At 61.9% G+C, this 56,682-nt stretch carries 56 protein-coding genes, 1 tRNA gene and 1 pseudogene (1 of these 58 only partly in view); 24 read left to right on the top strand and 34 right to left on the bottom strand.

Annotation, left to right across the window (positions count from 1 at the left end):
• Positions 1-594, bottom strand: partial view of an adenylate/guanylate cyclase domain-containing protein gene (locus VGV07_RS18230; RefSeq protein ID WP_326870151.1) — the 5' portion only. It extends 111 nt beyond the left edge of the window; only the first 594 of its 705 coding nucleotides appear in the window; its start codon is at positions 592-594; its stop codon lies off the left edge, out of view.
• 1 nt (position 595) lies between these two features.
• A complete protein-coding gene (locus VGV07_RS18225; RefSeq protein WP_326870150.1) occupies positions 596-1,186 on the bottom strand; it encodes a Pycsar system effector family protein in 591 nt (196 codons plus the stop codon).
• 284 nt (positions 1,187-1,470) lie between these two features.
• On the opposite strand from VGV07_RS18225, the gene VGV07_RS18220 reads away from it, so the two are divergent.
• From VGV07_RS18220 to VGV07_RS18210, 3 genes are read left to right on the top strand one after another with little or no spacing between them, the layout of a single operon-like run.
• A complete protein-coding gene (locus VGV07_RS18220) occupies positions 1,471-3,027 on the top strand; it encodes an adenylate/guanylate cyclase domain-containing protein (RefSeq protein ID WP_326870149.1) in 1,557 nt (518 codons plus the stop codon).
• Positions 3,024-4,742: a ThiF family adenylyltransferase gene (locus VGV07_RS18215; RefSeq protein ID WP_326870148.1), complete on the top strand. Its 1,719-nt coding sequence runs from the start codon at positions 3,024-3,026 to the stop codon at positions 4,740-4,742. Before VGV07_RS18220 ends, VGV07_RS18215 begins: the two co-directional genes overlap by 4 nt.
• Positions 4,743-4,746: 4 nt before the next feature.
• Positions 4,747-5,265, top strand: a complete 519-nt coding sequence (locus tag VGV07_RS18210; RefSeq protein WP_326870147.1) for a Mov34/MPN/PAD-1 family protein — start codon at positions 4,747-4,749, stop codon at positions 5,263-5,265.
• Here VGV07_RS18210 and VGV07_RS18205 read toward each other — a convergent pair.
• Complete coding sequence (locus VGV07_RS18205; RefSeq protein WP_326870146.1) at positions 5,231-6,148, bottom strand: TIR domain-containing protein; 918 nt, start codon at positions 6,146-6,148, stop codon at positions 5,231-5,233. The two genes, VGV07_RS18210 and VGV07_RS18205, sit on opposite strands and share 35 nt — an antisense overlap.
• Positions 6,149-6,547: 399 nt before the next feature.
• Between VGV07_RS18205 and VGV07_RS18200 the strand changes: the two genes are divergently transcribed.
• Together VGV07_RS18200 and VGV07_RS18195 are read left to right on the top strand one after the other, a co-directional pair.
• On the top strand, positions 6,548-6,838 hold the full coding sequence (locus VGV07_RS18200; protein WP_326870145.1) for a DUF1778 domain-containing protein: 291 nt from the start codon (positions 6,548-6,550) through the stop codon (positions 6,836-6,838).
• A gap of 19 nt (positions 6,839-6,857) precedes the next feature.
• Positions 6,858-7,319 (top strand): GNAT family N-acetyltransferase, encoded by a 462-nt coding sequence (locus tag VGV07_RS18195; protein ID WP_326870144.1) that lies wholly within the window; start codon positions 6,858-6,860, stop codon positions 7,317-7,319.
• Between the two features lie 7 nt (positions 7,320-7,326).
• Here VGV07_RS18195 and VGV07_RS18190 read toward each other — a convergent pair whose 3' ends face one another.
• Both VGV07_RS18190 and VGV07_RS18185 read right to left on the bottom strand, forming a co-directional pair.
• Entirely contained in the window at positions 7,327-8,433 is a 1,107-nt protein-coding gene (locus tag VGV07_RS18190) for a hypothetical protein (RefSeq protein WP_326870143.1), read from the bottom strand.
• Between the two features lie 33 nt (positions 8,434-8,466).
• Positions 8,467-8,688: a hypothetical protein gene (locus VGV07_RS18185; RefSeq protein ID WP_326870142.1), complete on the bottom strand. Its 222-nt coding sequence runs from the start codon at positions 8,686-8,688 to the stop codon at positions 8,467-8,469.
• A 334-nt stretch (positions 8,689-9,022) separates the two neighbouring features.
• On the opposite strand from VGV07_RS18185, the gene VGV07_RS18180 reads away from it, so the two are divergent.
• On the top strand, positions 9,023-9,319 hold the full coding sequence (locus tag VGV07_RS18180) for a hypothetical protein (protein ID WP_326870141.1): 297 nt from the start codon (positions 9,023-9,025) through the stop codon (positions 9,317-9,319).
• A 12-nt stretch (positions 9,320-9,331) separates the two neighbouring features.
• Here VGV07_RS18180 and VGV07_RS18175 read toward each other — a convergent pair whose 3' ends face one another.
• The 4 genes and pseudogenes from VGV07_RS18175 to VGV07_RS18160 all read right to left on the bottom strand — a co-directional run bounded on the left by VGV07_RS18175 (position 9,332) and on the right by VGV07_RS18160 (position 14,372).
• Positions 9,332-9,535 carry a hypothetical protein gene (locus VGV07_RS18175; protein WP_326870140.1) on the bottom strand — a complete coding sequence of 68 codons (204 nt, stop codon included), beginning with the start codon at positions 9,533-9,535 and terminating at the stop codon, positions 9,332-9,334.
• Positions 9,528-10,199, bottom strand: a complete 672-nt coding sequence (locus VGV07_RS18170) for a recombinase family protein (protein WP_326870139.1) — start codon at positions 10,197-10,199, stop codon at positions 9,528-9,530. Before VGV07_RS18170 ends, VGV07_RS18175 begins: the two co-directional genes overlap by 8 nt.
• Positions 10,200-11,415: 1,216 nt before the next feature.
• Positions 11,416-13,566: pseudogene (locus VGV07_RS18165) on the bottom strand (malate synthase G); the annotation flags it as partial.
• Between the two features lie 101 nt (positions 13,567-13,667).
• Complete coding sequence (locus tag VGV07_RS18160) at positions 13,668-14,372, bottom strand: GntR family transcriptional regulator (protein WP_326870138.1); 705 nt, start codon at positions 14,370-14,372, stop codon at positions 13,668-13,670.
• 432 nt (positions 14,373-14,804) lie between these two features.
• Between VGV07_RS18160 and VGV07_RS18155 the strand changes: the two genes are divergently transcribed.
• The gene (locus VGV07_RS18155; protein WP_326870137.1) at positions 14,805-15,746 is read left to right on the top strand and encodes a sugar phosphate isomerase/epimerase; all 942 of its coding nucleotides are present in this window, start codon (positions 14,805-14,807) and stop codon (positions 15,744-15,746) included.
• Between the two features lie 2 nt (positions 15,747-15,748).
• Here VGV07_RS18155 and VGV07_RS18150 read toward each other — a convergent pair whose 3' ends face one another.
• Genes VGV07_RS18150 through VGV07_RS18125 form a run of 6 tightly spaced genes read right to left on the bottom strand, consistent with a single transcriptional unit; the run spans position 15,749 to position 21,717 of the window.
• On the bottom strand, positions 15,749-16,390 hold the full coding sequence (locus VGV07_RS18150) for an Asp/Glu/hydantoin racemase (protein WP_326870136.1): 642 nt from the start codon (positions 16,388-16,390) through the stop codon (positions 15,749-15,751).
• 59 nt (positions 16,391-16,449) lie between these two features.
• Positions 16,450-17,259, bottom strand: coding sequence for an ATP-binding cassette domain-containing protein (locus VGV07_RS18145; protein ID WP_326870135.1), 810 nt, complete (start codon positions 17,257-17,259; stop codon positions 16,450-16,452).
• Positions 17,259-18,269, bottom strand: coding sequence for an ABC transporter ATP-binding protein (locus VGV07_RS18140; RefSeq protein WP_326870134.1), 1,011 nt, complete (start codon positions 18,267-18,269; stop codon positions 17,259-17,261). Before VGV07_RS18140 ends, VGV07_RS18145 begins: the two co-directional genes overlap by 1 nt.
• Positions 18,270-18,271: 2 nt before the next feature.
• Positions 18,272-19,054 carry an ABC transporter permease gene (locus VGV07_RS18135; RefSeq protein WP_326870133.1) on the bottom strand — a complete coding sequence of 261 codons (783 nt, stop codon included), beginning with the start codon at positions 19,052-19,054 and terminating at the stop codon, positions 18,272-18,274.
• 59 nt (positions 19,055-19,113) lie between these two features.
• Positions 19,114-20,145, bottom strand: coding sequence for an ABC transporter permease (locus VGV07_RS18130; RefSeq protein ID WP_326870132.1), 1,032 nt, complete (start codon positions 20,143-20,145; stop codon positions 19,114-19,116).
• Between the two features lie 6 nt (positions 20,146-20,151).
• Positions 20,152-21,717: an ABC transporter substrate-binding protein gene (locus VGV07_RS18125; protein ID WP_326870131.1), complete on the bottom strand. Its 1,566-nt coding sequence runs from the start codon at positions 21,715-21,717 to the stop codon at positions 20,152-20,154.
• A gap of 341 nt (positions 21,718-22,058) precedes the next feature.
• Between VGV07_RS18125 and VGV07_RS18120 the strand changes: the two genes are divergently transcribed.
• From VGV07_RS18120 to VGV07_RS18105, 4 genes are all read left to right on the top strand, one after another.
• The gene (locus VGV07_RS18120) at positions 22,059-22,829 is read left to right on the top strand and encodes an aspartate/glutamate racemase family protein (protein ID WP_326870130.1); all 771 of its coding nucleotides are present in this window, start codon (positions 22,059-22,061) and stop codon (positions 22,827-22,829) included.
• The gene (locus tag VGV07_RS18115) at positions 22,826-24,154 is read left to right on the top strand and encodes a hypothetical protein (protein WP_326870129.1); all 1,329 of its coding nucleotides are present in this window, start codon (positions 22,826-22,828) and stop codon (positions 24,152-24,154) included. The genes VGV07_RS18120 and VGV07_RS18115 overlap by 4 nt, the downstream gene beginning before the upstream one ends.
• A gap of 70 nt (positions 24,155-24,224) precedes the next feature.
• Complete coding sequence (locus VGV07_RS18110) at positions 24,225-25,346, top strand: ring-opening amidohydrolase (RefSeq protein WP_326870128.1); 1,122 nt, start codon at positions 24,225-24,227, stop codon at positions 25,344-25,346.
• A 49-nt stretch (positions 25,347-25,395) separates the two neighbouring features.
• Positions 25,396-26,781 (top strand): MFS transporter, encoded by a 1,386-nt coding sequence (locus VGV07_RS18105; RefSeq protein ID WP_326870127.1) that lies wholly within the window; start codon positions 25,396-25,398, stop codon positions 26,779-26,781.
• A 251-nt stretch (positions 26,782-27,032) separates the two neighbouring features.
• Here the strand turns inward: VGV07_RS18105 and VGV07_RS18100 are convergent, their stop codons facing one another.
• From VGV07_RS18100 to VGV07_RS18070, 7 genes are all read right to left on the bottom strand, one after another.
• Positions 27,033-27,818 carry a PIG-L deacetylase family protein gene (locus VGV07_RS18100; RefSeq protein WP_326870126.1) on the bottom strand — a complete coding sequence of 262 codons (786 nt, stop codon included), beginning with the start codon at positions 27,816-27,818 and terminating at the stop codon, positions 27,033-27,035.
• Between the two features lie 7 nt (positions 27,819-27,825).
• Positions 27,826-28,908, bottom strand: a complete 1,083-nt coding sequence (locus VGV07_RS18095) for a sugar phosphate isomerase/epimerase (protein WP_326870125.1) — start codon at positions 28,906-28,908, stop codon at positions 27,826-27,828.
• Complete coding sequence (gene nikE, locus VGV07_RS18090; RefSeq protein WP_326870124.1) at positions 28,905-30,539, bottom strand: ABC transporter ATP-binding protein; 1,635 nt, start codon at positions 30,537-30,539, stop codon at positions 28,905-28,907. The genes VGV07_RS18095 and nikE overlap by 4 nt, the downstream gene beginning before the upstream one ends.
• A complete protein-coding gene (locus VGV07_RS18085; protein WP_326870123.1) occupies positions 30,532-31,458 on the bottom strand; it encodes an ABC transporter permease in 927 nt (308 codons plus the stop codon). The genes nikE and VGV07_RS18085 overlap by 8 nt, the downstream gene beginning before the upstream one ends.
• Positions 31,459-32,445 (bottom strand): ABC transporter permease, encoded by a 987-nt coding sequence (locus VGV07_RS18080; protein WP_326870122.1) that lies wholly within the window; start codon positions 32,443-32,445, stop codon positions 31,459-31,461.
• Positions 32,446-32,509: 64 nt separating this feature from the next.
• Complete coding sequence (locus tag VGV07_RS18075; protein ID WP_326870121.1) at positions 32,510-34,174, bottom strand: ABC transporter substrate-binding protein; 1,665 nt, start codon at positions 34,172-34,174, stop codon at positions 32,510-32,512.
• A gap of 98 nt (positions 34,175-34,272) precedes the next feature.
• Entirely contained in the window at positions 34,273-35,469 is a 1,197-nt protein-coding gene (locus VGV07_RS18070) for an ROK family transcriptional regulator (RefSeq protein WP_326870120.1), read from the bottom strand.
• Between the two features lie 281 nt (positions 35,470-35,750).
• Between VGV07_RS18070 and VGV07_RS18065 the strand changes: the two genes are divergently transcribed.
• On the top strand, positions 35,751-36,755 hold the full coding sequence (locus VGV07_RS18065; protein ID WP_414649975.1) for a M24 family metallopeptidase: 1,005 nt from the start codon (positions 35,751-35,753) through the stop codon (positions 36,753-36,755).
• A gap of 117 nt (positions 36,756-36,872) precedes the next feature.
• On the opposite strand, the gene VGV07_RS18060 is transcribed toward VGV07_RS18065, so the two are convergent.
• From VGV07_RS18060 to ligD, 3 genes are all read right to left on the bottom strand, one after another.
• Entirely contained in the window at positions 36,873-37,361 is a 489-nt protein-coding gene (locus tag VGV07_RS18060; protein ID WP_326870118.1) for a hypothetical protein, read from the bottom strand.
• A gap of 669 nt (positions 37,362-38,030) precedes the next feature.
• Complete coding sequence (locus VGV07_RS18055; RefSeq protein ID WP_326870117.1) at positions 38,031-38,279, bottom strand: hypothetical protein; 249 nt, start codon at positions 38,277-38,279, stop codon at positions 38,031-38,033.
• Positions 38,272-39,291, bottom strand: coding sequence for a non-homologous end-joining DNA ligase (ligD, locus tag VGV07_RS18050; protein ID WP_326870116.1), 1,020 nt, complete (start codon positions 39,289-39,291; stop codon positions 38,272-38,274). Before ligD ends, VGV07_RS18055 begins: the two co-directional genes overlap by 8 nt.
• A gap of 125 nt (positions 39,292-39,416) precedes the next feature.
• On the opposite strand from ligD, the gene VGV07_RS18045 reads away from it, so the two are divergent.
• The 3 genes from VGV07_RS18045 (at position 39,417) to VGV07_RS18035 (ending at position 40,310) form a co-directional block, all read left to right on the top strand.
• The gene (locus tag VGV07_RS18045; protein WP_326870115.1) at positions 39,417-39,593 is read left to right on the top strand and encodes a DUF3606 domain-containing protein; all 177 of its coding nucleotides are present in this window, start codon (positions 39,417-39,419) and stop codon (positions 39,591-39,593) included.
• Between the two features lie 9 nt (positions 39,594-39,602).
• Positions 39,603-39,803: a hypothetical protein gene (locus tag VGV07_RS18040; RefSeq protein WP_326870114.1), complete on the top strand. Its 201-nt coding sequence runs from the start codon at positions 39,603-39,605 to the stop codon at positions 39,801-39,803.
• A gap of 249 nt (positions 39,804-40,052) precedes the next feature.
• Complete coding sequence (locus VGV07_RS18035; protein ID WP_326870113.1) at positions 40,053-40,310, top strand: hypothetical protein; 258 nt, start codon at positions 40,053-40,055, stop codon at positions 40,308-40,310.
• A 77-nt stretch (positions 40,311-40,387) separates the two neighbouring features.
• Here the strand turns inward: VGV07_RS18035 and VGV07_RS18030 are convergent, their stop codons facing one another.
• Positions 40,388-41,101, bottom strand: coding sequence for a toll/interleukin-1 receptor domain-containing protein (locus VGV07_RS18030; RefSeq protein ID WP_349256591.1), 714 nt, complete (start codon positions 41,099-41,101; stop codon positions 40,388-40,390).
• 103 nt (positions 41,102-41,204) lie between these two features.
• A complete protein-coding gene (locus tag VGV07_RS18025) occupies positions 41,205-41,585 on the bottom strand; it encodes a hypothetical protein (RefSeq protein WP_326870111.1) in 381 nt (126 codons plus the stop codon).
• Positions 41,586-41,713: 128 nt separating this feature from the next.
• On the opposite strand from VGV07_RS18025, the gene VGV07_RS18020 reads away from it, so the two are divergent.
• From VGV07_RS18020 to VGV07_RS17990, 8 genes are all read left to right on the top strand, one after another.
• Positions 41,714-42,829 carry a DNA-methyltransferase gene (locus VGV07_RS18020; RefSeq protein WP_326870110.1) on the top strand — a complete coding sequence of 372 codons (1,116 nt, stop codon included), beginning with the start codon at positions 41,714-41,716 and terminating at the stop codon, positions 42,827-42,829.
• 54 nt (positions 42,830-42,883) lie between these two features.
• Positions 42,884-43,774 (top strand): hypothetical protein, encoded by an 891-nt coding sequence (locus tag VGV07_RS18015; protein ID WP_326870109.1) that lies wholly within the window; start codon positions 42,884-42,886, stop codon positions 43,772-43,774.
• Between the two features lie 97 nt (positions 43,775-43,871).
• Positions 43,872-44,075, top strand: a complete 204-nt coding sequence (locus VGV07_RS27430; protein WP_414649974.1) for a helix-turn-helix transcriptional regulator — start codon at positions 43,872-43,874, stop codon at positions 44,073-44,075.
• The gene (locus VGV07_RS18010; protein WP_326870108.1) at positions 44,068-45,057 is read left to right on the top strand and encodes a hypothetical protein; all 990 of its coding nucleotides are present in this window, start codon (positions 44,068-44,070) and stop codon (positions 45,055-45,057) included. Before VGV07_RS27430 ends, VGV07_RS18010 begins: the two co-directional genes overlap by 8 nt.
• A gap of 124 nt (positions 45,058-45,181) precedes the next feature.
• Complete coding sequence (locus VGV07_RS18005; RefSeq protein WP_326870107.1) at positions 45,182-45,799, top strand: head maturation protease, ClpP-related; 618 nt, start codon at positions 45,182-45,184, stop codon at positions 45,797-45,799.
• 259 nt (positions 45,800-46,058) lie between these two features.
• Positions 46,059-46,385, top strand: coding sequence for a hypothetical protein (locus VGV07_RS18000; protein WP_326870106.1), 327 nt, complete (start codon positions 46,059-46,061; stop codon positions 46,383-46,385).
• Complete coding sequence (locus VGV07_RS17995; protein ID WP_326870105.1) at positions 46,385-47,422, top strand: hypothetical protein; 1,038 nt, start codon at positions 46,385-46,387, stop codon at positions 47,420-47,422. The genes VGV07_RS18000 and VGV07_RS17995 overlap by 1 nt, the downstream gene beginning before the upstream one ends.
• The gene (locus VGV07_RS17990; RefSeq protein WP_326870104.1) at positions 47,409-48,764 is read left to right on the top strand and encodes a primase-helicase family protein; all 1,356 of its coding nucleotides are present in this window, start codon (positions 47,409-47,411) and stop codon (positions 48,762-48,764) included. The genes VGV07_RS17995 and VGV07_RS17990 overlap by 14 nt, the downstream gene beginning before the upstream one ends.
• Positions 48,765-48,997: 233 nt before the next feature.
• Here the strand turns inward: VGV07_RS17990 and VGV07_RS17985 are convergent, their stop codons facing one another.
• The 7 genes from VGV07_RS17985 to VGV07_RS17955 form a co-directional block, all read right to left on the bottom strand.
• Complete coding sequence (locus VGV07_RS17985) at positions 48,998-49,645, bottom strand: hypothetical protein (RefSeq protein WP_326870103.1); 648 nt, start codon at positions 49,643-49,645, stop codon at positions 48,998-49,000.
• Between the two features lie 1,197 nt (positions 49,646-50,842).
• Positions 50,843-51,256 (bottom strand): DUF3489 domain-containing protein, encoded by a 414-nt coding sequence (locus tag VGV07_RS17980; RefSeq protein ID WP_326870102.1) that lies wholly within the window; start codon positions 51,254-51,256, stop codon positions 50,843-50,845.
• Between the two features lie 117 nt (positions 51,257-51,373).
• Complete coding sequence (locus VGV07_RS17975) at positions 51,374-51,844, bottom strand: hypothetical protein (RefSeq protein ID WP_326870101.1); 471 nt, start codon at positions 51,842-51,844, stop codon at positions 51,374-51,376.
• Positions 51,841-52,761 carry a hypothetical protein gene (locus VGV07_RS17970; RefSeq protein ID WP_326870100.1) on the bottom strand — a complete coding sequence of 307 codons (921 nt, stop codon included), beginning with the start codon at positions 52,759-52,761 and terminating at the stop codon, positions 51,841-51,843. Before VGV07_RS17970 ends, VGV07_RS17975 begins: the two co-directional genes overlap by 4 nt.
• A 97-nt stretch (positions 52,762-52,858) precedes the next feature.
• Entirely contained in the window at positions 52,859-54,073 is a 1,215-nt protein-coding gene (locus tag VGV07_RS17965; protein ID WP_326870099.1) for a tyrosine-type recombinase/integrase, read from the bottom strand.
• Positions 54,074-54,313: 240 nt separating this feature from the next.
• A tRNA-Met gene (locus VGV07_RS17960) sits at positions 54,314-54,390 on the bottom strand.
• Positions 54,391-54,530: 140 nt separating this feature from the next.
• On the bottom strand, positions 54,531-55,328 hold the full coding sequence (locus VGV07_RS17955) for a hypothetical protein (RefSeq protein ID WP_326870098.1): 798 nt from the start codon (positions 55,326-55,328) through the stop codon (positions 54,531-54,533).
• A gap of 131 nt (positions 55,329-55,459) precedes the next feature.
• Here VGV07_RS17955 and VGV07_RS17950 point away from each other — a divergent pair, with 131 nt between their 5' ends.
• A complete protein-coding gene (locus VGV07_RS17950; protein ID WP_326870097.1) occupies positions 55,460-56,497 on the top strand; it encodes an aldo/keto reductase in 1,038 nt (345 codons plus the stop codon).
• Positions 56,498-56,682 lie beyond the last annotated feature (185 nt).

The following is a 56,682-nucleotide window of genomic DNA, read 5'->3' as shown; positions in this document are numbered from 1 at the left end:
GAGCTTGTTGTATACGGCCTTCGTGATGCGCGTCGGCCAATCGGCGCTCAGGCTGGTAAGCTTTGCGGCAAGATTGGCGGCATTTCCAACCCAGACAATGTCGTTGTCACCACGGACGCCTGTCCGTGCGGCCCGAATGTCCGAGACGTCGATACCGACAACATGATTGATCTGGTAGCCGCCAGCGCGATCACCATAGTGCCGGTCCAACTCGACCTGCACGATCTTCTTGACCGCGTAGTTGATTTTCAGGGCGCATCTGGCGGCGTCGTTGCAGGGCGCTCTTCCGATGAAAACTCCCATGATCCTGTCGCCGTCGTAGGAGACAATCGTTCCGCCCTCGCTGTTTATCAGGCGAGCGGTGGCATAGAGGAACGACTTGTAGACCTCCGCAGCGAACCACCACTTCTTATCCTTGACGAGAGCCGTTGACTGGTCGAGATCCGCATACAGCACTGCCGCTGTCTCAAGATGAACGGCATCATTGGAGAGTGTCAGATCCTCCGGCGCGGGAACAACAGCGCCCTTCCTGACGGTCCAATCCGCTTTGAAGGTGGCTTTCGACTTTGTCCGGATGTCGTCAGCAACGCTCATCCTAAACATACCCAAGAGCGCGCAGCACACCCAAGATCAGAGCCGGCACCACCAACGACAGAAGGGTGATACCGGCGCCGGCAGCGAAGAACCGAAACTTCTTGTGTGCATTGTTGGAGTTTGTGCCGATCTGGTTGGCCAGATGAAGGTGGGCAGCCAGCGGCTGCCCCGTCTTCAGACCCAAGCCTGCGTATACGAGGTTCAAATACTGCGTCTCACTGTGCGCCCGAATGTGGCCGAAGAAGAAGATGTTGCTCGGATCCACGAGAACCTTCGCCGGTCGCTTGCGAGGATGTAGCTCGGGCAGAAACGACACGAGCGAGACAATGGCAGCAACGCCACACCCGCTGGCGGCTGCAATCATGGCCACTTCGACCGGATTGCTCATTACCGACGCGTAGTCGCCCATCAGGGAGGCGATTCCGAACACGACGGCCAGATTGAGCGTGAGCAGTGCGCCGTTCTTTGCTTCGGCAAATCTCAACTGCTCGTTGATGTTGCCGAAAATGTCGTTGAGAACGGCGTAGGCCGACTGAGAGTCCTCAGCAGTGAGCCGCGTTTCCTGTGGTTCGTTCGGAGTTTTGTCTGTCATGCCTCGAATTGTAGTTCACAGCAAACGGCACGCGTAGCTGATCAAACGCTATATCCACACCCCTCCGACATGTTGGCGATCCCTGCCACCCGCCTAGTTTCCATATGCATTCTGCGCTCGCATGTGCATGCGCTGGGGTAGGCAACGCTACTTTTCAAGGGCCAGATTCGCATAAAAAAAGATAGAACCTTTCGCGAACATCGGGCACAATTCCGAGTCTATACAAGTACAACGATTTTGCAGGAATGGCAGGAACACTGTCATTGCCAAAGGAGAATTGTCTGATGGCTGGAAGAAGCTGGAGTGAGAGTCGCGCCAAGAAGCGAATTGAGACTCGGTTGAAGGAAGTGCCGTTCAACGACCTCGAAATCCGCGATTATGTACGTGACACAAATCTTGCCGACATCCCGAGAACCGTCGCCTATCGCGTCGACGGTGTTCACCTCTATGCCGACATCCTCAACCTGCGTGACATGCTTGAGGTTACGAATGTTGAGGGAGAGACCTGTCATCGCCGGACGCTGCGCTTTCTGAACCTGCACTACCGTGCTGTTCACCGCATTCTGCAGCGCGTCGATGCACTGTTTGTGGACTTCCACAATCAGCGCCTGCACACCGTCGTCACCAAGCCATACGACAGCGCGACCAACAGGACCCATCGTGCCGTGGCCATCGCACAGCTCATCATTGATGTGCTCGCCGAGACGGGCGAGGATGCCGACCATCCAGCGGCGAAGGTTCGCGTGGGCATCGACAGCGGTGAAGCCCTTGCCGTCAGCAATGGTAGGCGTGGGCACCGTGAGCCGCTGTTTCTCGGAGAGCCAGCCAATCATGCAGCCAAACGTGCTGCTGGCGGGAAGGCCGCCGGCATTTACCTGACCAACGGCGCGCGTCTTGAGATTGGCCTGACCGAAGCTGCAAATCCGGACACGACACCGCTCACCACTTCCGAGATTCAAACGTCGCAGGAGAAGGCGAAGCTGGGTGTCAGCGCTGACGACATCGTCAAGGAGTGGAAAGACGATCTCGACAAGAATCCCATTGGTTCTTTCGACTTCAGCGGCCACACACCGCCTTTCAGCACGCTCGATATCGAAACCTTGAGTGTAAAGAACTCCAGACGCCAGGACGCTGCGACCGTCTACGCGGACATCGACGGGTTTACCTCCTATGTCGGCGCGAACATTCAGAGCGACGATGGCGCAAAGCATGTTCTGCGCGCGCTTCACGTCCTCCGCAGCGAACTCGACGCGGTGCTGAACATCGACTTCGCCGGCCGGAAGGTTCGCTTTATCGGCGACTGCATCCACGGATTGCTCGTCGAAGGCACCGCCCAGACAACCGATGCTCAAGAGACCATCAGCAATATGGTTTTGTGCGCCGGCGGAATGCGCAGCAGCTTCAAGCTTGCGAAGAACATGCTGAACGAAGACGGCACCGATGCCGATGAACTCGGCGTCGCGATCGGCTTTGATTATGGGCCGATGACCGTCACTAGGCTCGGCATTCGGGGCCAGTTGGTGCGCTGCTCGGTCAGCCGCGGAGTGCTCGCCGCTGAAGGCGAACAGCACCGCTGCAAAGGCAACGAAAGCGCCATCGGTGCGAAGGCCTATGGCGAAGCTTCCGAAGCCGTGCAGACAGTCTTTGGCAGCACACGGAAGCGAGCGGATCTCGACTACCAGACAGCGCTTGATGAGCTCACCGCTAAAAACGACCGGGCCGCAAAGGTTTCGAAAGCCCTCGCAACCGCGGGTGCGCTCAAGCCGGTTACCGCAGCAGCAGCGGCACCGACGTTCCCGGCGCGTCCCGTTGCACCCACCAGGCTCGATGGCTTTTCATGATCTGGTATCTTGAAGACAGAGCTAGGCTTCAGCTTGAACGACGGGCGATCGAAAGTCTCGCGCTGGCCTCGGAATGGCTGACGCTCTCAGAGTGGAGAGTCGATGAGTCCGCCCGGCTGAACCTCGATCTCACAATCGATGCAGCCGGGCGCCAGTTCGTGGCAACACTGCGCTATCCCAATCACTTTCCGCACTCCCCTGCGATGGTCCTCCCAACGGATGAAACACGCCGCTGGTCCAGCCATCAGTGGGGCGCTGGCGGGGAGCTGTGCCTGGAATATGGACCCGATAACTGGCAGCCAGCGATCACCGGCGCAATGATGCTCGAAAGCGCGTTCCGCCTCCTGCAAAGCGAAGCGCCGGATGGCGAGACACGAGGTGTTGTCGCGAGCCGGCACCGGATGTCACTGGGTCAAAACCTTCGAAGCGAAATCCTTCGCTTCTTGGTGCCGGCGAAGTTCGAACGTGCGCTCGAGACACGCGCCAGCGGCGTCTATTGTGGCAAGCTCGCAATGACATGGCGAAGCGGCCGCTATGTGTATCACCCCATCGAATTGGAGGACGGCGATCACCCCATCCTCTTCCCTTGCCCCACCGCAATCGTCGAAGACTATGTGGTCAAGGAGTTCGCTGTCGTGCGACTGCAGGAGCACGACGCGAAACCCGTTGACGGCACCCGCACCGCATTCATGGCTGCTCTAGCCGCATCCGGCTACACCCTCCCTGAGGGCACATCGTATTGCCTGATCAGCCGCGGCTCGGAGTTGGCCGGCTATTTGCTGGCAACGGATAGCGACAGGGCATTCGACATCGGCATCGTCCCGTCGGACGAGGGCAAGCGCAGACTGCCTGAAGACCTTGCTGTGTTGAGGAACCGCAAGATTGCGATCGTTGGATGCGGATCACTTGGAAGCAAGGTAGCGGTTTCGCTAGCCAGGTCGGGGGTCGGCACCTTCCTGTTGATCGATGACGATATCCTCCAGCCTGGCAACCTTGTTCGGCATGAGCTGGACTACGTCGATCTTGCTCACCACAAGGTCGATGGAGTGGCGCGGCGCATCTCTCTCGTCTCCGATGCAACCGTTCAGGTCCGCCGCCATCTCCTTGGAGGGCAGGAGTCGAGCGGGAGCGTCGAGTCGCTGATCGAGTCCATTGCGGAATGCGATCTCATTATTGACTGCACGTCGGACGGGAAGGCGTTCAACTATCTCTGTGCGGCTGTATCCGTCGGCAGAAAGCCGTTGATCTCGGGAGAGATTTTCGCAGGTGGCGTCGGAGGCCGAATGATGCGCTGCCGACCTGGCTTAGACCCCGATCCTGCCTCATGTCGCTCTGCCGTTGATGAGTTCTGCCGAGAACGCGGTCGGGTCGTTGAACGAGGCAATGTCGACTATGAGAACAGGCGCGCAGACGCAGCGCCGCTTATTGCGACCGACGCCGACGTTGTCATCATGGCGGGTCATATCGCACGCTTTTCAATCGACCTGCTGGTCCGGGGCGAACAATCGCTATACCCGGTCTCGGCGTACATTATCGGCTTCCAGGAGGGGTGGCTGTTCGATCTCCCATTCGAGACGTGGCCCATTGATCTGGGCAGACCGGCAGAGAGCGCCGATTCAACGCCGCTAGCCCCATCGGAGGAAGAGGATGCAAGCACCATGATCCGCGGCTTGTTCGAAAGGCTCGCGATCAATGCGTCTAGCGGTTCCCAGTAACATCTTGCAGCGGCTTGCTTCCGATCTGCGTAGCGCCAGGCGACGTGAGATCGGTGGCCTTCTTTTCGGCGAACATGTCGAGAGCGATCTTTTTCGTGTGCTCGAAGCAACCGTGCAGACCAGCGGTGGCACCAAGGCTGACTTCAAACGAGATCCCAAGGTCCACAAAGCGGCCCTAGAAGCTTTCTTCGCAAAAACCGGACATAACTACGTCAAGTACAACTACCTCGGAGAGTGGCACTCGCACCCCAGCTTCTCCACGGATCCAAGCACCGACGATCTCGACACCATGCACCAGATCGTTGCTGACCCATCCGTGGGGGCAAACTTCGCTGTGCTGATAATCGTGAAGCTGACTAGTGCACGGTCTCTAGAGCTGTCGGCGACTGCATTCTTTGCGGGCGGTGCCTGCGAAGCCATCGACGTTGTTATCGAGCAGTCGCCACCCAATCTCGTTGGCAAGGCCCTAAAGGCAATCGTTCAGGCATTCACCCGTAAATCTTCCGGACGCCGAGTGATTTGATTGATTTGCGAATTTCGTTGCAGGCCGGTCCGAGCCGCGTGGCCAGCTCCTTTGGGTCTTTGGTGGGCTCGTATCCCAACCGGGTCAGGCCGGAAAGATCGGAGGGGAGCTTCAGATTTGCAATTCTTGGATGCAACAAGAACGATCTTGTTCTGGTGAGCTTGCCCATGAAGAGCCCGAGCTCGAAAATGACATTGTCCCGAATGGTCGGCGCGCGCGAGCCGCGTGATTCAATGATGTCATCCGGTTCACACACTGCGACTGCGAAATCGCATTCATCCACCTCGCGCTCCAGATCGTCCAAAACATAGCCGCCGGCGAAAAATACGCCAGCCTCCCACACCTTGGCGTACACATCCCGTTCCAGCAGCGCGGCCACTTCCCGAGCCACATCGAGTGCCTCGGCGGACGAAATGATGAAGATCTTTGGCGACGTGTGGGGCGCCGGAATGTGGTCGTTTCGCTGGTGCAATCGGCGAGCAAGGACCCGCGCGATCGCCGGCCAGACATTTGGGAATTTCTCACCCAGCTTCAGGATGGTCGCGCTAGATACCTTGAGGGCAACAACGGTCTCGTGGGCCACGACGGTGGCGGCCCGGCGCAAACTGGGCTCTATTGCAGATATGTCGCCCACATGCTGGCCCGCTCCGCGGTCGGACATGTGGTTGCCTTTTATGATAACGGCGGTGTTTCCCGCGATGAGGAAGTACATGTCGGTATCCTCTCCGCCTTCATCGATAAGAATGTCGCCCTTCTGAAACTCAACCAACGAACCTGCGTCGGCCAGCTCACTCGCCAGTTCCTGACTGCCGAAGCAGAATTCTTGCCTTACAAGTGCGGCGATCAGTTGCGGCCGGTTGTCCCCCTCAAAACGTTCTTTCATTGGCCCTCTGCAATATGCACGTCGACCCCCGGTTCATTCCGGGGAGTTGATCTTTCAAGAACTGACATAATAGCTGACCGGGGCCTGCTAAGTCACGACTTCCATTCACCAAGCTGCACTTAGTGTCCGCAGCGCTCGGCCCGGGGGATGCAACGGGGGTGCGCAGCGACCCCCTTGCCGGGTCACCGCAGGTGCACCCGCTCTGCCGCGCTGTATGACAGCGCACAACTTGCGGAACGTAACCCTTACCCGACTTTCCCTAACTGGCTTATTTTCTGTGTTATTCCGACTTTGCGAGTCGCTTCACCCCAGACTATTCAAATTCCGTTCCACCTTGAACATGCCAGATTTAGATACACATTGTGTACCTGATGTGCTATGATGAGCTAGAGGTGAAACATGACCCACAAGCCAAATACCGACGCACCAGCCACTCGTCAGCCTGTCCATATCCGGCTGCCCGAGGAAGCTCGTGCACTCATCGACCGCGCCGCTCGCGTGCGCGGAAAGAACCGCACTGACTTCATGATCGAGGCTTCGGTCGCTGCAGCGGAAGACACGCTGCTCGATCAGACGCTCATCAAGGTGGATGCGCAGACCTACCGTCATTTCCTTGACGTGCTGGATCAGCCGCCGAGTTCGGAGGCTTTCGCGCGCCTCATGAACGCGCCCAAGCCCTGGGCACCGTAGCGTGAATGCTCCAGAACTCTTGAGCGACAAGCACGAGATCGAACTGTTCTCGTGCGGCAAGCCTGCGCTCGATCAATGGCTGAAGAAACGAGCGCGCGCGAACCAGGTAAGTGGCGCAAGCCGCACCTACGTTGTCGCCGAAGGCGCCCGGGTGATTGGCTACTATTGCCTCGCGTCTGGTGCGATTGCCACCACCGACGCTCCCGGATCGATCGCCCGGAACATGCCAGACCCAATCCCAATGGCTGTGCTCGGACGTCTGGCAAGCGACAGCAATTTTCAGGGTAAGGGCGTTGGCACGGCGATGTTGCAAGATGCGGTTCTACGAACTCAGCAGGCTGCGAGCATCATGGGCATTCGTGGCATTCTCGTTCATGCGCTCGATGATGCGGCCCGGATCTTCTACGAGGAGCGCGGCTTCGTCGGATCGAAGGCGAGTCCGATGACGCTCATCCTCTCGCTCAAGGGATTGTCAGCCTAACCCGTGCCTAGATCAGAGTGACTACGCGGCGGTCGGTGCCCGCAATCGCCAGCTCGTTGGTCCCCGTTTCCCGCCGCAGGTAGTTGGCGAACGACCGGGAAATGGTGAAGTGGGGCCTTCCGGTTTTCTCGTTGAGCGTCAGCCGAAACTCATGCTCGGACTCCATCCCTAGGACAATCCTTGTCGTGTCGGGCCCTTTGATTGCGTGCACGTAGAGACTTGGCTTCGTTGCGGTTACATTCCGCGCGGAAAATTCGGGAATCGAGGCAAGAACTTTGAACTCGGTATCGCGGTTCAGTTCCGTGTCGGCGAGGTGCGCCCGCCGGATGACAAACGCGCCCTCACTGTCGTAGTTCGCGACGATTGCGGGACCTCTCAAGGTGAGCTTTTGTCCTTCAAGCACCCACCAGACCAAGCAATACGGTACTTTCTCGAGCCGCCCTTCGTCGCCAAGCAACACGAGCTCGAACGCCCCGCCATAGAAGAAATTCAGGGACGTCTCATCGAAGGCCTCGCGAAGGACCACGGCAGCGAAACGGTTGGCAAAATAGCCGACGTCAGCCTCGAGCGGGGTCGGCAAAAAGCCGGGTTCGCCCTCACGGCTGAACGTTGTCGGGCCCGCATTGAGGTAATTCATGAAGTGGTATGCGCCGCTTCCGCCAGTAAAAACCTTTGGTGCGTCCGGCGTCTGCGGCAGCCACTCTTCCGCGTTCCAGCCGCCGACCATGCTGCGCGCCTGCTTCTGCATCGGATCGCGGTCGAAAATGCCCAGAAAGACGATTGAAACCTCCCCAAATGTGCGGCGCATCTCAGCGTCGGCTTGAAGGGCGGCCATTGCGTCAGGAGAAAATGGATAAGTCATCCGCCTGTCGAGCTCACGGATGGCCTCAGTGGCTTCGATCAGCCCACCCGACCAGCCGACAGCGAACGTCTGGTCGAGGATCATGACTTTTTGCATCAGGTCGGCGATGCCCCTCGCGCCGATTTCGGAACCCGGCAGGAACTGGGATGGCAGCTCGATGCGGCTGGAGATGGTGTTGTTGTTGTAGGTCAACAGGGTATCGCCCATCAGGAACGCGGCCCCGAGCCTACTGCTTGAAAAAATCAGCGTCATCTGAGCTTCCTTGACGTCTGGGGTGTCGGCGCCCTACTCAATAACCGCGGCCTGGTTGAAGTCTGTCTCAGAGAGATCACCGAAATACTGCTCGAGATTCTGCCACGACAGATCGGCCATTTCCGGTGCCGCTAGCCGCTTGACGTGCTCCCGCCGGTACAAGGCCCAGACTGAGCGAAGGGAGACCTGCTCAGCGCTGGAGCTCTTAGCAAATGCTGCCAAGGCTTGCGCAATTTCGTCGATCGAACGTAACATTCCAGTATGCATAAGGCGGCTCCTATGTGAAAATCGGCGCCGTAATGCCTCATGACCGACAATATTTGAATAGAACAAAAATCTAGATCTTCTAGTTGTCTGCTGTATGTTGCAATCAACATACACCGACATACACGATCTACAATTGGTTCTGACGCAAAGAGATGTCTATATATCTAAAGACTTTCTTGTCAGAAGTTTGATTATGCGTGCGACAACCTTACAGTGCCGATCAGTGGCTGTCTGATATGGGCAGCAGGTTTCACCGAAAAACTGCCCCTGTTTTTGGTAGATCGTCGCTCGTAGCTTGCACTCATCAGAACGAGTGAGAGCAATGAGGATCTCTGAGCTGTTCGTACCTCGCCCGACCGAGGCCGCCCCCATGCCATTGCCCGCAAAAAAGCAGGAGCTGGCTGATTTGCTCGAACGTCTGCTGGTCGCCCAAGGGCCGCGAATGTCTGCCTGGGCATTGAGGCCAGAGGAATGGCCAATGCCCTACAAGACATATGAAGACGCGATCGGCCTGGAACAGGTAGGCTTTCACCCCCTGCAGGGTGCAGCTGTCGTAAGGATGGTGCCAAAGACCGTGGATCCGGTCAAAATGGTTGGAACACCTGCGAACGGCAAATGACTTTCGTCCGGGCTATTTGATCCGGGGGTCATCGAGTTTCGCAAAGGCGCTGCCAATCCTTTTGGCCGCCACCTCGTCGGGCGGCCCCGCGCTGGCAACAATCTGCTGCAGCTTGTGGCGCGGCACGCCGGACGCCTTTGCCAACTGACTGAGCGTAAGGCCACGCCTTACCAACTCGTCGAATATCTGCTTTCCGGAAGTCATTGGCTCACCCATCGCTCTTTCCTGTCACCTGCCGCGCCGTCCCGGGCGATACCGCGGTACCTAGCTCCGCTATCGCTCGCTTCGTCAAACGGGCGAGTGTCGATCGGGAGCACCCGGTCGCCTTAATGATCGTGCTCCAGGACTGCCCCGCTCGCAGCATCGAGGTGATGGCGGCGTTGCGCTGTCGATCCTCTGGGCGTCCCGCGTACTTACCTGCTGTCTTCGCCTTGATTATCCCCTGCGCCTGTCTTCTGCGGCGGTCCTCGTAGTCCTTCCGAGCCACAGCGGCCAGCACATCGAGCATCATCCCGTTGATGGCGGAAAACATGCGGCTGGTGAACTCGTCCGCCGGCGCAGCCAGTGTCCAGGACGTCGGTAGGTCAAGCGCCACCACCCGCACCTGGCGTGCCTGTATCTCGGCACGAAGGCGGTCCCAGTCTGAGGCGTTGAGCCTGCTCAGCCGGTCCACCTGCTCAAGAAGAAGGATGTCGCCGGGCTTGCTATCGGCCAGAAGCCGGAACAACTCGGGGCGCTTCAAGGAGGCTCCGCTCTCGTTCTCTGTGTAGGTCGCTGCAATGACGAGACCGCGCTCATGGGCGAAAGTCTCCAGCTCACCCTTGGCACGGTTGGCGTCCTGCTCCTGGGTCGAGGCGCGAAGGTAGGCACGAACAAACATGAAAACGCCGCACGGTTCGTTTTGGGTAGTACGGCAATAATTGGTCTGTTTAGACTAGTCAATAGCACTTATCGTACTGGGCTCAGGTGTAGTTCTGTATAGGTACACCCAATAAGTACCGGGATCGCACGTACTATTCGAATCTACACTTGGACCCTGCCCCTGGCCTCCCGAAACTACCCCCGGGGGATGGTCGGAACCGCGGGACAGGAACGGCACCGCATGGCGCAACAAATTTGTGCCGACGTGGAAGTCGGGCCTTTCCTCCGATCGACCAAAAACGTCCCCCTGTTTTCGGCACGCTGCCGCTTCTAGCCTTCGAGCATTCATCAGGAGGCGAACTGTCATGTGGCTTGAAACGAAGGTCGGTGTCTCTGACGCCATCTCTGGCGAGGCCCCATTCGTGGCAGACCTGCTGAGGCAGGCGGGACGGGGTGACGGCTGCGCCTGGTGTCTGAGCGAGGCGATGGTTACCCTAGACAGATTGGTCTTCGGGGCCCCCGACGCCCAAATCTCGAAGGACACGCTCTCGGACCTAGAAGCAAGTTTGTTGCCGGCGATGGGCGCCTGTTGGGACGCGGGTTGCTCCACCGATGTGTTGATCGATGGATTCCATTCTCTGAGACTGACCTTCTGCCGCTGGGCAACACCGGCGACCGCGCGACCTCGCGTACCGGACCTTCGGGACCGTCTTAGGATATTTCGTAATCACATGCACAACCTCTCCTTGGAAGAAGTGATCTCACAGCGCAGGCTCGATCGCTCCTTGTCGCGCCCTCGGATTTCCATCGAGGAATGGAGCAGAATGGTGTCTTCGGGGTCGGTGCAATGAGCGCCGCCCGCTCCTCCCTGATGATTGTTCTCTCAACGACGCGGTGATGAACTGGTGGCCCCATCCGACACCGTTCACACCAGCTATGACTTCTCCAACTTCGCAGCACAAACCCCGCGTCGCCCCTCCCGGCGATCAGGTCGATATCCAGTTTTCAGCTCTGAAGCTGGACTGCGGAGGAACTGACTAGCAGTCTCAGCAAATGTGAGGCGATCCAATGGCAACGCCGCCGGGGGCAGATGGAGCGACGGGTTCGAGTACGGCGCCGGACGAGGACAATCAGAGCGGAGTGATGGCGAGGGGAATACCCGCATTAGGGCCGTCTGTATGTGTGTGCCCGTCTTGTCCTGAGCATGCTGCCTGGGGGCGCGCCGCGTCCGCCTCCTCTGCCGTCGCCCGCTCGCGCGCCGCATGGAGGATCGGCTCGGTGTAGCCTGATGGCTGAACGGCGCCTTCGAGCGCCAGGTCGAGCGCCGCCTGATAGGCAATCGACGTGTCGAAATGCCCGGCCATCGGCAGGTACAGCGGATCGCCGGCGTTCTGGCCATCCACCACCGCAGCCATCTTCTCGAACGACGCCCTGACCTCGGCCGCGCTGACCAGCCCGTGTTTCAGCCAGTTGGCCACCGCCTGCGATGAGATGCGGCAGGTGGCGCGATCTTCCATCAGCCCGACATTGTTGATGTCTGGCACCTTGGAGCAGCCGACACCCTGGTCGACCCAGCGTACGACATAGCCGAGGATGCCCTGCGCATTGTTGTCGAGCTCGCGGACGATCTCCGCCTTGGTCAGTGTCGATCCATCCAGCACCGGCATCGAGAACAGCTCGTTGAGCCCCGGCGTTGCCTGGTTGTGGCGCCGTTTCTGCGCCTCGAACACGTTGATCTGGTGGTAGTGCAGCGCATGTAGCGTCGCGGCGGTCGGCGACGGCACCCAGGCGGTATTGGCGCCGGCGTTCGGATGCGCGGCCTTGCTCGCCAGCATTGCCGCCATGTCGTCCGGCCGGGCCCACATGCCCTTGCCGATCTGCGCCCTGCCGGAGAACCCGGCGGCGAGGCCGATCAGCACGTTCCGGTCCTCGTAGGACTGGATCCACTTTTCAGCTTTCACGTCGTCCTTGCGCAGCACCGGGCCGGCCTGCATCGAGGTGTGGATCTCGTCGCCGGTGCGATCGAGGAAGCCTGTATTGATGAAGAACACCCGCTTACGCGCCGCATGGATCGCCGCCTTGAGGTTGGCCGAGGTGCGCCGTTCCTCGTCCATGATGCCGATCTTGATGCTCTCGTGCTTCAGCCCCAGCATCTTCTCGACCGCGCCGAAGATATCGCAGGCGAACTGCACCTCATCGGGCCCGTGCATCTTGGGCTTCACGACATAGAAGGCGCCGGTCGTCGAGTTGACCTTGTCGCTGAGCGCGCAGAGCGCGGTCACCGCGGCATCCATCAGCCCTTCGCCGATCGGCTGTCCGGCCGGGTCGAGCACCGCCTTGGTCGTCATCAGGTGCCCAACGTTGCGCACCAGCAGCAGCGCCCGGCCCTTCAACACCAGCGGCTGGCCAATGACATCCTTGTACTGCCGGTCGGCATTCAGCTTGCGGGTGAGCGGCTTACCGCCCTTCTCGAACGTCTCGCTCAGCGTGCCGTTCATCAGCCCGAGCCAGTTGCGATAGACTCCGACCTTGTCCTCGGCATCCACCGCCGCGACTGAATCCTCGCAGTCCTGGATCGTGGTCAGTGCCGACTCGATCACCAGATCGGCGAGGCCAGCCTTGTGCGACGCGCCGATGGTGTTCGACGGATCGATGACCAGCACCACGTGCAGCCCATTGTGGCGCAGCACCAGTTCGCCGCGCTCCTGCGTGCCGCCATAGCCGACGAACTGCGCCGGGTCCTTCAGTGAAGTCCGGCCGGCCGCCGTATCCACCACGAAGCTGCGCCGCTCGCCGTCCTTTACCACGTGATAGCCGGTAACATCGCGATGGCTGCCCCATGCCAGCGGGAAGGACTCGTCGAGGAACTGCGCGGCACGCGAGACCACCGCGGCTGCACGGGCGGCGTTGAAGCCCTTGCCAGGCGCCAGGTCGCCGTCGCGCGAGATCGCGTCGGTGCCGTAGAGCGCGTCGTAGAGGCTGCCCCAGCGGGCGTTGGCAGCGTTGAGGGCGTAGCGCGCGTTCGATACCGGAACGACAAGCTGCGGCCCGCAGATCGAGGAGATTTCGGGATCGAGGCCCTTGGTTTCAATGGTGAAATCCGCAGGTTCGGCAACGAGATAGCCGATATCCTTGAGGAACGACTGGTACTTGGCTGGATCGGCGCCGACGGGCCCGTTCGCCTTGTGCCAGTCGTCGATCTGGGTCTGGATCCGGTCGCGGATCGCCAGCAGTTCGCGGTTCTTCGGCGCGAAATCCCGCACCAGCCCGGCAAGGCCGCTCCAGAATTGCTCTGCCGATACGGCGGTGCCCGGAATTGCTTCCTTCTCGACGAAATCGACCAGCAGCCGATCGACCTTGAGGCCTGATTTCTCGACGTATGACATTTTGACCTAGACGTTGGGAGTGGCGAGGCTGCCGACGCTTTCGAGGCGAAGTCGAGCTCGTCAGCTTTTTGAAGCGGAGGGGTTTGAGCAAGCCAGAGGAGTTAGCTACGCCCAAGAATTTCGGTGAGCCTACGATGCGATATCTCGCGCTCGGAGATGTCGATGCCAGAAAGTAGGTCGTCCAAGTGGTCGGTCATCAGCTTGAAGGCGTCGATTTCGCTGTGGCTGGCGATTGCGTCGACCAGCGCACGATGCGCGCGGCTGTCGCACAACGTGTCCGATCGCCTTGAATATAGCGAGATGATCAGTGCGGATCGCGAGCAGAGCAATCGCACGAAGTCGATCAGGATGGACTGGTCGGCGATCTCTGCGATTGCTTCGTGGAAACGGGCTGAAAGCAGGACGGCGTCGCCCTGCCGACCCTCGTGCACAGCCTTGTGTTCCTCATCTAGATGGCGACGCAGCGCCCTGACGTCGACCGGCTTGGCAAGTGCAGCGGCCATGGCAGCGACCTTGGGCTCTATGAGTGCGCGGGCCTCGAAGACTTCCCGGGCCTCGCGCTTAGTGGGCTTGGCGACGAACGCCCCCCGGTTGGGCTCGAGCTGAACCAGGTGGTCATGCGACAACGCCTGCAATGCCGCACGAACCAGCGTGCGGCTAACAGAATAGACTTCGCACAGTTCGTCTTCCGGAAGCTTGGTGCCGGGCGCTATGTTGTGCGCGAGAATGGCGGCCTTGATATCGTCATAGATCGCTGTCCAACGCGCGTTGGTTCCGGAACTGCGGGCGTCATCAACATTCAGCATCGTGCAATTCCTTTGTGCGCGCCGGGACCAACACAGAATGGGTACACTTGCCCTGTCGTTCGCATACAACATAGAAGATGAAGGCGCTCTGGCTTTGCACCAGCGCACCAAGGGGGACTCATCGTCTACGCCGGCCGGGCGGCCTAGCCTCGATGCATTCTAGCCCAGATTGGTTGGTAACCAACCTACCGGCCTTGTATTCGTTGTGTCAATTGATCCGGTACAAAACTTCGCCTATTTTTTCAGACCGCTTTCGAAAAAGCTGCATTGATTGGATGGCGTTAGCTGCACTTAGAGCGATCTCCTGAGGCCCGCTCTTGGGATCGAGTGAGGCACGGCATCCTAGGAAGCAACTGCATACTGCACTTTTTTGCATGCTATATGGTGCAACATTGTATACAAGAATGCTAGTCGCGCTTTAGGAGAAACGCATTGATCGGTGTATTCGACAGCAGCCTACCCGGCTACCAATCCCTCACCCCCACCCAAATCATGGACAATGCTGTTCAGCTCGGGACGGACGGCGTGCTGTTTGGAAATATCCTGTCGGTCGTCCCGACGCTCGATGCGACGATACTAGGCCGCTATCGTCAGGCAGCGGCGTCTCGCGGACTGATGCTCAACGTCGGCGTTGGGAGTTTCAATCCTGCGCGTCCGGCGCGCTGCAAGTCACTGATCGAAGCTGGCGACGGCAACATGGTGAAGGGCCTTGAGAAGGTGCTGCGCTCTATGCCGATGCTCGGCGCCCGCACTGTGTTCTTTGCCCTCGGCATGATCGAGGATCGGACTGATCCCGACGTGCCGTGGCAGTCACAATTGCAGGGCCTCATCGACGCGATAGTGGAGTTAGCGCCGGCCATTCGGGAGAGTGGTACGCGACTACTGATCAAGACGCACGAAGAAATCACGAGTTTCGAAATCCTCCGGATCATCAACGCGGTAGGCTCTGATTTGCTTGGCGTTGCCCACGACCCGGTCAACGTGGCGTGCCGAATGGAGGATCCGGTGGAATGTACGCGCCGCATAGCACAGCACGTCGAACAGGTGCATATCGACGATTGCTACCTCACGTTCGACGGAGACCTCATGCGCCGCTACCTGACACCGCTCGGCACCGGCGATATTGACTGGAAAGAGCTCCTGGCACTGGTCCCCAATGCCACTCGCTGGATTGAGTTCCACCGTGGCCAGTTCGCCATGCCGGTGTTCGACAAGGCGTGGCTGGCGGCGCAGTCCGAGGCGACGCTTGACGAATACCGATCACTGCTGTCTGCCACGGTGCGCCGCTCGCGTGCCAATGCGCCCGTTCCCGACCAGAACGACGTTTACGCACGGCTCGCCCCCAGTATCGCCTGGCTAAAGGCCAGTCCCTGAGGCTAGCGAAGCAGCCTGCCCCAGTTCGATGACAGGCTGCTTCCAAGCCCCAGGCCGACCAGCGCCCCCCAGACTCCGGCCGAAACCGAGTCTAGGACCGGAACCCCGAGTTCTGCCTCGAGCTCCGCGCAGAGGCCAGCTGCCGGCAGATTCGTGCAATAGAATAGGACCGCGTCGGGCTTGGCGCCAGCTACCTTCCTCGCCATTGCCCGCAGCGTGTCCGGCGCCATGGTCGAGTAGCTGAAATTGTCGGAAAGTCCGGCTCCCACGTTGGCGACGCACTCGTAGCCCGCCTCTGTCCATCCCCGAATGATCTTGTCGTTCACCAACTGCTGGAAAGGCGTAACAAAAGCTATGCGCCTGAGCGCATTGTTGCTGAGTAGGCTGTCGAGGCTAAGCACCGACGTGACCGCAGGTATCCCGACTTCGCTCTGGATCCGCCGACACAGCTCGCGGTCGCGATCGAAACCCAATTCGCCGCCCTTGCTGCCATTCCAACAGATGAGGTCGACGCGCGCGTCGCCCAACAGCTGCGCCGCCCCCAACATCGACGGCCAATGGTAGTCATCAACCACGCTGTCTTTCGACCCAGCGAATCCAAATCGCGCGAAGTGCGGCGACACATCGGGCATATCGCGAGTCATAGCCAACGTCACTCGTTCTACGGTGACATTCGACGAGGGCGTGATCGTACCGAACGATCTCATAGCGCCAGCTGCCGTTTAGCGCGGCGAGCCTGCCCTACTGCCGGATCGGGGATGGGAACGGCCGCAAGTAGCGACCGGGTATAGGGGTGCTGGGGGTTGTCGAAGATGTCCCCTCGCGTTCCGCGTTCAACGATCTTGCCGCGCTCGAGCACTGCAATGGTGGAACAAAGGTGCCGCACAACCGCGAGATCGTGTGCGACAAAGAGAATCCCTAGGTTCAGTTCGCGTTGCATGTCTTGCAGCAGGTTTATCACCTGCGCTTGGACGGATACGTCGAGTGCCGAGACCGGCTCATCACAAATTAACAACTGCGGTCGGATGACAAGGGCACGGGCGATGGCGATGCGCTGTCGCTGACCACCGGAAAACGAGCGCGGATAGCGCCCGAGTGCCTCTTCGCCGAGCCCAACCATTTCGAGCATCTCGACAACGCGACGACGTCGACCGGATGCCGATCCATCCAGTTTGTGAACCAGAAGCCCCTCCCCCACCAGTTCCTCCACGGTCATGCGCGGATTGAGGCTGGCGTACGGATCCTGGAACACGAGTTGTACCTCGCGCCGAAAAGCAAGCATGTCGGCCCGCCCGGAGCGATGAACATCGATTCCGCCATAGCGAACGTTGCCGGTATCCGGCTTCATCAAACCAAGGGCGCACCGGATGATCGTCGACTTGCCCGAACCGGACTCGCCGACCAGGCCGATAGACTGGCCGGCGTGGATTTCCAGCGCGATGTCGTCGAGCACGACCGTTCGTTTGTCACGTCCCGTGGAAAACGACTTGGAGATGTGGTCGATCTGCAGCATCAGCCGGCCCCATAGAGATGACAACGCACGCGCCCACCGAGAGGGGTGAATGTCTCGCCTGGCGTTTCAGCTGAGCAGACGCCCGTCGCTCGGTCGCAGCGTGGGTGGAAGTGGCAGCCCTTGGGCCGGGAGGAGGGGAGTGGCGGCGCACCGTTGATCGAGGGTAGGCGATCAACCGTGCGATCGGCCCGCGGCACCGCCTCGAGCAGCCCTCGTGTATAGGGATGCTGCGGCTCACGAAACAGCTGCGCGGCCTCGTTTTCTTCAACGATCCGGCCCGAGTACATTACCATCACGCGGTCGGCAAAGCCGGCAACGATCCCCATGTCGTGGGTGATCAGAAGTACAGCCAGACCGCGCCGGCGCGAGATTTCGTCGAGCAAGTCGAGCACGCGCTCCTGCACGCGCACATCAAGCGCCGTGGTGGGCTCGTCGGCAATCAGAAGGTCTGGCTCGCCCACCAGCGCCATGGCAAGCACGACGCGCTGGCGCATGCCGCCGGAGAACTCGTGCGGGTAGGACTCGAGCCGCTCTACCGCTCGCTCCACCTTCAATTCATCCAGCACCTCCAGCGCCCGCCGCCGTGCCTCTTGCCTGCCAATTCCACGGATCCGTAGCGTCTCGGCCACCTGGTCGCCGATGGTCATTAGTGGATCGAGCGAACTCATTGGATCCTGAAACACCATGCCTATGCGGCTGCCGCGCAGGGCGGCCATCTGGCCAGCGCTGAGTTGCAGCAAGTCAGCACCGTCGAAGTCGACCCGGCCAGAAAGCCTTACTCGCGGATTGAGCCGCATTAGCGCTTGGGCTGTCACGGACTTGCCCGAACCGGACTCGCCAACAAGAGCCACTCGCTCACCCTTGCCGAGGGTGAAACTGACCTTGTCTACGATCCGGACTGATGCGTTCCTCGCCCCGATGTCGATACACAACTGGTCGACGTTCAGAAGCGGCACCGGTCGGTGCACTTGGTCGGCGACGTCTTCGCCGCGTTTGAGAACCATCGTCATGGTCAACTCCGCAAAGACGGGTCGCGGTGTACCTGCAAGATGTCGGCAAGCAGGGCGAAGGCGACGGCGTTGATGACGATGGCGGCACCCGGCGCCGCCACTGCCCACCAAGCGATCGATGTGTAAGATCGGGCGCCCGAGATCATGGCGCCCCATTCCGGGCTCGGCGGCTGCGCCCCCACCCCGATGAACGAAAGGCCTGCGAGGATCAGCATGGTGTAGCTGAGATCCCCTGCCCACTTTACGATCAACACGTCCAGGGAGTTGGGCAGCACGTGTTTCAGCATCAGCCTGGTGCGCGAGACTCCCAGCACAGTGGCGCCCTCGACAAAGGACTGCTCCATAGTTTGGCGCATAGTGGTCCTCAGGATGCGTGCGGTCATCGGCCAGCCGGTAAGCGCGAGGGCGATGATGCCCGATTGGAGACTCGGCCCCAGTACCGTGGCAATGCCAAGCGCCACAACTAGCCCCGGCAGCGACAAGCCAATATCCGAGATGCGCATCAGCAACTCGTCGGCCCAGCGCGGCCCCACGGTGGCCAAGGTCGCCACCAGCATTCCGATTGCCGAATAGAGGATTACCACCAGCATTGTAGCCAGCAGCGAGAGCTGCGCCCCAGCAACCAGTCGCCAGGCGATGTCGCGGCCCTGATCGTCGGTGCCAAGCCAGTGGTCTGCGCTCGGCGGCATCAAGGTTTCGAGCATGTTCGAGGTGTAGATGCTGGGCGGTGCAAGCAGCGGTCCGACCAATGCCACAAGGAACAACGCGACGACCACCGCGAACACCGTCAGCTCGTATGCAGAGAAACGGGCTATTCGCCTAATCGCTGTTTGCAACCCTGCAGTCATTTGGCACCTGAACGGAACTGCGTGCCACGCACGCGCGGGTCGAGCATCAGCGTAGCGATGTCGGCAACCAAGTTGACGACGCACACTGTGACCCCGACAAACATTACTGCCCCTAGAACGGCATAAGTGTCCTTCAGCGCCACCGAGTTAGCGAGGTAACCGCCGACCCCCCGCCGCGCAAACACCGTTTCAATAAGGATCGCCCCGCCCACCATGCCCCCCACCAAAGTGCCAATAAGGCTAACAGTCGGCGCCAGCGAATTTGGAAGGGCATGCCGCAGCACGATGCGCCGTGTCGATGCGCCTTTGGCCAGTACTGGCAGCACCAAGTCGGATGCCAGCACCCCCAGCAGGGTTGCCCGCAATATTCGGTAGACTTGGGATGCGAACGGCACGGCGAAGACGAACGCTGGAAGGATCAGATAGGCCAATGCATCGAAGAATGCCGACAGGTTTCCGGCAAGCAGCGCGTCGACCGTCGGCATGCCAGTGATCGACGGCGCCGAAACGCCGAACGAGTGCTGGCCGGTGATCGGCGTGATGCGCAGCACGCTGCCGAGGAAGTACTGAAGCATCAGCGCAAGCCAAAAGGTCGGCATGGCGCCGCCCATTACCGCGACAAGTCGGCTGACGCCGTCGACAACCTTGCCTCGGAACGTGGCCGCGACCAGCGCAGCGGGAAACGCCAAGAGAACCCCTAGGATGCTAGCAAACACCATAAGTTCGAGCGTGCTGGGCAACACCGCGGCGAGCTCAGTCAGCACCGGCTTGGACGACACCACCGAGGTCCCCAGGTCGCCACGCAACAGGCGGCCGAGGAAGTTGAGGTATTGAAGGGGGATCGGCTGGTCGAGCCCAAGACGCTTGGTCACTTGCGCCACCTGCTCGGCAGTGGCGCCGGCACCAGCCGCCACCTGCGCCTCGTCGCCCGGTATCAGCTTGATCATGATGAATACCAAGGTCGCCAAACCCCATAGGGTCAGCACCATCATTACGAGCCTTTGGCCGACGAGACGCAGGTAGGACATTTCCGATCAGCCCTTGGTCAGCAGCGGGACCTCGATCGGCTTGAAGTGGCCGTTCACCACACCTGCAAGCGGATCGGCCAGTCGGTCGGAACGATAGGCAGCGTAGGAGACACCCCAATAGAGCGGCATGAATGGGGAGTCTTTCTCGATGATCAACTGCGCCTGCTTGTAGATCTCGCAGCGCTCGTTCGCATCGCCGCTCACCAGCGCCTTGTTCAGCAGAGTGTCGATCTCGGGATTGTTGTAGCCTGCGCGGTTCGAACTACCCGCGTCCGAAATGTACGTCTTGGCTAGGAATACGCCAGGATCGGGGAACCAAGCGTTCTCCGACATAAGCATCATCTGGGGGATGGTGACGGGATCCTGCAGCAACTGCAGGTAGTTCGGGAAGGCGATCGGCTCGAGGTTGAGCGTTACGCCGATGTCCTTGAGGTTCGACTGCAGCAGAGTGGCTTCCTGCACCTGATCTTCGAACGCCGGCTGGAAGCGCAGCGTAAGAGTCAGAGCCGACTGACCGGCCTCCGCGAGCAAGGCTTTCGCCCGCTCGACATCCCGCTTGACCACCGAGAAATCGGGCCGGCAAGCCAGCGTTCCAGGCAACGGCCCCGCAGGAAGGCTGCCCTTTCCACGATGGATGCCCTGAAGGCCACCCTCGTAGTCATATACAAGGCGGATCGCCTCGCGCACCTTCGGGTCAGCGGTGGGGCCGGCGGCCGTGTTGAAGTAGATGCCGTTGACCGATGGCGCGGGACCATAGGCCACCGTCACGCCTGGTTCGTTGGCAAGAACGTCAAGGTCGCGCTGCACGATATTCCGGCCGATATCGATATTGCCGACCTTGAGCTCGTCGCGCTTGGGCGCGCTCTCGTCGATCCGCCGGAACACGAAGGATGCCGGACGGGCGCCCTGCTCACCCCAGTATGTGTCGGCCCAATCGACTGTAATATCGTTGCCAACCACCGAAATAAGCTTGTAGGGGCCGCTCCCCGCGTCATTTGCAGCGAGCCAGGCCTGGGCGTCATCGCTGCCGGCATTTGCCTGCGCGAGAGACGAGTTGATGATGTAAATCCGGCTCAGCGACGTGAGGAATAGCGAGGACGGCTTAGTCAGCTTGATTGTCAGGTGCGTGTCGTCGGTTATCTCGGTGCTGCCGTAGACATCGACATAGCTGGCAACGCCAGTGGCCAAGCGCTTGATACGGTCGAGAGTGTAGGCGACGTCCGCGGACGTGACAGGCTTCCCGTCGTGGAATTTCGCACCGTCGCGCAGGGTGATGGCGATCGACTGCGCGTCCGGCGCAACCGCATACTCACTAGCCAACTCACCAACCACGTTGAGGTCGATGTCGTAGGTAACCAACGGGCTGTACATCCGGCTGGTCAGGTCGTTGGTCTGGTAATAGTCCGAGGCAATCGGGTCGAGCGTGTTTACTGACCCGGCGTCGGCATAGATCACCGTATTGGCACGATCGGCGGCCTCGACGGCGCCAGCTGCGAGTAGCGCACAAAGCGCTACGGCACCTGCAGTTCCGGTGAATCGAAGTTTTGAGAATGGGCGATAGGCGTAGTGCATTTCCGTGCTCCTCCAATGCGCAGTGTTTCCGTTCTCCGCGGCAGGCCCACGGACATCCGTCCGGCCGCAGCATCTGAACTCACGGTACGCAACGGTGTTTCGTATACATACCTTAGTTCAATCGAACACATATATAGGTGTCCGTCAATGCCATGCACCCCGTTTGCATCGCCTTACGGTTCCCTTGTGTAGTCCTCTACCTGACGTGCCTTGGCAATAAATACACAGTTTCAGACTGTTAGCCTGTCCCTCGGGTTGCTCTTGTTTACGCGCCCGCCCACACATTTTGCATGCAACGCACAAAAATCTTGTATGCAATCCGTTGCCATGCATCATAAGACGTGGTCATCAAGCGGCCGCAAAACGGAATCTCGACCATGGCAAAGCCGCACCTCCTCCTTATCAATCCCAACACCTCGGATGACATTACCGAGACGATCCGGAGACTTGCCGTCGCAGAGATCGGCAGTCACGCCGCGATAACCGCGGTCACGGCGACCTTCGGCGCTCGCTACATCTCATCGCGCGCTGCGGTAGCCATCGCAGCACATGGGGTCCTCGACGCCTTTGCATCGGCGCTCGCGTCGGGACTACGGCCTGACGCGGTGATTGTCGCGTGTTTTGGCGACCCCGGGCTGGATGCACTTAAGGAAATGACTTCGACGCCTGTGTTCGGCTTTGCGGACGGCGGACTGATTGCGGCCGCTGCCGAACCCGGCACCTTTGCCATCGCAACGATCGGCGACGCTTGGCGCGACATGCTCGCCGAACTCGCCCTGCGCCGCGGTCTGGCCCACCGGCTGGCGGGGATCATCGTCCTCGATGCGTCAACTCGCGCTCCAGAAGTCAGCGGCCCGCTCATTGAGAAAGCTGCAAGGAACCTCGGCGCCTCGCGAGTAGTCGTTGGTGGCACCGGGCTGATTCCGATGCTCGACGAGTTGGCTCAACGCATCAATCTACCGGTGATAGATGCTCACCGCGTGACGCTGCACGACGCGGCGCGGATAACCGGAGCGGCCAGGGTTGCAGCGACACCCCCGATGGCTGGCCCACCGGTGGTGGGGCTTTCACCTGCTTTGACCAGACTGCTTCAGAACGGTGCTGCCAATTGAGCGGCCGGATAGGGAGACTTTTCGACATGACCACAACGAACTCACCGCGCCCCCTTGGGGATTGGGGCCGAGGCCAGGCATTCGCCGAGGGACGACACTTCGTCAGCGAGTTCAATTTCGTGCCGGAGGTGACGTCCGGTTACGAAATTCCTACTCCGCTAGGGCTGATCGACAGCACCATTCGCAAGGTCATCTACACTGTTGGCGTTCGCCCCAGCGAGGCTGAACTGCTGGAGATTTGCCATATCCTAGAGGAACTTGGCATCGAAGAAGAGAGCCTGAACGTTTGGTGGCGCGATGGCGAGCCCGACCCGCAGGAATTGGCGGCTGCGATGACCATCGCGAGGGCCAAGGTGAAGTTCAAGGTCAACGTCTTCACCGATACGCTGTTAGGCAATGGTGAGACGCCGATGCCGCTTATGAAGCAAACGGTCGACATGTTCGCCGAGGCGGGCATCAAGCTGCTCAACCCCGGTCTGCTGCAGGCGCCGAACGACGACGCCCGCAAGCGCCAGGCCGACGAAATGGCCGTCATGAACGAGTATATCAAGGCCGCTGGCATGGAGTGGAATGCTACAATCGCCAATTGTGGGCGGCGCAACTTTGATGAGTTCATGGCGCTCTGCAACACCGCGGTCGATAATGGCGTTCGTCGCTTCGACCTGATGGACTCGACTAGCGCGCTATCGCCGCAGGCAATGACCCACTATGTCAGGACGTTCCGCAGCCGGCTTAACCGACCAACGCCGCTAACCATGCATACCCACGACGATTTTGGCATGGACACGGCCGGAACCATCGCCGCGGTGCTGGCGGGCGCTTCGCCCGATGTCGCGCTCAACGGCGTCTCCTATCGCTCGGGCTTTGCGGCGCTCGAGGAGGTCGTGGTGGCACTCGACGTACTATACGGCGTCGACACCGGCATTCGGCTCGACCGCTTGAAATGGGCCTCCGACGAATTGGCGCGAGTCATGCGCTTCCCGGTGCCCCCGTTGAAGCCCGTGGTTGGAAGTCACCAGTTTCTACGCGAGGGGCCGCCCGACATCGACAAGATACTCGACGGCCGCGCTCCCGCCGACTTCGCCAACATGGGGGGCAGCTACAGCCCCGAACTCATCGGCGCCGAGTTCCACTGGGTCTTTTCGCAGCAGGGCAATAGCCAGGTGGTGGCCTCGGTCGCCCGGTCGCTTGGCCTGACCTTGACGGACAAGCAGGTCGCCGAGGCCGTGACCATCCTCGAGGCCAAGCTGGCGGCCCATCCTGCCTATCCGCGCTGGGCTACGCCCGACGAAGTCTTTGCCGTAGTGAAGCGCGTTGCTGGCTAGCTTTCAGATGCGGGCAACGCATCAAGCCGGTCCCACAGTGGGACCCAGATCGACTTAGTGAAGGGACCACATGACACAGAACGAATTGGTGCCGGCCATCGACGCCTTTCGGCTGCCACTGGACCACACGAGTGATGTGGCAGGCTTGAAACGGCTCATGGCGGAAGGTCGACTGCACGCTGACGATGTGATCGCTGTGACCGGCAAGACCGAGGGTTGGCGGGCCGGCGAGACGAGCCGCCTCGACGCCGATCAGGCGATCCGCCGCTTCCTGCTCGACTACGGCTCTCGCCCCGCGGGCATCATCGACCAGCTTCCCATGGTGTTCACGACAGGCGGCATCGGCATTTTGACGCCGCACATTGTGGTGTACGCACGTGCCCTCGCGGCCCCATCGTCCGATAGCGCCTCCCGGCTGGCGATGGGCGTGGCGCGGTCCGACCTGATCCGTCCAGAATGGATGACGACCACCAGGATTGTCGAAGTCAACGCCGATGCTGTCCGCAGGGCGGCGGCCAACGCTGGGATTGACCCGCGAGCGGTCGAGTACGTCGTCGGCAAGGCCTACTATCCCTCGAAGCAGGATTTCGCGGACGCTCGCGCCGCCGGCCACCGAATCCCCGACCTCGATGATGGGGCACTGTTCCGCAAGGCGAGCGGGGCTGCCGGCCTGGGGGTGGCGGTCGCCGCCGATGGAATGCAGATGCCGCTGGCCGAAGAGGTGAGTAAGCGGCTCGACTTGTGGTCTGCCAAGGTCGCGGTGTCGGCTAACGAATGGGAGCCGGTCGGGGGGGCCGGGCCGCAAACCCAGTTGATGGCCTTTGGCAATCGGGCGGGCGCCAGTGGGCGGTTGAGGGTGGGGCATGCCGCCATGGTCGACACGCTCGATGTGGAGGCACTCCATCGGGCGCTGCGGCGGGCGGGACTGGATGTTGGACCGGGTCCACTATCACCGGAGCACCGAGTTCGGGTTGTCGCGGTCTATGTGAAATTCAGCATGCCTGTTGAAGACCGCCTGCGAGGGCGTCGCCAGATCGCGGAAAACCCGGAATACGGGAACCAGGTGAAAGCAGCACTCGGGGGCATGTTCTCCGCGATCCTGCAAGACAACCTGGTGTGGATTTCCGGCTCTGCGACCCATCAGGGGCCCGCCGGCGGTGGCACCGTGGCAGCAATCGTGGACGTCAGCTGACCTCCACTCACGACGGCTGTAGCCAATTGCATCAAAAACGGAAATGACTGTGTCGTCGAAACCCGAGCCGCGGGTCATGATCGTGGCGTTGATCGTGGCAGGCGCCCTGTTCATGCAGATGCTCGACGCCACTATCATCGTCACCGCCATTCCCGCTATGGCGCTGTCCTTCGGCGTCACCCCGCTCACCATGGGCGCGGGAATCACCGCCTATATGCTAACCGTCGCGATCCTGATCCCCGCCGCCGGCTGGTTAGCCGACCGGATCGGGGCGCGCAGCGTCTTCCTCGTCGCTATTGTCGTTTTTACAATCGGCTCGCTGCTCTGCGGCCTATCGGTGGACCTGCCCCAATTCGTCGCCGCGCGGATCGTTCAGGGGGCTGGTGGGGCCTTCATGGTCCCGGTGGGACAAGTCATCGTACTGCGACTCGCAAAGCGAAGCGAACTGGTGCGCGCGCTGTCGCTGCTCAGCTGGCCGGCACTGTTCGCGCCGGTACTTGGGCCAACGATTGGCGGCCTCATCACCACCTATATCTCGTGGCGCTGGACGTTCCTCATCAACATCCCAGTGGGCCTCCTCTGCTTTGCGCTCACCGCCTATCTGATCCCCGATGACGGCTACCGCATCAAAATACCTTTGGACTGGCGCAGCCTGCTACTGTCGTCGCTGGGTCTAGGCGTCCTCTTGGCTGGACTCGACGGGCTGGTGCACCATGGTGCCAACTTTGTTTTCTCCATTATCCACATCGCGGCGGGCGCTTCCCTGTGCGCTCTCGCCACGTTTTGCATCCGACGCGCCAAGCACCCGCTGCTGGATTTGTCGATCCTCAGTGTCCGCACCTTTGCGCTCTCTAATTTGTTGGCAGGCAGCTACTACCGGATCGCGCTCAACACAACGCCGTTCCTGCTGCCGCTGCTCTTTCAGCTTGGATTCGGACTCAATGCCTTCCAGGCCGGTAGCCTGATGGTCGCTTATTTCGGCGGCAATCTCGGTGTCCGGGTGATCACGACGCCCGTGCTTGAACGGCTCGGCTTTCGCCACGTCATGGTCGCGAACGGTATCCTGAGCGCCATCGCCATCGGCCTGTGCATCCTGCTGAGCGCAGATACGCCGGTCCCCCTCGTAATAACTCTCATGGTGCTTGGTGGCGCAACGCGATCGATGCAATATACCGCACTAAACGTGCTCGCGTTCATCGATATCAAGCCCGATCAACGCAGCGCAGCGTCGACACTGTCGACGATGCTAATGCAGATCACCATCCTCTTGGGCGTCGTGTTCGGTAGCATAAGCCTCAGCGCGTTTCAGTCGATCCGGGGCGACCCAAACCTGGATCTTATCGACTTCCAGCTGAGCTTTGGCCTGCTTGCAATTGTGACACTGGTCTCTGCCATTCAGATGAGGGGGATACCTCCCTCAGTAAAGAGCCGCTAGCGCAGGAGACCGTGGTCAAGCCTGCGCCTGTCGCGAACGGCCACGGCATCCAGACGCTGGCTTCCAGTTGGGGACCGTGTTTAGTCACGCGCGCCATGGGAGGGCGTGACGCGTTCGAACGCGTCACCGACGTGCGGGCTCAACCGAGCCAAGGCACTCGAGGCGCTTGGGATCGAGCCCGTGCAACGGCGGCCCATTTTGTACCTAGCACAAGCGCGCGGCGGCAAGGCCTAACCGCGCGCGTGTGTGGGTTACAGAGCGAACAATTTCAGCACCTCTTCGGCACTGGTCCTGCGCCCGTAGTCGGCGAGTTCGAAACTCTCGGCGAATTCGAAGCCGCCGCTCATCGCCGGCAACGAGTACATGAATTCCGGCCAATACTTCAGGATGAAGGCACGCTCAGCCGGCCAGTCGCCCGTCTGCGGCGCCTCGCTGATGACGCCGCGCTCGTGCGGGGTGAACTCGAAGAACTGCGTTGCGTGGGCGGCGCAGGCCCTGAGCTTTGCTTCGATCGACGTGCCGACATCAATGACGATGTCGTGCTTGTGGACGTTCAGTGCGCCGTAGTCGATCATCTTCAGGCAGATCGGAGCCTGAGCCAGCGGCGGTACCTCAGGACATATGTTGCCGTTGGTGCAAAAGTCCGAAGCGTCGCGCACGGCGCGGCCGGCTGCGCGGTTGTCGAGGTGACCTGGGCAATCGTCATGGAAGGTGATGACGATGTCGGCCTGCCAGCGACGGATTGAGGAGATCACCGCTGTACGGACCGCAAGGTCCGGCATCAGTTCGCCATCGTGGATGTCGAGGATTTCATAGTCAACCACGCCAAGATGCCGCGCGGCAGCGTAGGCTTCGCGAGCACGGCGGCGCTTCAACGGCTCACGTTCCATTTTGTAGTGACCGGCATCGCCATTGGTGAGTGAGAGGTACTTTACGGCAACGCCGCGGTCGGCGAGCCGGCGTGTCGTACCACCCGCATACATTTCCGCTTCGTCGGGATGCGCTTTCACGACCAGCACTTTGAGTGGGTAGGACATGTAGACATTACTCCTTTGCAGTATGGGCCGCACGCAGGGCATCGGCGGCGGCCGTAAGAGTCGCAGCACTGCGCGACACGAATCCTTCGAGCTGGTCGAGGGTGGGATTGGGGGAGAAGTAGTCGTCGGGCGCGATCATGGCGCCAGCGACAACGCCGTCCTCGAACACCCGCGACAGGCGGATCAGCTCCAGCACCTCGCTCATGTCCGCATCCGGCTGGCGGGCCTGCCAGTCGGGATCGAACAATGGGATCTGGTTCTTGTCGGAACCCCAGACGTTCTCGATGGTGAAGTTGGGGAAGCTGCCGGCCGCGAACAGCGCACCGAGCACCGCCAGCCAGTCGATCACCCCATCGCCGCAGGCGCGCGTTTGCCGCTCCAGCCCGAGCGGGCGGGCGAATAGCACAATGTCACGCATGTGGGTCTTCTTCACATATGGCGCGACGCGGCGGGTCGCGGCGACCGGATTCTCGCCACGAACCACCACGTTGGCGAGATCGAGCGTAACGCCTAGCGCGTCGTCGCCGACCTGCTCGACCAGCCGGACGATCTCCGCTGTGGTGATCTCTTCGTGCGTCTCGACCGCAATGACCGCGCCGCGATCCCTGAGCACCGGCTTCAGCTTCAAGAGGAACTTGCGCGTCGCGTCGAGCTGGTCTTCCCACTCGACATCGGTGCGATAGCGGTCGATGGCGTGCAGGCCCCAGCCGTGTCGCTGGTAGTTCGCAGTATCGCCCCACAGCGCCGTACAGCCGATGGCGGTGGTCGCCTCGATCATTCGGGTCATGCCGAGCAGGTAGTCGCCGTTGCCGACCTCGCGGACTTCCGGCGCCTCAGGGGTGTTGTACGGGTTGATCTTTCCCAGCCCCATTTCAAGGTAAAGCCCAAGCTCATCTGCCCGCCGCTTCACCGCGGCAAGAAAGCCCGTGTCGAGAGTCGGCGATACGTCGAGCACGGTCCGGAAGAACACACCGGCATGGCCGAGCTCGGCGCAGCGCTCTATCAGCTTGATCGGGCCGAGTTCGGCGGCACGCGGGAACTTCCGCCCGTCGATGCCGACGCGGATTTCGGGGACTTGCGTGATGGTCATGATATCGGTGCCTGTCGAGCCCTGTGGGCGGGATCGAGCCCAAGGCCGCCGGGAACGGCGGCGATAAGTTCGCGCGTGTATTCGTGCTGCGGGTTGGCGAGGACGGCTTTGGCCAGCCCCTCCTCAACTATTTGGCCGCGATGCATCACGGCGATACGGTCGGCGATGTAGCCAGCGCTGACCACGTCGTGGGTAATGTAGAGTACCGCGACGCCCTGCTCGTCGCGCAGCCGGGCGATCAAGTTGAGGATGTCGCGGCGGATCGACACGTCGAGCATCGATACCGGCTCATCAGCCACCAGAAGCTTCGGCGAAGCCGCGAGCGCACGGGCGAGACCTACGCGCTGCCGCTGGCCTCCGGACAACTCGTGCGGCCGGCGATCGAGATAACTGGCGGCGGGCGTGAGGCCAACCTCCCTTAGCAATGCCGCCACCCGCCCTTCGACGTCTGACCTATAGCCGCCAGGGGCAGAGATCACGGCGCGACGAAGGTGATGGCCAATGGTGTGGAGTGGGTTGAGCGAACCATAGACGTCCTGGAATACCATCTGCGCGGCGCGGGGCTGGTTGCGGCGGCGGCGCGAGACTGGCACCGGCGTGCGGCCATCGACGAGCACATCACCGGAACTGGCGCGCGTCAGTCCGGTGACAATTCGGCCGAACGTTGACTTGCCGCTTCCCGATGCGCCGACCAGTGCCACGATCTCGCGCGGCGCGAGGCGGAACGACACGTCGTTTACGGCGACCAGCGCCGATCGGCCAGTGAGTGGGTTGGTTCCGTAAGCCTTGGTGAGGTGCGCTGTCTCCAGCACGGGGTGCGCGACGGACTTCGGCCGTGCCACAGCAGGCACAGAGAAGTCGACCTTCGGCGTCGCAGTGAGCAGCGTGCGCGAATAGGGATGCGATTGGTAGCGCTGGAATTCTGCCACCGGCGCGGTTTCGACGATCTTACCGTCCTTCATCACTGCGATGCGGTCTGCCACTTCGAACAGCAACGGTAGATCGTGGGTGATCAGCAGCACGGCAAAGCCCATCTTCCGCTGCAGTGCTTTTACCGTGACGAAGATTTCCTGCTGCACGATCACGTCGAGGGCCGTCGTCGGCTCGTCGAGGATGATCAACTTGGGCTCGAGCGCCAGCGCCATTGCAATCACCACGCGCTGCCGCTGTCCGCCCGAGAGTTCATGCGGAAATGCCGAGAGCCGCCTTGGGTCGATATCGACCATCTGCAGCAGTTCGGCCGGGGTGCGACGAATGGAGGCGCCACCGCGGTTGATCACCTCGCGTAGCTGCCAGTCGATCCGCTTCACCGGATTGAGCGAGGTAAGCGAGTTCTGCAACACGATCGATGCGGTTCGCCAGCGCAGCGCCCGCACCGCACCCTCGTCAGACGACAGCATGTCGTTACCCGCGATGCGGATTTCACCGCCGGTTATGATGCCAGGCGCGCGCAGCAGCCTGAGGATCGACTGTGCGATCGTCGATTTGCCGCAGCCGGATTCGCCGGCGAGCCCCATGAACTCGCCATGCGCGATACCGAGGGACACGCCGTCGACGGCCGAGATAATACCGTTCTCGCCAGCGTAACCAACCGAGAGGTTGACGATATCGAGCGCTGGGAGATCAAGCATCCCGCTTCACCGGGGTCATCAGCGAGGCGCTCGGCTTCTTGAAACCAGCGCGGCGCAGCAGGCGGTCGGCGCGCAGCCTAGGGTTGCCGATCTCGTCGACGGCGTTGTTGATCAGCGCCAGCGAGAAGGCTGTGAGGGCGATGGCCATGCCAGGGACGACGAAGGTCCACCAAGCGCCTCGTATCAGCGCCGAACTGTTCTGGGCCCAGTACAACATCGAGCCCCAGGTGATCTGGCCTCCATCACCGAGCCCAAGAAACTCGAGCGACGCCTGCGCCGTGATGGCGAAGATGACCTGGTTGACGAAGTAGGCGGCGACTACCGAGCCCATATTGGGGAGGAGTTCGATCGCGACGATGCGCCAGCGACTCTCGCCGACATCCTCGGCGGCAGCGATGAACTCGCGCTCCCGAAGGCTGAGCGCCTGCGAGCGGAACAATCGCGCTCCGAAGGCCCAGCCGGTGACGGTGAGCACCATGATCATGGTTAGCGGCCCTGGCGGCAGGAACGCAGCGAGCACCACGACGAGCGGTAGGCCGGGAATGACGAGAAAGACGTTGGTGATCAGCGTCAGCACGTCATCTACCCAGCCGCGGAAGTAGGCGGCGGTGAGTGCAACGATCAGTGCCAGCAGTGTCGTCAGCACTGCGATGGTGAAGGCCACCCACAGCGTGTTCTGTCCACCAAAGAGGAACTGGCTGAACACATCCTGCCCCTGGCCCGTGGTGCCGAAAATATGGGCCAGCGAGGGGAACTCGTTGATGCCGCCCGTCGCCCGTTTCGGGTTGTACGGGGCGATCCACTGCGCCAGCGCAGAGAGCACGACAAGTGTGCCCAGAGTGAAGAGCCCTACCGCTACCGGGATCGAGCCGAAAAGCTGGCGGCGCGCCTTGGCGCCGAAGGTTTCGCCAAGGGACATCTATGCCTCCCCACCGGTCCGCACGCGCGGATCAAGCAGCACGTAGAGCGTGTCGACGAGGAAGTTCGCCGCCAGCACGGACAGGGTGATGATGAGGAACAGCGCCTGCATCAACGGATAATCGACGGCACTCACGGCCCGCATTAGCGAGTAGCCGAGCCCGGGATAGGTGAAGACAATCTCGGTCAGCAGTTGGCCAGAAAACACTCCTCCCACCGCGGCGCCGAGCGCCGTGACGTTGGGGAGCAGCGCCGTACGCACGGCGTGCGACATGAGCACCCGGCGCGGCGTCAGCCCCTTGGCTTCGGCGAGTGTCAGGTAGTCCTCGCTCAGCACTCCGATCATGGCGTTGCGCATGTTGAGGGTCCACGGCCCGAGCGAGACCAGGACGATGGTGAAAACCGGCGCGATCAGGTGGAACAGGATGTCGCCGATGCCCGATAGATTCAACGCTGGTGGGTTGACGCTCGAATAGGCGTTGCCCATCGGGAACCAGCCGAGCTTGAAGCAGAAAATGTAGAACAGCAGCAGCGCGAGGAAGAAGTATGGGAATGAGCCGAGGAAGAGCAGCACCGGTGGCGCCAGCCGGTCGAACAGCCCGCCACGGCGCCAGGCGGCAATGGCGCCGAGGGTGCAGCCGAGCACGAAACTGAGCAGCACCGAGGTGAGGCCAAGCAGGATCGACCAACCGAATCCGGCTCCGATCACCGCCATCACCGGCGCAGGGAAATTGGAGAGGGAGCGGCCGAAATCGCCGCGCAGCACATTGCCAAGATAGGCGACGTATTGCTGCAGCAACGGCTCGTCGGTGAGCCCATAGGCGGCCTTCAGCGCAGCCAGGGACTCGGCGTTGAGTGACGTCGAATAGGTAGCGACAATGGTCGACGCGGGGTCGCCCGGGGTCAGCCGCGGCAGGAAGAAGTTGACAGTGATGGCGACGAATGCTGCCAGCACATAGAACGCCAGTCGCTTTGCAATGTAGTACATCGACGAGCCTCCGGGGGAAGGATGCCCCCGCCGCGCACGGCGGGAGCTCCGGGTGTCTTGCGCGTTACTCGGCGCGACGCGACAAGTGCGGCCAGACCAGAAGCGGACCATTGGTCATCTGCAGGCTGAGCGGCGCGTACGGGTCCTGCTCGTTGGGGAAGCCCGTAAACCGGCGGGTGTTGTAGAGACCCCAATCCGGCTGCTCGTAGAGCGGGATGGCTGGCGCGGCAGCCGAGAACATACCCTCGAGTTCGGCGATGATCGCCTTCTGCTCGGCCCCGTCGGTGGAGGCGGCAAACTTCGCCAGCAGTTCATCGACCTTTGGGTCGCCATAGCGCTGCTGGTTGTTGGGCGACGCCTCGCCAACCGACTTCACCGAAGTGGTTGCCATGTTGTTGCGGTAAAACTCGAACGGCGTAGCGGTCCGCTGCGCAGTACCGAGCGAGAGCTGGAACTGGCCGGTGAAGGTCGAGTTGGTCCAGCTGTCCGCAGTCGTCGTGCGGAGCGTCACGTCGATGCCGATATCCTTGAGGTTCTCAGCGACGATCTGGCAGGCTGACACCCAGTCATTCCAGCCCGACGGCACGATGATGTCGTACTTCAGCGGCTTGCCGTCCTTACCCACTCGGATGCCGTCGGAGCCCTTGGTGTAGCCGGCCTCGTCGAGCATCTTGTTTGCCGCTTCGGGGTCAATGCTCACCCACGACGCGCCTTCCTCGATCACCTTGGGATCAAGCCAGTCCTTGAACGGCGCTTCCGGCAGGCCGGTCGCGTTGGCGGCGACAGACTTGCCCCAGACGCCGGTGTTGATCATCCGCTGACGGTCAAGCGCCATACTCATGGCCTTGCGCACCACCGGATCGCCTAGCGCCCCGTCGGTCGTATTGGCGAGGAGCAGCACTACCGACGTGCGCGGCCACCAGTAACCGAAATGCTCGGGATCGAGCGGCACGAACGTCACGTCCGGGTCAGGCACTAGCCCACCCCAGTCGAGGTTGCCCGAAAGGGTCGCGGCGCTGACCTGGTCGTTGCCGTTGAAACCCTGAACGAACACGCCCTCGATATTGAGCGGCTGCCAGTAGTTCGGGTTCTTGGTCACCTGGTAACGATCGGTGCCAAAGGCATCTATGGTGGTGAAAGGGCCCGTGCCGACCGGATCGGGGTTCTCGAAGGTCACCGGATCAGCGACGTCCTTCCAAACGTGCTGCGGGACGATGAACTGGTCGACGATCGAATAGAGGCCCGGCGTGTAGGTCGACGAGAAGGTGAACTTCACCGTCTTGGCGTCCACCGCCTCAACCGACGACAGGTACTGGTCGAAAGCGCCGGCCGCTGGCCCGATCAGGCCGGGGTTGGCCTTCATAAGCTCGAAGGTGAATGCCACGTCATTGGCCGTGAATGGCTGGCCGTCCGACCACTTGACGTCGTCGCGAAGGGTGAGCGTCAAGCTCAGCGCGTCGGAGGACCATTCGTATGCGGTGGCTAGCCACGGATCGAGCTTGCCGGTCGCGTAGTTCTGGATCATCAGCGGTTCGTACATGGTACGCGTGCTGACCCAGCGAGCGGTAGGCGAGAACGGATTGAAGGTCCGCGTGAAGCTGTTGCCGCCCTCGGCAACGATGCGGACCAACTGGTCAAGTGGCGCCTCGGCGAGCGCCGGGGCAGTGACAGCGAAGGCAGAGACGCTCGCGAGGGCACCCAGCGCTAGGGCGCGAAGGCTTGTGTGCAAACGTCCGATCAAGCCCGCTGAGGGCTTCTTAGGCATTGAGTTGGTATGCATAGTCGTCTCCGGGGAAAGGGTGCTTCTCATCAAGTGGTCCAATCTCCTCACGGGAGGCCGCGTGCAGCGCTGCCTCCCGTGAACACACGTTCTCGAGCATGCTCGAGCGCGAGTTCTACGGCCCCCGCCCGCACGGCATTGCTGCTCACAGCGGTCGGGACAATTTGTGGAATGGCGATGGGTAGGGTCTTGAGGATATCAGAAACGCTGTCTGCCAGCGCCCGCCCCCCGGCGCGACCGATGGCGCCGCCCAATACCACCATTTCAGGATCGAGAATACCGATGGCCCCGGTCAACGCCGCGGCGAAGCGATAGCCTAGTTCGGCGAAGAACTGGGGGTGCTTGTCGCTCAGGGCGGCCTGGCGGATCGCCTCGATGGCATCTTTGCCAGCCAGCCTGTGCGCGTCCACCAGCGCTTCGATCGCTGCAACATCGAGCAGGCCATCGACCAGCGCCATTTTCACCGGCTCGCCCGGCTTCGCGATGCGATCAGGAACCATAACCCCGCCGAGTTCGCCCGCTGTGCCGGTCGAGCCATGCATCAGCCGCCCGCCAATCACTACACCAGCGCCGACACCGTCGCCGACCCACAGCAGAATAAAGGACTGCACGCCATTGGCGGCGCCGCATGCCATCTCCTCAATGGCGACGAGGTTCACGTCGTTCTCGATTAGTACGTGGCGGTGGCCCAGCACCCCCTCGAGCGCCTCGGGGATATGGTAGCCCTCCCAGTTCGGGAGCTGCTGGCCTTTGCGCAGATTGCCGGCCCGGATGTCGACGATGCCGGGGAGGCCAACCGCCAGTTGGTCGATATCCTTGACCGCGATCCCGGCGGTCTTCGTGACGCTGTCGAGGACCGAGGTCAGACGCTCATGAGCGTCGTAGCGTTCCCCTGGTTCGCCGGCATGGCGGAAGGTGGCGATGGTGTTTCCAGCGATGTCCGAGATGGCCGCGTCGATACCGTGCGTACCCACATCGACGCCGGCGACGAACACCGAACCCGGCTCGAGGGTCCACAGCCCGGCCTTCGGACCATAGGTCCCCGCCTTTTCACCATCGCGGCGGATCAGGTTGGCGGACTCGAGCCGGCGCAGTAGATCCGACATTGCAGGCTTCGAAAGTCCGGTGAAGGCTTCAAGCTCCATGCGGGTCAGCGATCCCTCCGAGAGCAGGCGCTGCAGCACTGCTTTCTCGTTGAGATTGCGGAGCAACCGCGGGCTGCCAGCAAGGATCTGCATGTTCATTCGATACCGTCTGGTAACTTTCCTTACAGTATGATATCGAACCATTGGAAGCCGGTTGTCAAGCGGCTTCGATGCGGCCCAATACCTGTGGATCAACGATGACGGGAACTCTTCCCAACTCCCTTCTGCGCCAACGGCTTAGCGTCGGCCGGGAGTTACTGCGGCGTCATGGCCTGGACGCCCTAGTCGCCTTCTCGGCCCCGCGCGGACTCGCAGCCGCTACCCAGACCAGCGGTAACGTTGGTTGGTTCACCGGCTTCACTCCGATGTGGGCACCTTCGATGTTGGTCCTGACCGCTATCGACGCGGTGATCGTCGCTCCTGGCAAGAACGAGGCCCGTCTGTTCACCACCCGCGTCGGCGATCTCTACGAGATCAATACCGCCGGACCGCAGGGTCTGGTGGAACGCGCAGCGAGGATAGCCAATCGATCGAACCGATCTCGGGTCGGCGTAGTGGGGACCGACGAGATGACGGCGAAGCTTTCCGCCGCATTCGTGGAGGGCTTTCCGCGCGTGGTAAGGATCGACAGCGTCTTGCAGTCCATGCGCCTCGAGCGCGATCCCGCAGAGACCGACCTGCACCGTCGGGCCGCCGAGATATCCGATGCGATGCTTGCCCGCGCGTTCGCCTATGCCGCGACGCCTGATGCGACGCCGGCGCGACTGATGGCCGAGGTCGAGCATGAGGGGCGAGCCTGGGGAGCCGACGTCTCCCGGCTGTGGTTGTCGACAGGTCCCGAGCCGCCAGTGACGTTCTTCGAGATGTTCGAACTCCCGCAGACGATTATACCGGGGGATCGGGTGCAGCTCGGCACTATGGTGTCTTACGAGGGCTACTTCGCCCAGGGCTTGCGTATTGGCAGCCGCGGCAAGCCGGCGGTCCAACTTGCGGATGCCGCTACACGCCTGATCGACATCCAAGACGCTGCTCTTGCGACGCTCGTTCCGGGACGACCTGTGCATGAACTCGTCGACCTGATAGAGGCGCGCATCGATGCAATGTGCCCCTACCCCCGCGACAGCGATCCTTTCCGTTTTCAGTCTTGCCACGGTCTCGGTCTCGATTACAGCGAACCGGGCCTCGCAGAGGCCCTGTCCCCGCGACGCGATCGCAGCCGCGATATCTATGGCCCGCGCTTGTGTGCGGGCATGGTGTTCGAGATCCACCCCAATTTCACCTTGCCCGGCCTCGGCCATGTCTGCGCCGGAGACGTCGCGTTAGTGACCGAAACCGGCGCCGAGTGGCTGACCAAGTTCCCCCGCGGCATCTTTGCCATAGACTGACGGCGCCATGGGCTGAGGCGAAGTTGCCTGCAGCGGCCGTTGGCGCCCGGCGTACTGGCGGTGGTCAGTTGGGCCTAAGGAAGACGCGCTCGCGCCGATTAGGGAGCCGTTGCTGTTCTAGCTGAAATCGTACGGATTGCGCGCCCGGCGCCGAGCCTTGCGCTCGCGTATCTTTGCCAGTTCGATCTGAAGCTGCTCGTGGCGAGCCTTCTCAAGCGGGTTTGTTTCCCGCGCGACACGACGGAGCTCCAGCGCATGCTGCACCGCTTCATCGAAGGGTGTCATGCCATCCATCCCGTTCGGACCAACCCCACGATCTGGTTTGCCTAATACAAGGTGATCTGTCTCACCGACGCCGATTTTTGGGCGGTGGCTGTAGTGGTCGCCTGGGCACTTCAACGTGTCCTCGAGCCGAGTGCCGAGAATGTCGAAGTCGACGCCCCGGTCTTGGACCAACCGCTCGAGATCCAGCAGCACCAGTACCGACCGATTGTCTGGACAGCCTGCATAGAGGAGTGCCGCTGCCGCCTGATATCGCCCAGGGTCAATCGAGCACTCATGTGACGGGCTCTGCAAATCGCGCTCCACACTGTCGTTCTTGAGCATCCGTCGCCGAGGGCCAGGGCGGGAACACGGCCCGCACGCACTTGCGCTTCTCGGCAACAAGGAGTGGCAAGCCGACGATGGCGATGTCACCGAACTCCTTGAGCAACGTGGTTCGTCGATAGGAGCCATGCCGGCCGCAGGTCTCGCATGCGAACGCGACGCGCTCGACCGATAGCTCAGAGAGCGGCTTTCCACCCTCTGGTGGAACCGTAGCGGGGCGATAGTTCCGGCCCATCGCTACACCCCGGACTTCGGTTTCTTTCGCAGTTCGCCCTTGCCGAGGGCGGCCTTGACGTTGGAAAGGCGCAGACCGGTGATGGCCGACCGGTTCACTGGGGCGGCGACTGAGAGGGTCATCGAGCACTCCTTAGCGTGTGGAGTGGCGACTCATACACCAGTGAACAAAAAAAGAACACGACACGAGGGATTGGGTGCCGTCGCGCGCATCCCTACTAGCCGAACCGGGGAAGCACCAGTCGTTCAGCCGGTGCATCGCACGGAGCCGCGCCTTTACCGGCGCCGGCAGGTCGAGCTTCGCCATCAACCCCCTCACCACCTGTTGCCGAGATGACGGTCGCTCGTCTTTCGGCACGTATCCTCTGCGTTCGAGGGCGTTGCCGATGGTCTCTCGGACACTAGGAGCTGACGGCCTGCGAGGGAACGTGGCCATCAGTGCCACCGGTCGACATCGCGTGGGTGTCGCCGTTCCATCTCGCGCTCGTAGATTTCGAGCGCCAGTGGTGTCTCAATAATTGCGAGCAACCGCCCGATCGCTTCCCTTGAGGAGACACCGCTGTCCGGCGACAGGTAGTCGCACAGCACGTCGGAAATCATTACGACGATGTCGTCGGCAGATGTCGGTTCCCGGCCTAGACGCTGCACGGACTCGGCGACATGTAGGTGGACCAAGTCAACCATTTGGGCTCTCCTCGAGATGGACCTCGAGGGCGGCAGGCTTGTCCTCGCGAAGTCCCTTGAACGACGGATGCCGGATCAGGCCGTCCGGCGTGATTTCGGTGTATTCGACCTCCGCCAGAAGGCGTGGTGCCACCCAGCGAGCGGCTCGCGCTTCCACCCGCGGCATCCCCACGATGCTTGGAGGCTCATCGGTCCGGATCAGTTGCAGGACTTCCCAAACCTCTCGCCGCATCCTGTCGGTGAAGCCGGTGCCGACGCCACCGCGGTAGACCAGCTTGCCGTCCTCGTAGGTAGCAAGGAACAGGCCGCGCACATTGTCCACGCCATACTCGGGCGGCCGCCAACCGATCACCACGAATTCCTGTCGCTTGACGCACTTGACCTTCAGCCAGGCTTTCGACCGCTCTCCGCCGTAGTAGCGAGCAGTTGGAGACTTCGCGATGACACCCTCATAGCCGCCGTCGCACATCGCCTGGAACACCTCGGCTCCGCCGCCCACGATATGATCGGAATAGGCGATCGGCGCGTCGGTTGGCACGGAGGCGAGAAGGGTCTCGAGCCGTTGCTTCCGCTCCAGTTGCGGCAGCGCGGCGATGTCCTCGCCGTCCAACTCAAGCAGGTCGAAGGCGTAGAACACCACGGGTGCTTGGCCATCGAGGCTGTTTTTCAGCAGCGTGAAATTGGTGTGGCCGTGCTCATCGATGGCACAAAGCTCCCCGTCAATCAGCGCGGTGCCGGGGGTGAGCTTTGAAAGGGCCGGAGCGACGTAGCCGAACTGCCGGGTCCAGTCGTGGCCGTTGCGGGTGTAGAGCCGCACCTGGTCGCCTGCGATGGCGGCTTGCATGCGGTAGCCGTCGAACTTCATCTCGAACAACCAGCTGTTGCCGGAGGGCACCTGGCGTTCAAGCGATGCCAGTTGTGGCGGCCGAAATGCGGGAAGGATGAGCTGGGTAGAGTCCGAGTCCCTGCGGCCTGACCGCTTTTTGGGGGATACGGCCGTTACGGCCGGCATGAGGAACTCGAGTACATCGGCGGACTCAATGCAGTCGCGGCAGTTCGGTTGCTACAAGTGACCGGTGATGAAACCAACCTATGCGCCCGGCGTTCGCCTGTCATCAATCGACAAGGAGACCGAAGATGGCAACGACAACAACCCGTGGACGCTCCCAGGATCGCGCCAAGGTCGCAGGCGGCCAGGATCACGAGGTTCGCTACGAGAGCGGCAAGACCGGCGCGACCAAGGACGAGGTTAAGGCCGCGGTTAAGTCGGCAGGCAACAGCCGCAAGAAAGTCGAAGCGAAGCTCGGAAACTAGGAGGCAGGCATGATCAAGCGCGACGGCCTGCCGACAGGCAGCGGCACCTCAGCCAATCACGACGTCAGTGATCCGCACCCGGCAAACGAAGAAAAGTACGACCGGCAGAAGCACCCGGGCGGGGCACGGCCCCCGAAACGGGATCTCGGTCCTAACGACGCGATCCATGATGGAAATTCTCGGCCTCGCCCCCGCAATGCCGAGAAGTGAGCAGGGAGGAGGTGGAAATGAGCAAGGTGCAGGCGACCGTCGATCGACAGCGCAAGATTCAGAAACAGGTAGCATCGGCGGACCAGACCACGAGCAAGAGTCCGGCCAAGGAATGCAAGCCGGTGCCCGGCGCTACTGTTCGTCATCGGCTCGTTTGGGGGCCTGAACCTCCAACTGAGGCGGACGCGCGAAGAGCTGTGGTCTCTTCGCAACGAGTTGGGGACACTGCGAGCAGATGAGGTCCGCCGCTTGGTTGAAGGGACGGACTACCTGGCAACTGCCGTTGAACAACTTCCGGCCAATCTCGATGTAACTGACGTCCGACAAACCGATGAAGCTGATGCAAAGCTGACTTGCGTGGTCGCCAAGCTCGACGATCTGACCGCGAATGTAGCGGCCATCGCGGTATCTGCTCAGGTGTTGGAGGATGGGGTTCAGCGGATTGAGGCCACGACCGATACTCTCGGGCACCACCTGCTCCCGTCAGACCCGAGGTTCGAGGAGTAAAGCCTGACATGGACCATCAGCCCACGTCAATAGAGTGAGCCTCAGCGCGGCGGCTCCAGCCAGAACTGATAGCCGAGCTATAGGGCGACCAGTTCTGCCAGCTTGGCCGCCACCTCAGTCATAGTATTTTCGGCAGTGCTTAGGCCGCTGCGCGATCCTAGCAGAGGGCTGACATCGCGGAGAGCCTCGTAGGTCGTGCCGTGGACAATGGGAACGAGTTGGTCGCGCGCCAGAAGCGCGGAAAGTTCCTTGTCGGCGATGCCCTCGCCTCGTAGCCTGCTCAGTAACGCAGGGGTCACAAGCACGATGCCGACTCTGGATTTCGCGAGCCCTCTGTCGATTTCGCGGAGCAGTGGGGTGCCAAGTGCAACGTCTTTCTCGCTGAACCAGACGGAGACGCCTAGCCCTTCGAGTAGATCGTGCAGCTGCTTGGCGGAGCCCGCTCGGTCATCCCAGGCGTGGCAAAGGAATACATCCCGGAGGTCCGGTACCGTTGCTCGCCGTTCGACATTCTCGCGAACGGGCGTAAGCGACCGCACCTCGGCAGGAGTATAGAACACGGTCGACCCGGCCCTCGACCACCTTGGCTTGCTCGAACCTCCACCGCTGCTACGGCCCCCACCGCCCCCGCCACTAGAGGAGTAGGATGGCGGCGAGTAGGACGGTGATGAATATGAGTACGAACTGCGTCCGCCGTAGCTGCTGTAACGACCGCGACCACCGCAGACAGGGCAGTCAGCTGCAGCGGCAGCTGAACGATGACCCCTTACTGGTGCTGTGCATCTCGCCATGTTGCGCCCATCCACTAATAGCGAATCTAGACGTCGTGAGGGGCGCAGCTAAACTGATTCACTATTCGGAGTCATCAAGTATCCGGCCGACATACGACTCTAGTTACGGCAACGGCTTGTCGGCGGGCCAATATCCCGCATCGCTCTTGGCGACCGTCTCGCGCTCACGCCACAGCATCGTCGCCAGCACCTCGACTGGGCGTGCTCCCTCGATAGTAAGCCCCGCGTCCGTGACCGCCTCCATCGCCTCCTGACGACTAATCGGACGCCCGGCCTTGAGCGCTGCATCTATCACGATGGCTACTATCCGCTCGCGCGGGGGATTGGCAGGGCGCTTCCGTGTCGGTTCACTGGCCGGCCGCAGCTCCTCCAACGCCAGTGCCTGGTCCAGCAGATCGAGCTGCTTCCGCAGCACCGCCGCTTCGGCCTCGATTGCCTCCAGACGCTTGATAATGCGCGCCCGTGCATCACTCAGTCCCGCCACTCTTTATCTCCGTACTGCGTACAGCCGTCAGCACTCTAAGCGCTGAGTGTTAACCAGTCACTAGCATTCCTGTTTACGTACCAAATGGCACTCAGTATCCATTCCGTCGTTCGGAATTGGAGATTGGAATGGACCGGATCATCTCACACATCCAGCATGTGCTCGCACCGGCTCAGGGCTGGAGCATGGCCCGCAGTGCCCGTTGGGTACGCGTATGGGGCTGGCGTCGACGCAAGCTTGGCCTTGACCTGACGGCCGGACAGATACGCGCTCGCGCGGCGAATATCAGGATGGGGCGACACGTTGTGGACTCTGAGTCCGCAACGTTCACTCAGGTTGTCGAGCAGGAGGCCGGAGTGCCGTACAAGACGGCGCAGCGATGGGTTCGCTGGGGAAGTCTGGGCGCGATCCGGCTTAAGGGCCTGGAAGGAACGCCCGAGGATGACCTTCGGCATCTTGATACCCTCTGCTCGAACTTGGCAGCGGCGGGTCGACAGTCGGGTGCGCCTGCTATTGTCGGGACGTGGCGTCGCGTGGAGGATCGTTTCTACGTTCCCGAGTTCGAGCTGGACATCCGGCTTGGCGACTGTCAGGCACAACTCCGATCATTCGAGCCGGAGAGCATCGACAGCATCATCACCGACCAGCCTTATGGTGTTGCCTATCGAGACCGGGCGGGGCGGGGTATCGAGGGGGATGCGGACCCGGAGGGCGTAGCGTCCTGGTTCGCCCCGGCCGCCGCTAGAGTGCTTCGGCGGGACGCTTGGTGCGTACTTCACGGTCCATCCTTCAAGCGGCTCCCGAATGGCCAGCGGGTCGACTTCGTCTGGGACGGCCACATGACCAACGCGGGGGTACCCATCGTGGGCGTCGCTGCGTGGGACAAGTGTAGTCCTGGTCTCGGAACGCCTCTCATGCATCAGCACGAGCAGGTCTGGGTGTGTCGCAAGGGCAACCCCCTTATCTGGCGCGGGGGAGAGAGCGACGTGTGGCGGGTGCCGCGCAGCGCTGATGCCGAGCACCCGACCCCCAAACCTCCCGAGCTTCACATTCCCCAGTTCCAGGTCTTCTCCGCACCTGAGGGCTTGGTCCTCGATCCGTTCTGCGGGACGGGCGCAACTGCAGTAGCTGCGATTCGGACGGGGCGACGTTACATCGGCATCGAGATTGACGAAGGATGGTACCGCGAGGCGGTTGAGCGCGTCCGGCTGGAGCTTGAGCGCCCTATGCTGCTGGCGGCCTAACCAAACACCGGCCGATGTGTTGCCGTGCCCCCTACTTGAAGCGAAGCTCCGCCCATGCTGACCGTACCCGCCGCTATTGCCGCCCTTGAGCCCGCTACGGCCGTGCTGCCCGCCGACTTGACGGTCTGTTCGCTGGCAGATGACCTGGACGTCGCGGCGGAGGCAATGCTGCTCAGACACGCCCCACCTACCACCGGGTTCGATAAGTACCGCGCGAAGGTCTGGCGGCTTTTCCTGACCTTGCACCGACGCGGTCATGCGATCCCCAGAGCCTTTGTCATCGATACGTTGATTGCGGCGGTAGGGCTCGACACCACCTTGCGGCGCGCAAAGGTGATGCTTCGGGTTGCCCATGCTGCAGGCACGCAGCGCCGCACCGGCGAGGGGCTGCTGAAGGCTGCACTGACCAGCGTTCCGAAGGCCGCACCGACGCCCGACAAGCCGCGAGCGTTTCTCAGCGAGCGGCAGGGGCACAACTACCTCGCCGATCCCGAAGTCGCGGCCCTGGCTCGAGCCGTCGAGGCCGACGAGGACGCGCTGCACCACATCGCGCACCCGGTTTCCGACCCCGAGCGGCTGGCCGGCCAGATCGTCGCTCATGTCCGGGCGTGGGGGTATGTCTCGGATGATGACCGCTTCGCGTGCTTCCTGCTGACGGACAGCGTGATGCTGAGCCGCGCGCCTGTCGCTGAGGCGACAGTGGTGGCGCTGGCGTTGGTGCTGGGTGTCCTCGACCCGGCCATCGGTCAGCCCGCTCGCAGCGCCCTCGAAGTCCTGCTCTGCACCCGGCAGACCAACATGTTCATTAGCTACGCCCGCGAGGACGCCACCACTAAGAGGATGACCGGCCGCTGGCCGGAGCGGTTCGATGGACAGGGCCGTCGCACCGACCGGAGCGCGGACCGCTGGCGGAAGTTAGCGCCTTACATTCGATTGGGCGGCTAACCCCGAACTGCAATTTTGGTCGATTCCTGTGTGGTCGCAGATTATCCGCCGACCACGGTACCACCACCCCACTTGGACGACCCAAGTGGAGTGCCCAATGCCAACCCGCCTGCTGCGCCGAACCGAAGTTGAAGCGCTGACCACGTTGTCGCGGTCCGCGATCTTCGACGGTGTTCGGCGCGGCAAGTTCCCGGCCCCGATCCGCATAAGCCCACGCCGAGTGGCATGGGACGAGGCAGACATCGATGCCTGGCTAGCCGAGCGGCGCTCCAGTTCAACAACCGGAGGCCTAAATGGCTAACATCACTATCGCAGGCGGCGGTGGCTTCTCGCCCGACCCTATGACCGCGGAATTCGGCCGGAAGTATCCGGTCATCCGCGAACGCATCTATGCAATCGACCGATTTGCCACTGCTAGTCGCGTCAGCGCCAATGCGCTGTTCGAACTCAGCTTGGAGGCCAATCAGGACTTCGCTTCGGCCAGTCGCCGGCTGGCCGAGTTTGAGTCCAAGATTGGGACTCCGGCGCAGCAGCCCGCCCGGGTCATCGAGGCGCAGCGCGATGAAGTCGAGAGACAGAAGGTTGCCCGCCAGGACATCGCGGTGCGCCTCAACAAAGCGCAGCGCCGAGCCAACATTGATCAGTTCGCCATTGACGCAACCTCTCGGCTCTTTGCTCGCCTCGCGGCGTCAGGCGTTCCGCCCCACTTGGTCAGCACCCCACTGCCCAAGGGTGACCGGCTGGAGAAACTCGACGAAATCCGCAAGGCCGTCGCCGAGACCGAAGGCACTCTCAAGAAGGTCCGCCGTGCGGCAATCCCCGAAGAGGAGGCGGTTGCGCGGGGCATCAAACGGATTGATGAACTCATCGGCACCGGGCTCCCTCGGTTCGACTTCTCGGATGTGCGCGGTCCCTCGCCGTTCTTCAGCTTCGATGCACTTGATGACGACGAAGCTCGCAAGGCCACGCCGAACCTTCTCGGTGCGGTGCTGGCCATTGGGCGTGACAAGTTCATCGACCACCTCAAGGCCGAGGCACGGCGGCACTACGCCACCCGCGTGGAGTTGGCGCTCGATGACGTGACGAAGCGAGACCGCATCACCAAGCTCGAAGCTGAACTGCTCGCCCTCGAACGCATCGATGTCGAGCTGGTTCTCGCGCTGCGCGCGGACAACCGCGACGTGACGTTCCGCCCGAATACCGATGCCCGCGCGCTGCTCGGCGTCGAGGGGGTCGCTGCCCCGAAGGCCGACATCCGCATGATGGAGCCTGGCGACCTCTAACCCCATAGCGCGCCGGTGTCGGGGAACATGCATCGGCTCGCAACCCCTCGGCGGCGGAAGGTCATCTCCGCTGCTCGCATCCGTCGCCGAGGGCACCCACCAACATCACCGAAGGAGGCCCCCGATGGCCCGAAACTACCCGTCCGGACAGGACGAACTGTTTATCTATGGCGCGATCCCCCAGGACGTCACTGCCAAGGCCATTGCCGACGCGCTCCGCGCCCTCGGCCAGGTCCGCACGCTCCACCTTCGGGTCCACTCGCCCGGGGGCTCAACCAGCGAAGCCGCCGCCATCATCACTCTGCTCAACCAGGTGAGGGCGCGCGGTACGCGCATCATCGTCCACATCGACGGCGCGGCGTTCAGCGCGGCCGCATGGATCATCGCCGCGACGGCCGATGAGGTCGTCGTCGCCGAAGACGCCCTCGTGATGATCCACGACGCCTCGCTCGATGTGTCAGGCAGGGCCGAAGAGCTTCGGCGTGGTGCTGCGGTACTCGACAAGGTGTCGACCGAGATGCGGCGGGATATCGCGCTGAGGATGCACCGCCGCGAGGACGAGGTCGCAGCGATGATGCTCGCAGAGACGTGGTGGACTGCTGATGAAGCCGTCGAGCAGGGCTTCGCCGACCGGATCGAGGGCGCGCTCAAGCTTGCCGCCGCGTACCAGCCGCAGAATCGCGACCGCTCCATCAGCGCAATGGCCGAGCGGTACTGGGCGAACCGGGGAGGCGCGAAATGAGCCATTCGCCTGGTTACCCACGGGTGCCGACCGTAGTTTTCAAAGATGCGATTGGCACAGCGCTGCAATTCCTCAGGGCCCACCAAAATCTCGGGTACGTCGACGGTGAGTTCCGGGAGTTCGGAAAGGTGGTGAGCCGCCGTCGAGTCCTCGGGATGATTGAGTCCGAGCACCGGATGCCCACTGATCTCGCGCGGGTTGTGCTGGCCGAGGCAGAGCCCCTGGCTGCGGCTCGTGCGGCGAAGTGGGGGAGTGCGTGATGGGTACTGGTGAGGCCCTGAAGGCAGCGGGCATGAATCGCGCCGCCGAGGCGCAAGAAGCGGACGAGGAGGGCTGGGGCGACCGGGCGCTGGCTGTCGTCCGCCGCGTGGCCGAGGACAACGAGTTCGTCTGGTCCGACCTGGTTCGCGAGCGCTTCACCGAAGAGCCGAAGCACCCGAACGCCTGGGGCGCTGTGTGGCGGAAGGCACGCAAGCTCGGTTGGCTCACTGAGGAGCTTGGCCTTCGGCGTCCCAACTCATCTCGGCCGCCGGCACATGCAGCCAAACAGACGGTCTATCGCTCGACAATCTGGCATGGCTGGTGATGAGCACGACCGACGTTGATGTTAGCGTCAAGTGGCTGCGCCGCTGGGCTCCGTCCGGCCCTTGGGTCATCACTGCGATTGACCCAACAGAGGGTTACATCCGCACTCGCGGCTTCTGCCAGGACGACGTGATGAAGCTACGACAGTTCCTTGCCGAGTGGCGGCCTCGGCGCGGCCTGTATTTTCAGGTCAATCCGGACCTCCGCCCGGTAGCCGAAATCACCAAGAAGGGCCGCAAGGAGCACATCGCGTCCGCAGTGGCGCTGCATGTCGACCTCGACACGTACAAGGAGGGTGAGGACCGCGAGGCCGGGCAGTCCCGCGCACTCGAGATGCTGACCAGCGACCTGCCGTCCGGTATCCCCGGCCCACCGTCCATCATCAACAATTCCGGCAACGGCGCCCACGCTTTTTGGCTGCTGGACGAGCCCGTGGTGGTTGATGGGGACCTCCTTCGCGCCGAGAAGGTAGAGCGCTACAACAGAGGCCTCGCAGCGGCCCTCGGTGGGGACTCCACCACAGATGTGTCGCGTATCCTGCGCCTGCCCGGCAGCATCAACTGGCCCAACGCCAAGAAGCGCGCCCTTGGGCTGGCACCGGTGGCCGTCCGGCCGCTGAAGTTCGATGCCGGCCTCCGTTACCGCATCGACCAGTTCCCTGCCGCTGACGGCCCCGTGTCGCGCCCCACGACCCTCAACGCTGAGCGCGCGGCCTCCAGGCTACAGATAGGGCCCGCCGTTTCGGTGGAAGACTTGGACGACCTGAAGGTCCCCGACCGGGTCAAGATGCTCATCGCTCTCGGGGCGCTCCCCGATACTCCTCGGGTGGGACGGTCGGAGCACCTGTTCAGCGCCATCTGCGCGATGTTGCGCTGCGGTGAGTCCGACGAGGTCGTGCTAGGCGTCATCACTGATGGCCGGTTCCACATCAGCGACAGCGTGCTCGACAAGCCCGACCCCGAGGCCCACGCCCGCCACCAGATCCGCCGCGCTCATGCGTGGCTCTCCAGCCAGGACGAGTTCGATGACGCCCCCTGACGATGATATCGCCGAAGCCGCCAAGCGCTTCGAGGAGGAGCTGCGCTCCAAGCGCGAGCAGCAGCAGCGCGATACCTTAGATGCATGGATTTGGGCCTCCGAGCCTACCGCGTTCGTCCGCCGCTCCGACCACAAGATCTGGAACGAAAAGCAGTGGGGGAGCCACTACGCTCACCTCAATCCAAAGGGGTCCATCTCATCGTTGGCGCTGCGCAAGGGACTGGTCGAGAAGTTCGAGACCCTGGTCTATGAGCCGGGCGGCGAGCAGGTCATCGGCACCGGCTTCAACCTCTGGAAACCCGCTGGACTTACTCCGGTCGAGGGCGACGTGCAGTGGTTCATCGACCACGTCCACTACCTGTTCCCCGGCGACGATCAGGCGGCCGAGTTGGTGCTCGACTACATGGCGCTGCTTGTCACGCCGCCATGGCCCAAGATTCTGTTCGCGCTGCTCATCCACAGCCTCGTGCACGGCACGGGCAAGAGCCTGCTGGCCTGGATGCTGACCCGCATGTTGGGCGACTCCAACGTGGTGAACCCCTCCAACGACGAGATGTCGACCAGCCAGTTCACGCAATGGCAGGAGGGAAAGCAGCTGGCAGTGGTCAACGAGCTGATGATGCAGGATCGCCTCGCCGCCGCGAACCGTCTCAAGACGCTCATCACCGAGCCGACGCTGCGCATCCGAGCGCTCTATCGCTCGCCATATGAGGTGCCCAACCGCCTCAACGTCTTCACCACTTCAAACCACCCGGACGCGGCCAAGCTCGAGAATGAGGACCGACGGTGGCTCGTGGTGGAGAGCAAGGTGACCGCGAGCGATAAGCGACCGCCCGAGTACTACGTCGACATTGTGCGCCGCATTCGCGACGACGCCGAGATGGGGGCAGTGCTCTGGTACCTGCAGCACCGGGAGGTCAAGCTGAACCCCTATGGGGCGGCTCCGGTCACCCAGGCCAAGGTGGCAATGCAGGAGCGGGCCATTCCGGATGAAGAGGCCTACCTGCTGCAGTTGCACGAGGAGGGCGCGTGGCCCTTCGACTTCGACCTGGTTCGCAAGGACGACCTGGTCACCGCCGTGCTGCACCGTTTTCCTGGCCACCCCAAGGGCATCATCGGGCGCATCGACGTGTTGCTCAGGGACAGGCTGGGCGCGGTCAAGCAGGAGCGCACCACCAACCTCGGCAAGGGCCGTAAGAGCTGGCAACTCTGGTCGGTGCGAAAGCACGATGAATGGGCCAAGGCCGGGCAGACGCGCCGCATGGACGCCTATATGCAGCATCAGGAGCGGCGCGCCCGAAGCGTAGCGATGGAGCTGGACTACCGCGAGGAGCCTGCCTGACTTACCTCGCGTGGGCGCATCATTGACCCTGTGGGTGCCTCAAGCGCCCGGTGCTCTAGGCGATGAGGCCTTCCCACCGTTCCCACTCTACCCTTCTCCTTCTTTGAGAGAGAGAGAGAGAGTAGTAGTATAAGGGAATGGGGCTCTAGGCTGATGTTGCGACGGTGCCATTGAGGTCGCCCGGGCCCTGCACGGGGGTTGAGCCTGAGGGCGGAATCCGGCCTTAGGTTACTTTAGGTCACGCCGAGTGCCTTCTTCTCAAGGTCGATGGCCACCACGCGGTCGCCATACTCGAAAACCATGTGGGTGCCCCAAACGATGATGGTCGTGAGGTTCTGCGATGGCAGAAAGAACGGCCCCAGCGGTTCGGGTGCTATCGCTACGCAACCGGCGAACGGCTCGTCGACGTATTGGAGGTCCAAGCCACCCATCTCATGCCATGCGTTTTCGAGGACAGCTGCGGCAACCCGCCAGCCCAAAGCTAGGTCGTCCGATGTTCTTGGGGTGCCTGACGCGCGGAAGTCGTATCGCCCGAAGGTCGATGCGGTCTCGCCCATGCGGTCGCGAGCGCGGGCGTCGGAGACGTGCCTCTGATAGACCGCATGGCAAAGTTGGCGCTCGATGTCCCGCTTCCTGCGTTCCCATGCGGCTCGGGACCCAGGATCCCCGGGCACCACCAGGATGCGATAGAATCTCACGTCGTCGGTCGAGAGTACCTCGTCACGTAGCGCGACGAAGTCATCGGTGCTGAATGCGAAATGGTTGGGCCCGATACCTAGAAGAGTCACCCCGCTGAACTGCCCGACAAGCGTTCGGGACTGACGTTCCGCCCTCTCACTGGGCTTGAGGAGACGCCTGATACCCTGCGGAATGAATGGCATGCCTGTAACCGAGCAGTTTCCGACTTCGCATCACTAGCATATCGCCGGGGCGATGCACGGGTCCTCCCTGCCTTGGGTGCTATGAGGGGCGGCGAGAGCGCGATGCGGGAGCAGCTGATGACGTTTTGGCTGACTTACTCCTCGCCTGAGCTCGGCATGATCACATTGTTGCGAATCGTTCGCAACAACCTCCGAGCGGCATGCTGACGCTCGACGGCTGGTCGGCTTTGACCGGCAGGCCGTTCCCGGCCGCGTTCCGGGCATCCCGACGTAAAGGCCGAACCTACTCGCCAAGGCGGACCCCGAAATATTGATTATCGGCGTTGAACAGCGCGGTTACTTTGACTGGCCGCGAGGCCTGGGCCCAGGTGAGGGGCGAATAGTCGGGGGCACCGACCCAACACCTTCACTCCTACCCCCTGCGCTTCTTGACAACGCCGATATGGGGGATGCTGCCAGAACCTTGGCCATATGAGTTGATGTCCAGTCGATTGGAGGTAGTCCATCTGATTGAACCGTCGTTCTGACCAAGAGAGTCAAATCCGAGGTCTCGAAGGCGAAGGAGGCGCTGCTTGAGGGAGCGAAGGTACCTCGGGACGACGACCTTCGCAGGCATCTCGGCTGACGCCAGCTCTTCGATAAGTTGCTGACGCTCGAGGCGGGAGATTGGTTTCCTTGCTGGGCCCTTGTTCAGGCCCCTGCGCTTCTTTCTTCCCTTCATTATGCGTTGCCTCCCAATGGCGGTGCGGGCGATTTTGCTCACAGTCAGCGATTAGACGGCTGAATGTCTAGATTCCTTTGGTGACTTGTCCCGGCCCCCTCCCACACAAGGCCAACCATGAGCAGATTCCGACGCAACGTCGCCGAGTCCAACCGCATCGTCGTCCTCGGATGTGGGAGATGCCACCTAACGCCTTCGGGCACGACCGATGACCGCAGGGTTGGGGGGTCAGTGCCTGCAATTGGGCGAGGGCTGCATCGAGCGATGAGTTTCGCGGAGTTTGACCCGCACACGGGCCAACACGCGGGCAAACTCAGGCTGCATCGAGTCATCCTGCCAAACCGACCTGAAGGCCGCGTGTGGTCCCGCGTAAGCCTTTGTGCGCGCGTCGGGCCCCAGACACCCCCGTTGGGCGACCCGAAAGCGATGGGGCTCGCAACATCCGGCGAGCCCCGACGTCATAGGTTGGGGAATAGCTACATCGCGTAGCGCGTCACTCCGTCCCCCCTCCCGGTCACGATCCGCGCGCCGTCCTTGTTGGCGTGGCTGACGAAGCCCCGCAGGGTATGCGGTACCCATCCCGTCAGTTCGAGCAGCTCAGCGGTCGTCGCGCCTCCAGCGCGCCTCATCGCTGCGAACACGCGGTGGGACTTAGTACCCTCCTTGGGGTTGAGGTTCACCGGCTGTCGGTTGCGCTTGGGCTTCTCGGACGCGTTGTTGAGCTTCGACGTCGGCTCAAGGGGCCAGACGAAGTCACTATCCCTGAGCTTATATTTGGCGACCATCTCCCTCGCCTTCGCGACGGCCGCACTCTGCTCGCCCGCCGTGCAACCGTTGGCAACGGTTTTCCCAAGTAGCGCATCAACCTTTTGCTTAGTGCTCAGACCCATCCACCATCTCCATTGCGCCGGACTGGCGCGATGGGTGGTGTTGATGCTTGGAAGGCCGCAAAGTCTTAGCCGCTTGGGGATTGATCGTTACCACGTCGATAGGCGCGAATCGGAGAACTAGGTGTCTCGACGACGTTTGACGGCTTCCTTCAGGCGATCACGTTGCATCGCCATCAGGCGATACGGAAGTGGGATAGACCACAAGAATCCCAGCACTGTTGTGAAGGCAATAGCCCGCCCGAGCCATTCATGGACCGGCGGTACGATTGTGGGATAGCCGATCGACTTGCGAACGACTATCAGTCCGATGACTACAAGGTAGAGTGCGAACACATGCGTGTAGCGCTGAAGCTGTCTTTGGATGTCATTAGCGTGTTCGAAGCCTACGCGCCAATTTCCAGGCAGAAGCATGGCTGGGTCGCCAATGATTGAGATGATGGCCAACAGCACAGCAGCTAGCATTGCATACAGTTCAACGATGGCCGCATCCGCGTCGGCATTTCCACCGATTGTGCCGGGCCAGAACGTGGCTACGATCGCCGCTCCCACCACACTGCCGACCAGCAAGGCAATCCTGAGCCAACTCATGTCTCGAATACTCCAGACGCTTCCCAGTACTCAAGAGATTGAACCAGCGCAGCGAACGAGCTGGCCCAAACCAAGGCGTCAAACTGGCTCACCACGTTGACCTCGCGTTTGACCAGCATCTTGTCTCTCGTGATAACTTCATCGTTCATGGTCACGATACGGAACTGGTCGTCTTCCTCATCATATACGCTTTCGGCAATCTCACCGAGAAGCTGTCCGGTTAGAAGCCCCGCCGTGCGCCCGTCGAACCACATATGCACGGACGCCTGAATCTTGCTGGCCGCATCAATCTCCTCCAGGCTTCGGTCGGCGCCGAGTATTGGCTCTGCGAAGTTAGCCAAGAACCGCCGGACGTGCTGTGTGGGAGTTTGGGGAGGCTGTGCCGCCACCTCTGCGGCAACTGTTGTAGCGTAGGTGGTCATGCCCAAATCCAGTGACTTCACGCCATCGCGAATAATCTGCCGCACCGCCTCCAGGTCTGGCTGTGCCGCAAGAGTGAACTGGATGCCCGCCCCTTGCATCCCTGCCTTCAGGAACAGGTGGTAGAGGAGGTTGCTTATCTGGCTGTCATTGGTTCGGCCGCTCGCCAAGTACGCAACATGGTCTCCCCTAATTGCTAGATGGATGCCGGTCTTAAGATACTCCTCGCCGTGCGGCGCATTTCGGTTCTGTACTGCCTCGCCGCCATTCTCTACCGTGGTGGCCGGACGGCCTTCCGAGTATAGAGAAATATGGCACCCAACTGCGTAAGCTACGTCGGCAGTTCGTTCTGTCACCTGTGCGGCCACATCGTCGCGGTAACCAAACTTCGTATCCGCAGGCGTCGGACATTGCGCCAATGAGTCTCTGACGCGTTGCTCCAAGGTAGGCCCGCCTTGCAACCAGACCGCTCTGCGGTAGTGGGCAATCTTCGACATAACTTCCCCCAAACTTCTTCCCCAAGTACTTATGATTAGGGTTGATGGGGGTTGATTGTCTAGATGCGGCACAAGGGCAGACTAAGAGAACAGTACCTCAGGCCGTCTTCCGGCCTAAGCCTGTCAAGTGCATCGCCCAGTCGCCCATTAGCTCGCGCCGTTCGTCTAGCAGGTCTGAGCGCCAGTAGGCCGCTTCGGCTCCACCTGCGATGACATGGGCGAGGCTCAGCTCAGCAGCCTCGCGTGAGCGTTTCGTGTCCGCTGCCCAATCGCGGAATGACGACCGCAGGCCGTGCACATCGGCGTCGGTGATGCCACTGAACTTGCGGAGGAGCTTGCGAAGCGTGGGGTCCGACACCGGCCTGCGGGGCGATCGCCCCCGGAACACGAGCCCGAGCCGCTCCCGGTTGCCCGCTTCGCGCAGCAAGATGTCCACCGCTGCGGGCGACAGGGGCACGCGGTGCTCGCGTCGGGACTTCAGGGCGTCGGCAGGCACGGTCCATACGCCCGCGTCGAGGTCGACATCGTCCCACATCATGTTCGCGGCCTCTCCGTAGCGCGCCGCAGTAAGCATGATGAACTGGAGTAGCCCGGATGGCGTGGTCTCAAACGCAGTCAGCCGCGCGAAGACCTTGGGCACGTCACGCCACGGGACCGCCACACGATGCTCGACGTCCAGCACGCGCGCCAGCGGCGGCAGGCGGTGCTCGAGGTTTCCTTTCCACTCTGCAGGGTTGGGGCCGTCCGGCCGGTGCCCTTCGACCCGGCACCAGTCCAGCACCCGCTCTATGCGTCCGCGCACCTTGCCCGCAGTGGTGGGCTTGGTGCTCCAGATCGGCTCCAGAATCTTGATGATGTGGCTCAGTTCGATTTGGTCCACCGCCAGCTTGCCGATGACGGGAAACGCATGGAGTTTCAGGCTCCCCTCCCAAGTGTCGCCGTGCTTGGCGTTCGACCAGCTGGCCTTGTGCGACTTGATGTACGCAGCCGTTGCCTGCTCGAATGTCAGGACCGGTTTGGCCGGCCGCTCGCCGCGCCGCGCGTTGATGGGGTCTACCCTGTCGAGGAGCTGCACACGCGCCTTGGTGGCCCGCCGCTTCGCCTCTGTGAGGCCAATGAGTGGGTAGGGCCCCAGCCCCATGAAGCGGCGCTGCCCGTTGAGGCGGTACCGCATCGTCCATGACTTCCTGACCAGCGGCGCGGGCTCGCGGGGCAGCACCCGCACCTGGAGCTGCAGGCCCGCAACGCCCGCGACGGGGTGGTTGCCCTGCGCCTGGCAGGACTCGACATCGGTTGTGGTGGACAGTCGCATTGGAGTGCGCCCAGGAACGGGATCGGGCGCGTGTGTTCGCTCTGTTGCGGGGACTAGTCCAATGGCTTGTGACCCGCCCTTTGACCCACCCTGCTGGGTCGGACCAACCCGGCTGCTGGTGGAGCAACACGGACCAAAAGCATGGCGGTTGTCGGAAGCGGAGACGGCCGGAATCTGGGGCCTGAAACGCCGAGAGGCCCGCTTTAGCGGGCCCCTCAAGGTAGTCATCAATCCAAGGATTGGTTGCGGGGACAGGATTTGAACCTGTGACCTTCAGGTTATGAGCCTGACGAGCTACCGGGCTGCTCCACCCCGCGCCAGATTCAATCCTGAGATTGATTGCGTCTTTCGCTGCGGCAATCGCCGCCGACGCAGGGGGTATATAGGGGGTGATCCCGGCGACCTCAAGGCAAAAAGCGCATCGCGTGACAGTTTTTTGAACTGCCGCTGAAAAGCCTTACTGCACGGCCGGCGGCGCACCTTCTGTCGGCGCCTCGGCTTCGGCCGGCGGCTGGGCGCGACAGCCCACGCCGAGCTCGCGATAGAGCTTGTTGCCGGCATTGATCAGTTGCCCCCGCGCCACCTCCAGCCCACGCCGGCTGGCCCGCGGCCCCAATGCCTCCGGGCGCTTGGCCACATCCTTGGAGAGCTTTTCGAGGTAAGGCACGAACAGCTGGATCGACTGGATCGCCGAGATCACTTCGGGGCACTTCTTGCCGATCCCGGCCGCCACGGCGAGTGCCAGGTTCGTCTCCGCCGCCTGCCGTGCCTCGATCATCGCCTGGGTGAATTCGGCGGTCTGCAGCTTTTCCGATTTCGCATAACGCGGCTCACCCGCCTTGTCGGCCGGCGGCTGGTAGCTGACACAGAGCCGGCTCAGCCATTCCTCGGCCCGCACCCGCGCTGCAAAGGTGATCACGCGCGACTGCACGATATGGGTCTGCAGCGCCGCGACCTCCTTGAGCGGCTTGCCCTCGAGCGTCACTCGCGCTTCGGCGAGCAGCCGATAGCCGAGCGCGAATGAGTTTGAGGCGCGCGTCAGCTCGACACAGTCACTGCGCTGCGCCGCGGGCTGCAGCTTCAACGTGTCTCGTCCGACCGATTGGGTGACGGCGCCGACGAGCGTCGCCAATTCCTTGAGGTTCATCTTGCCGATCCGCCCCACGTCAGCTTCCTCCTGCGCCACCGGGGCCCCGGCCAGCAGCGTGACGATGGCCAGGGTGAAAGCAGCGAACGGCAATAACGATTTGCGCAAGGCGATATCCTTGAAATGGCGCGCACAATCTCTCCGATCCCACGGCCCGGCGCAACCTCGCCCGACCTTCGGGGGATTGTCTCTCATTGTCTCGCCCCATACGGTGCGCGCCGAACTGAAGGGGCATTTCCATGAAGATGAAGAAGCTTGGCCGCACCGATATCTCGGTGTCAGAGATCTGCCTGGGCACCATGACCTGGGGCAAGCAGAACACCGAGGCCGAAGGCCATCAGCAGATGGATTATGCCGTAACGCAGGGCATCAACTTCTTTGACACCGCCGAAATGTATGCGGTGCCGCCCGACGCCTCGACCTACGGCAAGACCGAAGAAATCATCGGCACCTGGTTCAAACGGACCGGCCGTCGTAACGACATTGTGTTGGCATCGAAAGTCGCCGGCGGCGGCCGCCCCTGGGTGCGCGGCGGCCGCGGCATCGACGGGCCGAGCGTCCGCGAAGCGGTGGAAGGCAGCCTGCGCCGGCTGCAGACCGACCGCATCGACCTCTACCAGATTCACTGGCCGCGCCGCGGCCACTACCACTTCGAAGGCTCCTGGGATTACAACCCCTACCTGCAGGACAAGCAAAGCGTCCTGCCCAACATGCTCGAAGTGCTGCAGGTGATGGGCGAACTGGTGCGAGAGGGCAAGATCCTCCACTTCGGCCTTTCCAACGAGAGCGCCTGGGGCACCATGCAATACCTGAAGCTCTCCATGGAGCTTGGCCTGCCGCGTGTGCAGACCATCCAGAACGAATACAATTTCCTCCGCCGCTACTACGACATGGACCTCGCCGAACTGGCCTTCCATGAGGATGTCGGGCTCCTGGCCTACTCGCCGCTGGCGGCCGGCGCCATCTCCGGCAAGTATCTCGGCGGCGTATTGCCGCCGGGGACGCGCGGCGCCGTGGCGGGCTCCGCCTACCGCAACAACCAGTACACCGAGCCGGCGATCCGCGCCTATATCGAGCTCGCCGAAAAGCACGGGCTCGACGTCAACCAGATGGCCATCGCCTTCTGCCTGACCAAGCCGTTCATGACCTCGGTGATCATCGGCGCGACGACGATGGAACAGCTCAAGACCAACATCGCCGCAGCCGATGTAGAGCTGTCGGAGGCTGTGCTGGCCGAGATCCAGCAGATCTTCATGCGCTACGCGCGGACGCTTTAGGGGACAACTGAAGCAGATGCCCCCCTCCCGGCCTCCCCCATAAAGGGCAGGGCTATCGCATATGGCTTTCGCACAGGACTCTCGGTGGTCCTCCACCGTGAAACGGGGGAGGGGGACCGCCGAAGGCGGTGGAGGGGGCGGCAGGATACGCCGGTTTTTGGGGCCGCCCCCTCCACCAGCTTCGC

This window comes from Devosia sp., from assembly GCF_035944845.1.
Taxonomy (GTDB): domain Bacteria; phylum Pseudomonadota; class Alphaproteobacteria; order Rhizobiales; family Devosiaceae; genus Devosia_A.
This window is presented reverse-complemented; position numbering and strand designations above follow the sequence as displayed.

Coding starts and splice junctions, on each gene's coding strand:
- VGV07_RS18060 (WP_326870118.1), bottom strand. CDS start 37,361: ATGCTCAAGAACGACAGTGTGGAGCGCGATTTGCAGAGCCCGTCACAT.
- VGV07_RS18000 (WP_326870106.1), top strand. CDS start 46,059: ATGGGTACTGGTGAGGCCCTGAAGGCAGCGGGCATGAATCGCGCCGCC.
- VGV07_RS18180 (WP_326870141.1), top strand. CDS start 9,023: ATGAGGATCTCTGAGCTGTTCGTACCTCGCCCGACCGAGGCCGCCCCC.
- nikE (WP_326870124.1), bottom strand. CDS start 30,539: ATGCTTGATCTCCCAGCGCTCGATATCGTCAACCTCTCGGTTGGTTAC.
- VGV07_RS18170 (WP_326870139.1), bottom strand. CDS start 10,199: ATGTTTGTTCGTGCCTACCTTCGCGCCTCGACCCAGGAGCAGGACGCC.
- VGV07_RS17985 (WP_326870103.1), bottom strand. CDS start 49,645: ATGCCATTCATTCCGCAGGGTATCAGGCGTCTCCTCAAGCCCAGTGAG.
- VGV07_RS18030 (WP_349256591.1), bottom strand. CDS start 41,101: ATGGCGAGATGCACAGCACCAGTAAGGGGTCATCGTTCAGCTGCCGCT.
- VGV07_RS17980 (WP_326870102.1), bottom strand. CDS start 51,256: ATGGGTCTGAGCACTAAGCAAAAGGTTGATGCGCTACTTGGGAAAACC.
- VGV07_RS18070 (WP_326870120.1), bottom strand. CDS start 35,469: ATGAACATGCAGATCCTTGCTGGCAGCCCGCGGTTGCTCCGCAATCTC.
- VGV07_RS18145 (WP_326870135.1), bottom strand. CDS start 17,259: ATGCTGCAGATCGACCACATCTCCAAGTCGTTTTCCACGGGACGTGAC.
- VGV07_RS18150 (WP_326870136.1), bottom strand. CDS start 16,390: ATGACTCGCGATATGCCCGATGTGTCGCCGCACTTCGCGCGATTTGGA.
- VGV07_RS18100 (WP_326870126.1), bottom strand. CDS start 27,818: ATGTCCTACCCACTCAAAGTGCTGGTCGTGAAAGCGCATCCCGACGAA.
- VGV07_RS17965 (WP_326870099.1), bottom strand. CDS start 54,073: ATGCGACTGTCCACCACAACCGATGTCGAGTCCTGCCAGGCGCAGGGC.
- VGV07_RS18205 (WP_326870146.1), bottom strand. CDS start 6,148: ATGAAAGAACGTTTTGAGGGGGACAACCGGCCGCAACTGATCGCCGCA.
- ligD (WP_326870116.1), bottom strand. CDS start 39,291: ATGCCGGCCGTAACGGCCGTATCCCCCAAAAAGCGGTCAGGCCGCAGG.
- VGV07_RS18110 (WP_326870128.1), top strand. CDS start 24,225: ATGACACAGAACGAATTGGTGCCGGCCATCGACGCCTTTCGGCTGCCA.
- VGV07_RS18040 (WP_326870114.1), top strand. CDS start 39,603: ATGATCAAGCGCGACGGCCTGCCGACAGGCAGCGGCACCTCAGCCAAT.
- VGV07_RS18010 (WP_326870108.1), top strand. CDS start 44,068: ATGGCTAACATCACTATCGCAGGCGGCGGTGGCTTCTCGCCCGACCCT.
- VGV07_RS18015 (WP_326870109.1), top strand. CDS start 42,884: ATGCTGACCGTACCCGCCGCTATTGCCGCCCTTGAGCCCGCTACGGCC.
- VGV07_RS18175 (WP_326870140.1), bottom strand. CDS start 9,535: ATGGGTGAGCCAATGACTTCCGGAAAGCAGATATTCGACGAGTTGGTA.
- VGV07_RS18045 (WP_326870115.1), top strand. CDS start 39,417: ATGGCAACGACAACAACCCGTGGACGCTCCCAGGATCGCGCCAAGGTC.
- VGV07_RS18055 (WP_326870117.1), bottom strand. CDS start 38,279: ATGGTTGACTTGGTCCACCTACATGTCGCCGAGTCCGTGCAGCGTCTA.
- VGV07_RS18160 (WP_326870138.1), bottom strand. CDS start 14,372: ATGCTGAATGTTGATGACGCCCGCAGTTCCGGAACCAACGCGCGTTGG.
- VGV07_RS17970 (WP_326870100.1), bottom strand. CDS start 52,761: ATGTCGAAGATTGCCCACTACCGCAGAGCGGTCTGGTTGCAAGGCGGG.
- VGV07_RS17990 (WP_326870104.1), top strand. CDS start 47,409: ATGACGCCCCCTGACGATGATATCGCCGAAGCCGCCAAGCGCTTCGAG.
- VGV07_RS18065 (WP_414649975.1), top strand. CDS start 35,751: ATGTTGGTCCTGACCGCTATCGACGCGGTGATCGTCGCTCCTGGCAAG.
- VGV07_RS18200 (WP_326870145.1), top strand. CDS start 6,548: ATGACCCACAAGCCAAATACCGACGCACCAGCCACTCGTCAGCCTGTC.
- VGV07_RS18085 (WP_326870123.1), bottom strand. CDS start 31,458: ATGTCCCTTGGCGAAACCTTCGGCGCCAAGGCGCGCCGCCAGCTTTTC.
- VGV07_RS18095 (WP_326870125.1), bottom strand. CDS start 28,908: ATGACCATCACGCAAGTCCCCGAAATCCGCGTCGGCATCGACGGGCGG.
- VGV07_RS18215 (WP_326870148.1), top strand. CDS start 3,024: ATGATCTGGTATCTTGAAGACAGAGCTAGGCTTCAGCTTGAACGACGG.
- VGV07_RS17995 (WP_326870105.1), top strand. CDS start 46,385: ATGAGCACGACCGACGTTGATGTTAGCGTCAAGTGGCTGCGCCGCTGG.
- VGV07_RS18225 (WP_326870150.1), bottom strand. CDS start 1,186: ATGACAGACAAAACTCCGAACGAACCACAGGAAACGCGGCTCACTGCT.
- VGV07_RS18140 (WP_326870134.1), bottom strand. CDS start 18,269: ATGACGATGGTTCTCAAACGCGGCGAAGACGTCGCCGACCAAGTGCAC.
- VGV07_RS27430 (WP_414649974.1), top strand. CDS start 43,872: ATGCCAACCCGCCTGCTGCGCCGAACCGAAGTTGAAGCGCTGACCACG.
- VGV07_RS18020 (WP_326870110.1), top strand. CDS start 41,714: ATGGACCGGATCATCTCACACATCCAGCATGTGCTCGCACCGGCTCAG.
- VGV07_RS18005 (WP_326870107.1), top strand. CDS start 45,182: ATGGCCCGAAACTACCCGTCCGGACAGGACGAACTGTTTATCTATGGC.
- VGV07_RS17975 (WP_326870101.1), bottom strand. CDS start 51,844: ATGAGTTGGCTCAGGATTGCCTTGCTGGTCGGCAGTGTGGTGGGAGCG.
- VGV07_RS18190 (WP_326870143.1), bottom strand. CDS start 8,433: ATGACGCTGATTTTTTCAAGCAGTAGGCTCGGGGCCGCGTTCCTGATG.
- VGV07_RS18185 (WP_326870142.1), bottom strand. CDS start 8,688: ATGTTACGTTCGATCGACGAAATTGCGCAAGCCTTGGCAGCATTTGCT.
- VGV07_RS18125 (WP_326870131.1), bottom strand. CDS start 21,717: ATGCACTACGCCTATCGCCCATTCTCAAAACTTCGATTCACCGGAACT.
- VGV07_RS17950 (WP_326870097.1), top strand. CDS start 55,460: ATGAAGATGAAGAAGCTTGGCCGCACCGATATCTCGGTGTCAGAGATC.
- VGV07_RS18220 (WP_326870149.1), top strand. CDS start 1,471: ATGGCTGGAAGAAGCTGGAGTGAGAGTCGCGCCAAGAAGCGAATTGAG.
- VGV07_RS18130 (WP_326870132.1), bottom strand. CDS start 20,145: ATGTCCTACCTGCGTCTCGTCGGCCAAAGGCTCGTAATGATGGTGCTG.
- VGV07_RS18080 (WP_326870122.1), bottom strand. CDS start 32,445: ATGTACTACATTGCAAAGCGACTGGCGTTCTATGTGCTGGCAGCATTC.